This window comes from Kitasatospora sp. NPDC048296, from assembly GCF_043201815.1.
Classification (GTDB): Bacteria; Actinomycetota; Actinomycetes; order Streptomycetales; family Streptomycetaceae; genus Kitasatospora.
The window spans coordinates 1-49,214 of the sequence record NZ_JBICZB010000060.1 but is presented as its reverse complement, the minus strand read 5'-3'; the positions used below and the strand labels follow the sequence as shown (position 1 = coordinate 49,214).

Below are 49,214 nucleotides of genomic sequence, written 5' to 3'. Positions count from 1 at the left end.
CGACTTTCTTCGCCGATCGTTGATCTACAGGTGTCCCGTTGCCTCGTTCAAGCCCCCTTGACCTGCGCACTCACGCCATAACGCAGCGGCGTTGGAGACTTTGCCCATCGTGGATCACGGCGTCGAACAGGGCCGTGTCCACCGAGGTCCAGTTCGCGGCCTTCACCGCGGCCTTGCGCTTGTTGGCATCGTGGGCCGCCCCGCGGCGCAGGATGTCGGCCACGATGCCGCCCTGCTCCGCGAGCCACTTCAAGGCGACCACATGCTCCAGGACCGAACGGCGGGTCGGTGCGGCCTCGACCTGCAGGCCCGCTGCTTCGAGCGCCAGGACCGCCAGGACACCCCGATGGCAGCGCATGTACCAGCCGTGGGCGAGGTGTCCGACTTCGGCGTGCGACTGGCGTATCCGCCGCTGCGATGCGTCAGCGATGGCGTGAGGGTAGAGCACGAGCAGGCGCGGAAGCAGAGCCCGGTACTCCTGCTCGACCGAAGTGTTCGACATGGCCCGACCCTAGCCCCTCACCCCCCGCCGCCGAGGTCCCGTCGGTGGCTGGACCGCTGGGATCGCCACCGACTTGGGCCGGACGGCCCGAACAGTGCGGACGCGGTCCGGGCTGGACCCTGCTGGCGTCAGCTGCCGCACGCGCAACCTGCGGTGGCCTTCGCCTCGGCCGGGTTCCAGGCGGGGTCGAGGGCCTGCTCGTCGGGAGTGCAGCACGCGGAAGTCCCGCAGCAGGCGTCCGGAGCGCCCGCGGCGCTCTTGTCGAGAGCGCCGGCGTCGGCCTTGACGACGTAGACCTCCCAGGGCTCCTTGCCGGGGCCGTGGACCCAGACCTTGTCCTGGAGCGCGTAGCAGCAGGAGGTGTTGTTCTCCTCGAAGGTGGTCAGGCCTGCGTGCTGCAGCCAGGTGGTGGCGGCGGTGACCTGCTCGGTGCTCTCGACCTCGACGCCGAGGTGGTCCAGGCGGGTGTCCTCGCCGGCTTCGCCCTCGATGAGGACGAGCTTGAGCGGGGGCTCGGTGATGGCGAAGTTCGCGTAGCCGGGGCGGCGCTTGGCGGGCTCGGTGCCGAAGAGCTTGGAGTAGAAGGCGATGGAGCCTTCGAGGTCGGCGACGCGCAGGGCGAGCTGGACGCGGGACATGGCGGTCTCCCGATTCGAGGTCTTGTTTCGAAGACTGTCGATACAGCGAGCTTGCTCCATGAATAGATGACTGTCAACATAGACGCATGTCGAATCTGGAACTGCCGGTGCTCGGCCAGGGCGACGCGGCGGCGTGCTGCTCGCCGATGGTCCGCGAGCCGCTGGGCGAGGACGCCGCCGTCGACCTGGCGAAGATGTTCAAGGCCCTCTCCGACCCGGTCCGCCTGCGGCTGCTGTCGCTGATCGCATCGCACGAGGGCGGCGAGGCCTGCGTCTGCGACCTGACCGGCCCGTTCGACGTGTCCCAGCCGACGATCTCCCACCACCTCAAGGTCCTGCGCGAGGCCGGGCTGGTCGGCTCCGAGCGGCGCGGGACCTGGGTCTACTACTGGGTGCTGCCCGCCGCTCTGGCTAAGCTCTCCTCCCTGCTCCAGGCCCCGGTCGCCGCCGGAGGGGCCGGATGAGCGGGACGGCCCCGCTCGGCCGCCGGGCGGCCGTCGAGTTCGTCGGGACGGGCGCGCTGGTGGCCGTCGTGGTCGGCTCCGGCGTCCAGGCCACCGGGCTGTCCCAGGACGTCGGCGTGCGGCTGCTGGCCAACTCGCTGGCGACCGTGTTCGGCCTCGGTGTGCTGATCCTGCTGCTCGGCCCGGTCTCCGGCGCCCACTTCAACCCGGTCGTGACCCTGGCCGCCTGGTGGACCGGCCGCCGCGGCGGCGAGGGCCCTGGACTGCGGGAGGTCGCGGCCTACGTCCCGGCCCAGGTCGCCGGGGCGATCGGCGGGGCTGTGCTGGCGGACGCGATGTTCGCCGAGCCGCTCGCACGCTGGTCGACGCACGACCGCTGGGCACCGCACCTGTGGCTGGGCGAGGTCGTCGCCACCGCCGGCCTGGTCCTGTTGATCTTCGGCCTGGCCCGCGCCGGCCGGGCGCACTTCGCCCCGGCCGCAGTCGCCTCCTACATCGGCGCCGCCTACTGGTTCACCTCCTCCACCAGCTTCGCCAACCCCGCCGTCACGATCGGCCGGGCGTTCACGGACACCTTCGCCGGCATCGCGCCCGGCTCGGTGCTGCCGTTCGTCGCCGCCCAGCTCGTCGGCCTGGTGGTCGGCATCTCCCTGGTCACCGTGCTGTTCGGCCGCCCCGCCGAGGCCGACGCCGAGGACTCAGAGCGTGCGGGGCGGGGCGTGGAGCACGGCGAGATCGACTGGTCGGGACATGCGCTGGCGACACGCCGCGAGAGAGATCACGGTGCGCGTTCGGAGGGTAGGCGAGCTTGATCGCGCGGCAGCGGCCTTCACGACTTCGTTGCCCGAAGGGGAGGCCGCGGACCGGGGGAAGGCGGTCTGCCTGCCAGCCGCGGGTTGTTGGGCTCGTACAACCCGGAGCACGTGCGGTGCGGCGGCGTCGAGCCTCGGAGCGGTCCTCGAAATGGGCGACAACGAGCGCCGTGAATTTCCGTGAGCCCGCAGGGAATGAGAGATGCCGGGATTTATGACGCCTATTCTCTGGCTGGCCTTCGGTCAGGTCGGATTGATTCCGCTCGGCGGTGACGGACTCCCTGTCCGGTGACTTTCTGGGCGATCCGGGGGAATCGCTGGATCCACGGTCGGAGTCGCGCTACCCTGGAGACATGAGCGCCACTCGGACCCTCCGTCAAGCCCCTGACTTGGGGACCAGCTGGGGACCACACGTCATGCGCACTGCCGCACGAGGTGCGCGTAACATGCTCATCTGCACACGCACGACGTGTGCGCGAGCGCATTTCAGGCAGGAAAAGGGAAACCTCTCCTGACTGGGGGTCAAGGGGTCGCAGGTTCAAATCCTGTCGTCCCGACTGGAGTTCGCTCCATTGTCGCAGGTCAGGGCCTTGTTTCACGAGAGTGGAGCGGGGCCCTTGATCGTTTTCAGGGCCTGCCTCTCACAACTTCTCACATCGGTGATGATCATGGTCAGCCGAGCAGCTCGCCGAGCTTCTCCGAGCCTGCCTTGAGGCTCTGCGGGTCGGGGTGCACGTAGACCCGCTTCGTGAAGCTGAGGTCCGAGTGACCGGCCCAGGCGGAGACCACGGTGTCCGGGACACCGTTGTTGGCCATCCAGGAGAGCGTGGCGTGGCGGGCGTCGTAGAAGCGAACCTTTCGAACGCCGGCGGTCTCCATGAGCTTGTACGCCTCGCGTCGGAGCTTGTCCGTCTTGAGTGGGTTTCCCAGCTCGTCCACGAGAACATATCCGGTGTCGTTGTAGGCGGATCCGGCCGCGATTTTCTCTGCCGCCTGGATCGCCTTGAAATTCTTCAGGGCCTTGAGGGCGGGTGCCGGCAGGGGAAGGGTGCGCTTTCCGGCTTCGGTTTTGGTGTCCTTCTCGACGACCTTGTTGCGCGATCCCTTCTCCAGCGTGCGGTCGTAGACGATGGTGCGAGTGTTCTGGACGGCGATCGTGCCGCTTGAGTTGAGGTCGACATCCTCGTCCCAGCGCGCGCCGCAGACTTCGGCGGGGCGCTCGGCGATGAGCGCCAGCATCATCGCGGCGTAGAGGCGGTGACCCTTGATGGCACCGAGGAACGTCTTGACCTCGGCCTCGTGCCACGGGATGTTGTTGAGCTTGTTCGCCTCCGCCTTCTTCTTGGCTTCGCGTGAGACCGTGACGTGCTGGGCGACGTTGCGCACCACCAGGCCGCGACGTACGGCGAGGTTCAGTGCGGCGCGCAGGCGGCCCAGCGCCAGCCGCACGCTCCTGACCCCGAGTCCGGTGCCGGGCCGCCCGCCGCGACGACGACCGCTCGTCAGCATCCAGTCCACGAGGGCCTCGATGTCCTCCTTGGTGAGACTCTGGAGCTCCTTGTGGCCGCTGTGGGCGCGCACCGGGACCATCGCGCTCTCGTGGTTGGATGCGGTCCCTTCCTCGACGTCGCGCGTCGCGCTCTTGAGCCAGATGTCCAGCAGGTCGTTCAGCGTCATCTTGCTCGGGGCCACGAACGCGCCGGTGCCGAGCCATGTCCAGTGCCTGGTGGGGTCGTTGATGGTTGTAGGCGTGAACCCAGGAGTCGATGGCCTCTTGGGCGGCGGCCAGAGACTCGAACGGTGCTACGTGATCAAGGAGTTCGGCGCGCAGGGTCTTGTGGAAGCGTTCGATCTTGCCGGTCGTTGTGGGCGAGCGTGGCTTGGTGTGCTTCTGCGTGATGCCGTTCTCGCGGCAGACCCGTTCGAAGAGCACCTCGACCGGTTGGGGTCGGTTGTGGCGGCCGGTGAACTGTTTGCCGTTGTCGGTCAGCACCTCGAAGGGCACTCCGTAGCGGCGCATTGCCGCCGTGAACGCCGCGCAGACCGCACGTCCGCTCGGCACCGCCACCACCGCGGCGATCACGATGAACCGTGAGTGGTCATCGATGCCGGTCACCATCTTGCACTCGCGACCGTCGGCCAGCGGCACCCCGCCGACCAGGTCGAGCTGCCACAGGTGCATCGGAGCCTCGCGCTGCCAGCGCTTGTAGACGCGCGCATGCCGTTGCTCCTGCGGCTGGGTCAGCCCGTTGCGGTCCAGAACCCGGTGCACGGTCGCTCGGGACGGCGCCGGATCCAGGCCGCGCAGGCTCAGCTCGTGGCTGATCCGCCGGGCGCCCCAGCGCGGGTGCTGCCGCCGGACATCGCAGATCAGCGCTTCTACCTCGGCCGGCAACCGGGTCGGGCTGGTCCTGGGCCGGCGCGACCGGTCGGCAAGCCCGGGCAGGCCCGCTTCTTCGAACCTCTTCCGCCACGTGTGGAGCGATTGCCGGGACGTGCCGTAGCGCGCAGCTACCTCCCCGATCGGCGAGCCGCCGAGTACCTCCCGCACCGCCCGATACCGGTACACCACCGTCGCCTGCTGATACATCCCCGCCCCAACGTCACCGATCCGAGCCAGGCGTAGAAGATCACCGATCACACGGACGGTCAACCATGTCCTGAGAACGAATGGTCAACGATGTCCTGAGACCTCACACCGAGACGAGGACACCGTTCTCGGACCTGGTGCCGGAGCGGACCAGGGCCACGAGGTGGGCGCCGGTGATCGCACGCCAGCGGGCCTGAGCGGACTCGACCAGCTTGAACACCATCACCAGCGCTGCGGCCGAGCTGCCAGCCCCGCGGTGACCCGATCTGCTATCCGGTCGCGGGAGGTGGGGAAGAGAACCGGCACGGTGCGGCCGGAGCGGCGCAGCTACCGGACGTGGTCGAGGGAGTCGCCGGAGGGCAGCACCCGGTCGAAGGCCGCGCAGTCGTGGTCCCGCAGGTCGGGCAGGTGGTAGTAGCCGAACACGGGGATCAAGTCCCGCTCGAGGCAGTCCGCATAGCCGGCGAATGTGTTCGGTGCGAGCCACTCCTTCGCGGCGGCCATCCACTCCCGCAGGAGCTTGCCGCCTGGTGCGGCGGTCCTCGTACACCCCGCGCAGCTCATCCTCCAGCACCGCCGAGCTCTCCCGGTCCGCCTCGGCCCGGCTGGCAAGGCCGCCTCGCCGCCGACCCGCCTTCCAGAATTACTGACTCATTGACAACGGACCAGGACGATCCGGTGCCGTGCCCGGCGTGCGGGCAGCCCGCCGGGTTCCCACCCTGGCGGGCCGGCGGCCTTCTGAGTCGGAGGGACAGGCCACGGTTCGTGGTTTACCCCAAGCTCCTACCGGCACTTTCGGGTGATCGCCAGTGGGAACAGCGGGAACGGGCTGGCATCATGAAGAGCATTGATCGGCCGCCCACACGGGGAAGTGGAGCGAGGGGTGCCCGCGAGGCCGGTCAGGGTCCCGTGCGGGGAAGGCGGGGAGGGGAGGAGATGGTCGCGTCCACGAGCCGGGACAGGACACTGTCGTCGAACGAGTCCTCGAAGTAGACGCTTCGGAACATCATCGCGCCCGCCCACATCTCCAGGACCAAGGAGATGTCCGTGTCCGGCGGCAGGTCTCCTCGTGAGATCGCCCGTTCCAGCACCGCGCGCGAGCGTGCCTTGCGGGGTTCGATGATCTCCTCGCGCAGCCGTCGGCGGAGCTCGGGGTTGCGGACCGTGTCGGCTACCAGCGCCGGCAGCATGGCCTGGACCTCCGGCGAGCCGAAAAAGCCCGCCAGCGCCTGTTTGGCCACGGAGAGCATCTCCTCGCGTGAGTTCCCGGTCTCCGCGGTCGGCACGTCCGGTAGGCGGCCGCGGACCGCGTCCAGTACAAGAGCGGCCTTGTTGGGCCAGGACCGGTAGACGGTCGCTTTGCCGACCTGCGCCTCGGCGGCCACCTGTTCGATGGTCATGCTTGCGTAGCCGCGCTCCTCGAGGAGCTTGAGGGTCGATTCCATGATGCGCCGTCTGGCCTGGAGGTCCCGGCGCTGTAGGCCAGGTCCCCTGTTGCTCTCGACGCTGTCCAGGGTGCGTTTTTGTCCCACGTCTTCCGCCTCCCAGCATGACCGCTCATCCCACCGGTGCCCGCCCGTCTGGAACGAATCGGATCGTCTCCAGCGGAGAAGCCTAGAGGAACGGGGGTGAACGGGGCGCGCCGGTGGGGGGTGAGGGTGGTCGTCGCTGGTCGGGACTTGTTATGCGGGCAGGCCCGCGGCTAAAGTGCAACGCAACGTTGCGTTGCGAAGTGGGGAATCGCCGGGCGCCTCCGGCGCCGATTTCGGCCGAGAACATTTGGGGGTACGCGTGTCCGACGTCAGAGTGCACCCGACCGAGCCTTTCCGGTTCCGGGAGATCTCCCGCCGAGTGGTCTCGAGCGGAGCCGAGCAGGAGATCGACACCCCCTTCACGGGAGAGCCACTGGCATCGGTCCCGATCTCCGGCAAGGCCGATGTCGCCCGCGCCTACGAGGCGGCCCGAGCCGCTCAGCTGACCTGGGCGCAAACCCGGCCCGAGCAGCGGGCCAAGCCGTTCCTGAAGTTCGTCGACCTGCTGATGGAACGCCGCTCGGAACTGCTGGACATCATCCAGCTGGAGACCGGGAAGGCGCGGCGCCACGCCTACGAGGAGCTGCTCGACGTCGCGCTCTGCGCCCTGTACTACGCCCGGCGGGCTCCGCGGTGGCTGCGCCCCGTGCGCCGGCAGGGGGTGGTGCCGGTGGCCACCCGGGTGCGCGAGGCTCGTCGGCCCAAGGGTGTGGTCGGCATGATCACCCCCTGGAACTACCCGGTGAGCATGGGGGTCACCGACGTCGTGCCCGCGCTGCTGGCGGGCAACGCGGTGGTGCACAAACCAGACACCCAGACCTCGCTCGGCGTGCTGTGGTGCGTGGATCTGTTGCAGAAGTGCGGGCTGCCTGAGGGGCTTTGGCAGGTGGTGCTCGGCGAACCCGCGGAGATCGGCGATGTGCTGATCGACCAAGCGGACTACGTGGCCTTCACCGGCTCCACCGCGGCGGGACGCGCGATCGCCGCCCGGGTCGCACCGCGGCTGGTCTCCTGCTCCCTGGAGCTGGGCGGCAAGAATGCCATGATCGTCTGTCGGGACGCGGACGTCGAGCGCGCGGTGCGCGGTGCCGTGCGGGCCTGCTTCGCCAACGCGGGCCAACTGTGCATCTCCATCGAGCGGTTGTACGTCCACGAAAGCATCCACGACCGCTTCCTGCGCCGTTTCGCGGAGGCCACCCGGGCCATGCGGCTGGGCATCGAGTTCTCCTTCGACGTGGACATGGGGTCGCTCACCTTCCGGCGCCAGCTCGACCTGGTCACCCGGCACGTCGAGCAGGCCGTGGCACGGGGGGCCACCGTGGTGGTCGGCGGCCGCGCCCGGCCGGACATCGGGCCGCTGTTCTACGAGCCGACCATCCTCACCGGAGTGACGGCCGAGATGGACCTGTGCGCCACCGAGACCTTCGGCCCGGTTGTGAGCGTGCAGCCGTTCACCGAGGAGGCACAGGCCGTCGAGCTCGCGAACGACAGCTCTTACGGGCTCAACGCCTCCGTGTGGACCCGTGACCTCGCCCGCGGCGAGCGGCTGGCCGCCCGGATCAGGGCCGGCTCGGTGAACATCAACGAGGGCTACGCCGCCTCGATGGCCTCCCACGACGTACCGATGGGCGGCATGAAGGACTCCGGCGTGGGCCGCCGCCACGGCCGTGAGGGCCTGTTCAAGTACACCGAGGTCCAGGCCCTGGTCAGCCAGCGCTACCTCGACCTGGCACCACTCGGCGCCATGTCCTACCAGTCGTACGCCGAACTGCTCTCCGCGTCGGTCGTCCTGATGAAGCGACTGCGAATCCGATAGGCGACCGCGCACCGATGAAAGCCCCGGCAGCGGCCGGGGAGACCGAACCGAACAACGGGGAATGATGACGAACGCCGTAGCAGAGGCGTCCTTCCACGAAGTCCTGGAACGCCTGTCCGAGAAGTCCAGCCGGGACTTCTACAACCCCTACACGAAGTTCTCCTGGCCGGAGGCGATGGCCGAGGGCGACTGGTGGATGAACCCGGAGCTGCTGAGCGTCCACGGAACCGGGCTCGTCACGGACGAGACGAGCCTCAAGGCGCTGGCCCGCCGTGAGACGGTGAACTTCTTCAGCCTGCACGTGCACGGGATCCGCGAGCTGATGAGCGAGGTGGCCCGGCGCATCCACACGCCCCGGTTCGCCGAGTACTCGGGCTACCTGCACCACTTCATCGGTGAGGAGAACGCCCACATGTGGTTCTTCGCCGAGTTCTGCAACCGGTACGCCGGGGGCGTCTATCCCGAGCCCGCCAGTCCCCTTGCGACCAAGGAGGCCCACGGCGCCTGGGGCGATCTGCTGGTCTTCGCGCGAATCCTCATCTTCGAGGAGATCTTCGACTACTTCAACGCCCGGCTGGGGCGCGATCCGCTGCTGCCGGAGATCCTCCGCGAGCTGCACGCGGCGCACCACCACGACGAGAGCCGCCACGTGGCGTTCGGCAAGAAGTTCGTCAAGCACCTCTTCGACCTGGCCTGCGCCGAGGACCAGGAGCGGGGACACGACGGGCGAGCGGGGGCCGAGGAGTACATCAAGGCGTACATGACGTACTCGGTGCAGAGCCTGTACAACCCCCGGGCCTACCGCGAGGCAGGGATCGTCGAACCGCTGACGGTGCGGCGCACCGCCTTGCGGCACCCGGTGCGTGAGGAGTTCCACCACCGCGTGATGGCCCGGGTGGACCGCTTCTTCGTGGCCGGTGGCATCTTCACGACTCCGTGGGGGGCGCTCGATGGCGCCGTCCGCTGACAGCCCCATGGCGCGGGTGATCGAGTTCCTGGGCGAGCGCAGCCAGGCGGTGGACCCGGAGGACTGGGACCAGGACCTCATCGACCTGCGCATCCTCGACTCAATGGCGCTCGTGGAGTTCCTCTTCCTGCTGGAGGAGGTCACCGGCGAGCCGGTCGATCCGGAGCGGATCGACGTCGAGAACCTGCGCACCCTCAACCGGATCGACACCGCGTTCCTCAGCCGAAGGGCACTGTCATGACCGCACTGGTCCGCTCGACCCTGCCGGCGGTCGAGGTCCGCGACGGCCTGGCGACGCTCGGCCCGCAGGCCCTGCTGCTGCGTACCGAGCTCGACACCCTCGTGGTCCGCTGGGCGCAGCGCGCGGGGGCTGCGAACGTCGCGTTCCCGCCGCTGCTCACCGCCTCCGATCTCGCGAGGTTCGACTACTTCACCAACTTCCCGCACCTCGGTCTGGTGGTGGCTCCGATCGCGCCCGACCGCGCCTCGCGGTTGCCGCGGCACCCCGCCGCGCCGGACGCGCGGATCGAGGCGGCCGATCTGGGGTCCGCCGTCCACATGCTGCCGTCGGCGGCCTGCTACACCGCGTACGCGAATCTGGCCGGCCGCAGGTTCGAGACGCCCGCCGCCTTCACGCTGGTTGCCCAGTGCTACCGGCGTGAGGACGAGTACGACGGCCTGCGCAGGCTGTGCGGCTTCACCATGCGGGAGGTCGTCCTGATCGGTGGGCCGGAGGAGGCACGACAGCACCTCGCCGACTTCACGTCGCTGATCCACGGTCTCTCCGACCACCTCGGCCTGGACCTGCGCACCGAGATCGCCACGGATCCGTTCTTCGACCCCGACGGTTCGCGTGCCGTCATGCAGCGGCTCTTCCCGGTCAAGAGGGAGTTCCTCAGCGCCGACGGCACCGCGGTGGCCTCGGTCAACTACCACCGCAACTTCTTCGGCGAACGCGCCGACCTGCGGATCGGCGAGGAGGTCGCGCACACCAGCTGCGTCGCCTTCGGCCTGGAGCGCTGGCTGCATGCGCTCGGCCAGCGCTTCGAGGGGGACCTGTCGGCGGCGCTGCGGGCGGTGCGTGCGTACACCGCGGACCAGCCGTCGTGACCCGAACCTTCCGGACCGCTCTCGGGGTGGACCGGCCGGTGGTCTCGGCCGGGATGGGCGGTGTCGCCGGACCGGCCCTGGCCGCGGCCGTCGCCCGTGCCGGCGGGCTCGGCCTGATGGGGCTGTACAAGGCGACCGGCCAGGCACTCGACCACATGCTGACCGAGCTCGTGGACATGACGGATGGCCAGACGGGTGTCAGCCTGGTTCCGGAGGCGGTCCCGCCCGCCGTACTGGCCGCCCAGCTGGACCGGATCCTCGACGGAACGCCGCGCCGGCTGGCGATCACGGCCCTGGGTACGCTTCCCAGCACCGCCTGCACCCGCATCCGCGCCGGCGGGCGGCGGCTCCTGCTCCAGGTGGGCAGCGCCGCACAGGCCGACGCGGCGATCAGGCTGGGTGCGGACGCGGTGCTCGTCCAGGGCGCGCATGCCGGGGGACGGCTGCTGGGCTCCGAGCTCACCACGGACCTCGTCCGCGCGGTCCGGCGGCGCCATCCGGCGGCGGTGATCGTGGCCGCGGGCGGCATCGCCACCGGGGCGGACGCCGCCGAGGCGCTGGCCGCCGGGGCCGACGCGGTGTGCGGCGGCACCGCCTTCATCGCTACCCACGAGTCGGACGCCCACGACCTGTACAAGGATCGGGTGACCGCCGCCACCGCCGAGGACACGGTCGTCACCGACGTGTTCACCCCCGGCCGGCCGCGGCGCCCCCACCGGGTGCTGCGGAACGCGCTGACCAGTGCTCCGCACCACTATCCGAAGACCTTCATCGGCACCACCGCGGTGGCCGGGACCCGGTATCCGGTCTACCGGTTCTCGGCAGCCGCACCGACCAGGAACACCACCGGACGCATCACGGAGATGGCGATGTACGCCGGGCGCTGCTGCTCGCGCGTGAACGCCCGCACCCGCGCCGCCGACGTGGTGGACCGACTCGCCGGACCTCTGGAGTGCACGTGAACCCCCTGAACCACGGCAGCGGCGCGCGCAGGCGGCCCGTCCTGCTCACCGGAGCCTCCGGCGTGGTCGGCACCGCCCTGCGCTCGGTGCTGGCCCCCTGGGAGTACGTCGCCCTGGTGCACCGCCGCCCGCTGCCCGGCTCCGCGACCGTCACCGGCGACATCCGGGCCGAGCGCCTGGGCCTCGACCGGTCGGCCTATGCCGAACTCGTCTCCCGGATCGGCGGGATCGTCCATGCCGCGGCCGACACCCGGCTCAACGGGGCCGCGGCCCAGCTGGACGCCACCAATGTCGCGGGCACCCGGACTCTGCTCCGGCTCGCGACGGACGCCAACGTGCCGCTGTACTACGTGAGTACCGCGTTCGTCCATGCTCTGACACGTCCGGAGAACGCCGGCCGCGTGCTTCCGTACGCCGAGTCCAAGGCCGCCGCCGAGGAGAGCATCAGGGTCTGGGGCGGCGACCACGTCGTGCTGCGGCCCTCGATCGTCGTCGGCGACTCGGGGACCGGTGTGATCAGCGAGTTCCAGGGGCTGCACCGGATCTGCGGCGCGATCCTGAGCGACCTGTTCCCGGCCTTCCCCTCCGACGAGTCGGGACTCGTCGACTTCGTGCCGCAGGACCTGGTGGCCCGGGTCATCGCCGCGGCGGTGCGCGGCGAACTGCCGCCCGGTACCTGCGAGGCGTGGATCACCGCCGGCCACCGAGCCATGCCGTTGGAGCAGTTGATCGCCGAGCTGGTGGCCCTGGCGGCCGAGGCCGGAAGGCCGATCGCCGCCCCGCGGATCGTCTCCGCCGACCTGTACGAGCGGCTGGTCAAGCCGGTCTTCCTGGGCGCCCTGCCCGAGGAACTCCGACGCAAGGTCACCGCACTGTTCGAGCACGTGGCCCCGTACATCGCGGTGCGCTCGCCGTTCCCCGAGAGCCCCGCCGTGATCACCGCGGCCGGTGGCGCGGACGCGGATCCGGGCGAGGTGCTGCGACGCACCATGCGCCACTGGATGAGCACCACCGGCCACCTCGGCGGCACGGCCCGCCTGACCACCCAAGGAGCGACATCATGAGGCAGTTCTCCCTGCAGGCCGACGTCCGGGGCCTGACGCCCGATGAGGTCTACCGGCGCGTGTGCGACTTCGAGAGCTTCGCCGCCCTGGCCCCTGAGGTGATCAGGCGGACATCCGTGGCCCTGGAGGATGACGGGGCCCGCACCTCCCACTGGGAGGTCTCCTTCTACGAGGGCATTCTGCGCTGGACCGAGCGCGACGTGTGCGATCCGGTGGACCGCGCGATCACCTTCACGCAGACCAGCGGAGACCTGGCCGACTTCTTCGGTTCGTGGCGGGTAGCCCCCGACGGTGATGGCGCCGTCGTGCGGTTCCACTGCGACTTCGACCTGGGGATGCCGGTCATCGCGGACATCATCGAGCCCATCGCCCTCGCCGCGTTCGACAGCACGATGACCCAGCTCGTCCGGGGCTTGTTCGGTGCCGGCACTCCGGTGGAGACCAGCGTCGCGGCTCCCTCGCGGCCCGAGGCGGTGGCCCGGTGACCGACGCGCACCCGGACCTCACCTGCCTGCACTCCGCCTACCTGCACTCCGCCGCCTGGGCCTTCGGCCGCAAGCGGACCTGGACGGCATCGAGCCCGGAGGCCGCCGAACGGCTCGCGCACGAGCGGCTCGAGGGCTACTACGAGGCTGACGTGCCGCCCTGGCAGCTCGCCGCGGACAGCGCCGCCGAGACGCTCAAGCGGGCCGGGGTCGAGCCGACCGACCTCGACCTGGTCATCTACGCCTCGGAGTCCACCGACAGCCGGGTCGACCTGAGCCGCGATCCCGACCGGTTCGCGATGGCGGCAGGTGCCGAGACGGTTCCGCTGCTGGGCGCGACCGCGAACGTGTGTGCCAACTTCGGCGCCGCCCTGCGGATCGCCCGCAACGCCATCCAGGTCGGCGACGCCCGACGGGTGCTGTTGGTGACCACGGACGTCTGGGACGACCGCTCGCGCCTGGTGGACGCCGGGACCTGCCTGATGAGCGACGCGGCCGCCTCCGTCCTGGTCACCGCGGACCGCCCCGATGAGGGCTGGCTGGTGGGCGACATCCACTCGGCCACGGACCACGCCATGCACGACGTGGACCCGGCAGTGGACACCATCGCGATGGTCCGCCGCACCGCGGGGGGCATGCGCCGAGCCGCCGAGGGATTCTTCGCCTCCCACCGCCTCCGCCGTGAGGACTACCCCCGCATCGTGGTGGGCAACGTGGGCCTGACGGTGCTGCGCGTGCTGGCCGCCGCAGGCGGGCTCGACCTCGGGCGGATGGTCACCCAGACAGCGCAGAACGGGCACTGTTTTGCCGCGGACGTGATCGTCAACCTGGCCGAGATCGAACCTGAAGCCCGCCACGGCGACCGCGTGCTCGCGCTGTCCACCGGGCACAACTACTGGACCTGCGTGGGGCTGCAACGCGTAGCCGAGCAGACCCGATGACCTCCGGGCCCGTCGACGGCGCCTACCTGGCAGCCGGCCTGCGCCGGCTGCTGCCCCAGGGGGTGGCGGTCGTGGCCAGTGCGGGCGAGATCGACGACGGCCCGCTGTTCGCCGTGGAGGCATCCGCCGTGCGGGAGGCCTGCGCCGCTCGCCGGGCCGAGTTCGCCACCGGCCGCGCGTTGGCGCGGCGCGCGATGGGGGACCTCGGCCACCCACCGGCGCCGGTGCCCGTGGGCCGCGGGCGCGAGCCCGTCTGGCCCGTCGGACTGGCGGGCAGCATCAGCCACAGCGCCGGCTGGTTCGTGGCCGCGGTGGCGGAGCGGCGAGGGTGCTGGGCGCTCGGCATCGACGTGGAGTCCTGCGCCCGGCTCTCCGCCGACGCGCTCGCCGCCCTGCGGCGGTTCGTGCTCTCGGCCGAGGAGCGGCGGTCGATCGGCACCGACCGCTGGGCGGCGCTGGAGATCTTCAGCGCCAAGGAGGCCGCCTTCAAGGCGCTGTCACCGTACGCGGAACACTCCTTCTCGCTCGGTGCGTTCCGGGCGGTCGCGCGCACACCGGGACAGCTGGCGCTGCGGCTGACCCGGCCGCTCGGGGGGCGGCTGCCTGCCGGGACCGCCGTGCCGGTGCGGCTGCACCGAGGGTGCGGGATCGTGCTGGCCGCGGCCTTCCTGAGCCGGCCGCCGCGGACCGGAGATCGACCGGAGGGACGCGACGATGCGTGGCACTAGACTGCCCGGTATGCAGGACAGCAGCCGGGATCCGGGCGTCAGGGCAGGAAAGCGGCACGGTCCGCGCAACGCATCGGCGGTGTTCGAGGCGACCATGGCCATGCTCGCCGAGCACGGCTACGACCGGTTGACCATCGAGGGCGTCGCGGCCCGGTCCGGCGTCAACAAGACGACCATCTACCGTTGGTGGCCCTCCAAGGACGACCTGGTGGCCGCCGCGCTCACCGACGCGGCCCTGCTCACGTTCGACGTGCCGGACACGGGCAGCCTGCGCGGGGACCTCACCGCCCTGGTGGACTACATCGCGCGGTTGCTGACCGAGCCGCCCCTCGCGAACGTCGCGATCGGCGCGCTCGGGGCCCTCCCGCAGCGGCCCGAACTCTCCCGCCTGATGCGCGAGTACTTCGACGAGATGCTGGCCCGTGAGCTGGCGATCTTCCAGCGTGCCGCGTCCCGTGGCGAGTTGGTTCCCGGGACGGACGCCGAAACGGTGCTGGACCTGCTGGGCGGCGCGCTCTGGTTCCACACGGTGGTCCGCCCCAAGCCGGTCGACGCCGCGTTCGTCAAGCGCATCGTGGAGTACGTGCTGACCGGGGTGCTGTCGGCACCGTGAGCTGACGGAGCCCGTGCCGTGCCGTGACCGCGGACCGCTTCGACGGGCGTGCTACGACGCGGGCGGGGCCAGTTCGACGGCGGTGCGGGAGGCGATCAGCCCCGCGTAGTCGCGGCAGTCGAGCCCGGTCAGCTCGTTCCACCGGTCCAGCCGGTAGGCGAGCGTGTTGGCGTGGACCCGCAGCACCCGTGCGGCGGCCGCCGCCGAGAACCCGTGGTCGGCGAACGCCCGTATCGCGTCCGCCAGATGCGGATGGGAGCGGGCCACGCCCAGCGCCTCGGCGAGTACGGGGTCGAGGGAGGGGTCCGCGTCGGCGACCAGCGCATACGGCCAGAGCACGGCGTAGCGGTGGATCCCCGGCCGGTGCTGTGCGATGCGTAGCGCGCTGTCGGCGTCGGCCAGGCCGTGCCGAACGCCCACCGGCCCGCGGCGGACCAGGCCGACGCCGACCGAGGCGGCTCCCGCGGCGAGGAGCACCGCCTCCACCGCGGCAGGATCCGCGTCCTGGCCAACGACCGCGATTCCCCCGGCTGCATGGGTCAGGACGCAGGTGCCGGGGCCGGCGGCGAGCCTGGCCCGGGCCTCCGAGGCGTCAGCGAGGTCCGGACGCCAGTCGGCCGCCCACACCTGGAACTCCCCCTCGGCTTCGAGTCCGAGGCCGTCGAGGACGGAGCGGAGCACGGTGGCCGTTGCGGCCGGATCCGAGAGCAGCTCGCCGAGTCGTCGTGCGGCGGCCGTCTGGACCGAATCACCGAGCGCGCCGCGGTAGCCCGCGTGCATCGAGCCGCTGAGCGAGTGAAGCCAGAGCATCCCCATCTCGAAGACGCTTGCCAGGTCGTCGAGCGCTCCGACCTGACGGGCCACCGACTGGATCTCCCGCCAGAGCACGCGCACAGCCACGGTGAAGCTCAGCGTCACCTCCTCGACGGGTATGCCGTCCGCCGCGCGGCGGGCCCCGTAGGCGTGGGCCAGGGCCTGGTCACGCTCGTCGGCATCGGGCCGGCCTTCGCGAAGGGCCGCCAGAGCGGCCTGCAGCAACTGCCGGACGGAGGCGTCCAGGTCGGCCTGCGGCGGCCCGTGGTCGCGGAACCCGGGGACCTGGTCGAGGACCGCGCAGGTCACGGCGGTGGAGAGCGAAGCCAGGCGGTCGCGAATCGCGTCGGTGAGATCCCGGGATGCCGGGGACCTCCCTGCGAGGTCGGGTCCGTGGTCTCCTCGCCAAGCCGCACCGCCCACCGCGCCCCCGCCCTGTCGTGGCTTCCGTGATCACGTCCGATCGATCAGGGCGAGCGTACACGGGCCGTCTCACCCGGCGACCTGCGCGGTGCGGTGGGGGAGACGGGGCACCGCCCGGACGGCGAGATCTCCCAGCAGGAGCGGCACCTCCGGACTCTGCCACGGGAAGAAGTGGTCACCGGGCAGTACCTGCAGACCCAGCCAGCGCCGGCTGTGCCGGCGCCATTCGGCGACCCTGGCCGCGGGGTGGAGGGGGTCGTAGCGGCCGGCGAGGGCGAGCAGGGGGACGTCGAGCGGGACCGGGGACGGGTCGGGTGCGCGGGAGAGGAGCCGCAGGTCGGCGCGCGTCGGGCGGAGCAGGAGCTTCCGCAGCTCGCGCGAGGCGAGGGCCTCGGCAGGGTGTGGCCGAGTTCTCTGATCTGGTCCATCAGCAACTCGTCGCGCTCGGCGAGGATGCGGACGGCCTTGCGGTCCAGGCAGTCCGCGGGACTCATCGCGCAGAGCACCAGAGCTGCCGGTGGGGCGCCGGCGGCGCAGAGCAACCGGCTCACCTCGTAGGCCAGCAGCGCGCCCGTGCTGTGCCCGAACAGGACCAGCGGAGTGCGGCTGCGCAGGAGTTCACGGGCGACGCAACGGGCGATCAGGTCCACCTCCTCGAGCGGTTCCTGGGCCATTCGCATTCCGTGGCCGGGAAGTTCCACCGCCAACAGCTCCACCTCCGCGGGGAGGGGGCTCCGCCAAGGGCGGTAGGCGGAGGCCGTGCCACCCGTGTAGGGCAGGCAGACGACCCGGGCCGCGGCACGTCGGGCCGCTCCGGTGCGGGACGACGGGGTGGAGAACGAGTGCAACCAGGTGGTCATGGGGACTCCCGCAGGGGGTCGGCAGGTGGTGACGTCAGTCGGACGAGCTCCTGGTGACCGCGTGCCAGTACTCGGCTGAAGGCGTCGGGATCGGTGAGGCACAGCAGGTGGCCACCGGGCACGAGGGCCAGCCGAGCGGGGGCGCCGGCGTCGCGAACCGCCCGGACGAAGGCCTTCTCCTCGGCACGGAACAGCCGGTCGCGGCGGCCGTTGACGAAGACGGTCGCGGTGGTGCAACGGCGCGCGGTTGCCAGCAGATCGCGCCGGGTGAGGTCGGCGACGCAGTCGCCGAAGGCGGGCATCGACAGTCCGCCCCGCATGACCGCCGCATGGCTCTCGGGCGGCAGGAGCCGCCGGAAGACGCGGTTGTTGAGACGCTCGGCCCGTTCCTCGCCCAGCAGTTCCACCACGTGTGCGGCGGTGCGGAAGAGGCGGGCGACCCGGGCCCTGGTGTCCGCCGTGGCCCCGTTGACCAACGCGCCCGCGACCCGCCCGGGATGGGCGGCGCAGTACGCGAGCGTCGTGTAGCCGCCGAGCGAGGACCCGGCGATCCAGGGCGGACGGCCGCAGGCCGTGTGGGCCGCGGCAACGGCGGCATCGACCTGGGCGATGGCGCCGTCGAGGGTGAACGGCCTTCCCCGCAGGGCGCCGTGGCCCGGTAGGTCGCAGGCGGTGATCCGGAAGCGCGGGATGAGCCGGGCCGCGTGCGGTGCCCACATCGAGGCGGAGAGCCTGATGCCGTGCACCAGGACGAGCGGAATCCCGTCGTCAGGCCCTCCCGCGTAGAGCCCTGCGGTGCCGGGTAAGGCGGCGAGCGGTAAACGTGTGGGCGGGTCGGCCTGATATCGGCGCAGACGAGTGTGTCGGAACATTTCTCCCCCGTGCATGTGCGCAGTTCCGAAGCTGCCCGGGACATTAGTCAGCGGCGACGGCAGGCGCAAGCAGATGCCGAAGGAGAAGTTCTTTGCGGCTGCTGTGAATTCGGGCCGTGAGACGTGCTCCCGGGTGGTCGGAGGGGGTGTTCGCACCGTGTGTGCACAGCTCTTCACCGAGTTCTGACTTGACCGTCCAGTAACTTCGCTCTAGGTTGAGACGAGTCGGATCGTTTCGACCTTGCTCCACAGGGGTGGCGCCGGAAACGGCTGTGGACGGTCGGCGTCTGACGTACGCACGAGGGAACATCTTCTCAGGCAGTGACCGCGCCGATCACGCTTCGGTCGGGCGCCGAGAACGGCGGCCGAGGTCCTGCTCGGCGAATTCTCCAATTCCCGCGCAGCCCGGGACGAGCCATTGCACCGGGAACTGCGGAAGCCTTTTCGACCGCAGTCCACGGCATACTCCGGATAAACCCGGGAACCGGCTCGTCCGTGTCATCATCCGCGCACACGCAACGGCGAATTGAGTGGAATCGATGCAGACCATTTCACCGGCTCTGGCGGCCACGCCGGCCGAACTCAAGCTCTACACGCAGCTCCAGCTCTTCCCGGGGAACCCGGCGCTCAACCCGGCCCTCTGCTTTGTGGGTGCCGATTAATCATCCGTCCTGGTCAAGCGGCATGTTGGTACTCATGGAGGATTCCGCCGAGTCGGTCTCGTCGGCGGACTTCCAGCTGTGTGATGTGCGCTGGCAGGTTGACCGGTTCGGGTAGTGGGCGAAGGGGCGCGGCTTGCTGCAGTGTCCGGTGTGGTCGGTGCTCGTTGTAGTGGGTCTCGAACTCGCGGAGCGCGTGGACGAGGTGGCGCTGGTTCCAGATCAAGGTGCGGTCCAGGAGCTCCCTGCGGCAGGTCTGTATCCAGCGCTCCATGATGGAGTTCATTCGCGGTATCCGGATGCCGGTGGTGATGACGGTCAGTCCGGCGTCGGTCAGCAGGGCGTCGAAGGCGGCGGTGAACTTGGAGTCGCGGTCGCGGATCAGGAATCTGGCCCTGCTGCTCGCGTCCTCGAGGTCCATGAGGAGGTTGCGTCCGAGTTGCACGATCCAGTCCGCGGTCGGGTGCGCGGTGGTGCCCAGGATCCGGACCCTGCGGGTTGCGTGCTCGATGACGGCGAAGACGTACAGGCGGGCCCCGGTCAGGGTGCGGGTCTCGAAGAGGTCACAGGCGAGCAGGGCGTCGGCCTGGCCGCGCAGGAAGTCGGCCCAGTTCGTACTCTGCCGTTCGGGCGCGGGCGGGATGCCGTGCTCGCGGAGGACTTCCCAGACGGTGGACGCGGCGACCTTGATGCCGAGGGCTGCGAGTTCGCCGTGGATGCGGCGGTAGCCCCACGAGCTGTTCTCGCGGGCCAGGCGCAGGACCAGGGCGCGGACCGAGCGGACGGTGGGTGGGCGCCCGCGACGCTTCGGCGCGCAGGTCGCGGCGTGGCGCCGTTTGAGCAGGTCGCGGTGCCACCGTAGGACCGTGTTTGGGCGGACCAGCAGTAAGAGGCGTCGTAGCTTGTCCGTCGGGAGGTGGTGGAGCAGGCCGGCGAGCATGGCGCGGTCGGTTTCGGTGAAGACGGGCTTGCCGACCTGGCGTTGCAGGACCAGCAGTTGATGCCGGAGCGCGAGGATCTCGATGTCTTTCTCTCTGTCGCTCATCGGCAGGAGTCGCAGCAGCGCGATGGTGTTGGTCGCGGCGAGGTAGGCCAGGCGCAGCAGCATGACAGATCATGATGCCGCTGGTGCCCTGTGTAGGTGAAGATGCCGGGGTAGCGCCGAGCAGATCCGAACATCGACGATCAAGGTCGCGACCTGCGCGGATGATTTATCGGCACTCGCAACGTTCCAATCGGGCACGCGGAATTTCCAGGCCGCCCGAGGCATCGTTGATGTCGAAAAGAAGCTTCCGCACGTCGTCTTTGCTGTCCCCGATGATGGCCTGGAACTGGCTGAGAGGGCTGATGAGTTCGGTCGCTTTCATGCCGATCAGGAACGGGACGACGTATCCGCCGTCGACCTGCTTGGAGAGGGCCCCGGCCTCAAAGTTGATCCAAGTGGAAGTTTGATTTTCCGGTGTTATGCAGATGATCCCGAAATTTGTTTCGGAGAGCTCGGATGTGATCTCCCGGACTCCTCTACGTCCTGCGGAGATGTCCAGACTGGAGAACCATGGGTTGATGTACTGGAGAACCTCCGGCAGCCAGGACCACAGGGATTGGGCAGTCTTCTTGGAACGCTCTCCGGACCAGCTCAGAAATACTTTGATGGCGGCCTCCTTTCACTTCTTTAAACTCTCTCGCGTGCCGCCTTGAGTAGGCGTGCTTGTTCCGCCTTGAGCGATCCGTACGACTCGCGGACATAGGAAAGGAATCGGTTTCCCGGATGGCGAATCAGGGTGGACTTGCTCGGGTCGGCCTTGTCCCAGTTCGCCAGAAGGGCGTCGTAGGTAGCTGCGTGTGCGCAAAAGTCGAGGACCGCGGGCGGCATTTCTCCTCCGATGATAAGGTCGCCCCGGGCGGTGATGATCTCTCGCATCTTCTGAGCAGTCGGGGCGAAAACCGCCTCGACCCACGTGCGCCACCGCGCTTCCTCCGGTTCCGTCAGTGGAATCCCAGCCGGGCCTGAATCGGCGGGCAGAATGTAGAGTCTGTGGTACTCGTTCCACGCCTTCTCGTTCGTTTCGGTGAGAACGAGAAGTGGGCCATAAAGGTCTTTCAATTGACTGCCCACCCAGTCGATTCGCGCTTTCCTCAGCGATCTGCGAGTCTCTCCTTGCTGGTTCAGCCAGTAGGCCATGGCGGCAATCAGGATGCTGGCGCAGGCCGTTACCATTGCTGCGATCACCGGAACCTCCATGGCTGCTTCGTGTGGTATTCAAGCATGGCGCGGCAGGATCTCGCTACCGTTTAGGCAGTGAGGCTCTCGAAGCGCAAAGGGGCAGCCCGCGAATAGTTAGAAGATAATATCTCCGACCGTTGCTGTGGTGTTGCATCCCGGGGCGCTCGCGCAGCGGAGGGAGGTGCGGCTGGAGCTGTTCGCCGACTTTCGGGACGCCGCGTCGCACCGGGCATGCCGGAGTACGGGGAGGACAGCTGCCTGCCCCCTTCCGTGTGCCCAGTACGGCGACGACCTGTTCGCGGCCCTCGGGGCGGTCGCCGCCCGGCTGCTGGACGGCGCCTCCGAGTGGAAGTTCCCGCCACTGGGTGGCCGCCGCCGAAGCCGTCTCAGCGATGGCCGCCGATCGCGGCGCGGTCGCCCTCCACGAAGCCCTGGTCGAGCGCCTCGCCGCCGCCACGGCCCGCAGCGGCGGCGAACGGGCGACCACAGCAGCGCTGGCACGGATCGTCGCCGCCCTGGCCGGGGCTGCCGATGCCCCGACCACCGCACCGTCTTCGGCCCGTCCTGCGGACCCGGGACGCGGCTGCTCGCCGTCGGTCCGGCCGCCCACCGCTACGGCCAGGACCTCGACCCGGCGGCCGTCGGCGTGACGGAACTGCGCGCCGCCACCGCAGCCACGGTGGCCTGTGGAGACTCGCTGCGCCACGACCAGTTTCCCGGCCTGCGTGCCGACCTGGTCGTCTGCGAGCCCCCGGTGGGCGTGGTCGACTGGGGCCGTGAGGACCTGCTGCGCGACCCGCGGTGGGAGCTGGGCGTCCCGGCGCGTGCGGAGGGCGTGCACTGATCGTGCTCCCCGCATCGGTGGCCTACCGGAAGTCGGGTCGCCGGATCCGGGCCGAGCTGGTCCGAAAGGGACTGCCGGCATCCGTGGTGGCCCTGCCACCAGGCCTGGTCGCCAACCACGCGCTGCCCGTGCACCTGTGGGAGTTGCGCTGGCCGGCCGAGGGCGCCGCCGCCCCGACCCGGATCCGGATGGACGCCCGCAGTGCGCAGCTCCCGCAGATGGATATCGAGCGCCAGCGCGAGTACGGCGCCGCGTTCCGCCGACTGGCCGACTTCGCGGACCGGCTCCGCGCGAGGTCGCCGCGATCGGCGAGCGGGCAGCAGGCGCGCGAGTCGTCGACGAGGTCTTTCCCGGTCTGGTCGACGAGATGAGCGCCGACGGCGCGGTCGTGGCGGATGTGCTGTCGGACTACCGCTTCTACCTCGGCGGGAAGGAATTGCCGCGGGTGCCGGTCGGCGCGCACTCCGTCCACGCCACCCGGCCGTTCTACGAGCGCCACTTGCACCGGCGGCTGGTCGCACAGGACGGCCTGCGGATGGTGCTCGGCGCCGACGTGGTCGGGCTGATCGGCGATGACCGGCGGATCACCGGCGTACGCATCCTGCGGCAGGAGCCCAGCAGCAGCGAAGAGACGTTGAACGCCGACCTGGTGGTCGACGCGATGGGCCGGGGCAGCCGTACGCCGGTCTGGCTCGAGCAACTCGGATACGAACGTCCCGCCGAGCAACGCGTCAACGTCGACGTCGCCTACGCCAGCCGGCTCGTCCGGCTCCCGCCCCGGCACGACCGGGCGCATCTCATCGGCGGCGACGTCAAGGCAGGCGGCCGCGGGCTGCTGTTGCTGGCGGTCGAGGACGGCCAGCACGTACTGACCGTCACCGGGACCGGCCCTGCCGCGCCCCCACCGACCGACGAGGCCGGATTCGCGGAGTATGTTGCCGCGGCCGCCCCGGACGACGTGGTCGCGGCGCTGAAGAGCGCCGAGGCGCTCAGCGACATCGTCGCGTACCGCTTTCCCGCGACCCGGTGGCGCCGGTACGACCAACTCGCCGGTCTTCCGGACGGGCTGGTCGTCGTCGGGGACGCGCTGTGCTCGTTGAGCCCGGTCAACGCGCAGGGCTTGACGGTGGCGGCGCTGGAGGCCCGCGCGCTGCGCGACACGCTCTCAGCCGGCCGGCGCGACGTCACCGCCAACTTCCTGGCCCGGGCAACGGGCATTCTGACCGCGCCCTGGGGGATGGTCGGCGAGCCGGGACAACCCGCGAACCTGACGCAGAAGATGCAGGGCGCCGTGATGAGCCGGCTGATGGCCGCCGCGGCTACCGAGCCGACGGTCGCGGCCCAGCTCATCCGGGTCCTGGCCCTGCTCGATCCGCCGTCGAAGCTGTTGCGGCCGGCCGTGCTCGGGCGAGCGTTGCTCCGGGCAGCATGAGCGCGGGGCAGATCGACGGGGAGCAGTCGCCGCAGGCCCGTACGAGCGCCGACGCGCTGCCGGCATCCCCGAGCCGTCGCCGAACCGAGGGGGCCATCACGTCTGCCGTCCTCGGGAGCATGCCTGCGAGTGATCACGCTCGGCGCCGATCCGGCAGACGTCCGCAACGCGAACCCCGGCCGTCACCGCGCCATCTCCCGGACGCCGTCGGCCTGGTCCGCACCCGCATCCACTCCGTCAACTCGTCAATCGTGGCACGTCGTGGAGAGAGACGGCATCGCACCTCGGCCCTCAGCCGACGCCCGCGTCCTGGCCGATGTGCCAGCGGTGTGGGCGTCAGGCCTCCAACAGCGAGAACACCACGACTCAAAAGGATCAGTGGAAGGCGATCAGCTTCTGTGAACGGTGCCGAGACTCTCCTGCGCACCCTGCTCAACAACGGTGTGGACGTCTGCTTTGCCAATCCCGGTACGTCGGAGATGCAGTTCGTCGCGGCGCTCGACCGCCACCCGGCCATGCGCGGTGTGCTGTGCCTCTTCGAAGGAGTAGCGACCGGGGCCGCCGACGGCTACGCCCGCATGACCGGCCGGCCGGCCGCGACCTTGCTCCACCTCGGCCCCGGCCTGGCCAACGGCCTGGCGAACCTCCACAACGCCCGCCGAGCGCACACCCCCATCGTCAACGTCGTAGGCGACCACGCCCGCTCGCACAAGGAGCTCGACTCGCCCCTGGAATCCGACATCGATGCCGCCGCCGCGACCGTCTCCCACTGGGTGCGCCGGCCACAGACCGCGGCGCACATCGGTCCCGACACCGCCGCAGCCGTGGCGGCGGCGATGAGCGCCGGGGTGCCCGGCGCCCCGGACCGGTCACAAACCGGCACCTCCGGCGCGATCTCGACACTCATCGTCGCCGCCGACCTTTCCTGGGAGGAGAGCGCCCCGCCCGCGCCGCACCTGCCGGCACCGCCACTGCGTTGTGTCACCCGCGCAGACGTGGAAACCACAGCTGCATTGGTCGCTGGTGCCGAGCCCGTCGCGCTGCTGATCGACGGAGCCGGACTGGGTGAGCGGGGCCTGCGAGCTGCCGCCCGGATACAGAGGGCCACCGGAACCGCCGCCTTCTGCCCGACCTGGCCCGCCCGGTTGCGGCGCGGTGCCGGCGTACCGGCGGTCCAGCCCCTGGGTTACCGGGCTGAAACCGTCAACCAGCAACTGGCAGGCATCAAGCACCTGATCCTGGTCGGAGCACGCGAACCAGTGGCATCGTTCGCCTATCCGGGCCGTCCGGGCCTTCTCACTCCACCGGGAACGCGCGTGCACCACTTCGTCCCCGACGAGGGCTTCGATGTCATCGACGCGCTGAGGGAACTGGCAGACATCGTCGCGCCGGACACCCTCGCAGTGCCGCCGGCGCAAGACGCCCCGCCTCCCATCGCGGACGAGCCGTTGCGCACAGAGAACTGGGCAAGGGTCATCGGCGCCCTGCTCCCACCGGAAACGATCACCGTCGACGAGTCCATAACGGAGGGAATGAACACCCTCTTCCCGGCGACCGCCAACTCTGCACCACACGACGTGCTCGGCCTGACCGGCCTCGCCATCGGCCAGGGCATCCCGGTGGCCGCCGGCGCAGTCATCGCATGTCCCGAACGGCCCGTCGTCTGCCTGCAGGCCGACGGCAGCGCGCTCTACACCGTCTCCGGACTATGGACCCAGGCCCGCGAGAACCTCAACGTGACCACCGTCATACTCAACAACCGCTCCTACGCGATCCTGCGCGCCGAACTGGACCGTGTCGGCGGCGGCCAAGCCGGACCGGCCGCCAACGCCCTCTTCGACCTCAGCCGACCCGACATCGACTTCACCGCCGTGGCCACCGGCATGGGCGTCCCCGCGACGCGGGCTGCAAGCACAACCGAGCTGGCCGAACAATTCTCCACCGCACTGGCCACACCCGGACCACACCTCATCGAGGCAATCCTCCAGCCGGCCTGAAACACCGTCGGGACCGGCAACGCCGAAGACCTCGCCGGCGACTGCGACAACCGGCTTGGAGAGCGGTCGAAGCGGTGGTCAGCACGGCGCCGTGGCCCTCGCAGGCGCTGACCAGGTGGTGGCCGCCGACCCGGGACGACCGGTGCCGCGGGACGGAGCCCCCGTTGGCGCTGCCGAATCGTCAGGACCGGCCTGGGAGGTTGGTCTCCCAACCGTCCAGAAGTCGTTCGAGTCCCAGTTCGAACCCGCGCTCGGCGCTGTCGGCCGCGTGGGGAAGTTCGGCATCACGGATGACGCGGGCCAGGAGTGGGTGACGCCCGGCCCTGACGACTTCGTCGAGGTAGGGCTTGTGGGCGTCCATCCATTCCTGGTTGCCGACACCAGAACGTCGGACGGCTTCCTGTTCGGCGAGTTCGCCGATGGCGTAGCCGCGGACGAAGGCCTGCAGGGTATCGACGACGGTGATCATGACGTCGATGTCGAAGCCGAGGGGGTCGAGGGCGGCGAGTGCGTGTTCTGTGGCATCGAGGGAGTTCGGTCCGAGTGATGGGCGGCCTGCCGCGAGGGAGGTCATCCAGGGATGCCGGTGGATGGTGGCCCGGGAGCGATGGGCCAGTGTCCGCAAGTCGCCGCGCCAGTCGCCGGTGGGGGCGCGCGGGCCGCCGTCTTCGGTCGCTACGGCGTCGAGCATGAGATCGAGCAGGTCGTCCTTGGATGCCAGGTAGCGGTAGAGCGAGGCCGTACCCGTTCCCAGTTCCTTGGCGACGCGCCGCATGGACAGTGCCTCGATGCCCTCGGCGTCGGCGATCGCGATGGCGGCGGCGGTGATCTCCGCTCGGGTGCGTGAGGGTGCGGGGCCTTTCGTGGCCCGCTCCGGCCGGCTCCAGATCACCGTGTGAGCGTCGTCCATCGGCTTTCCCTCCTCACTACTGCGCTCACTGTTCGCAGTAGTGCTACTGTAGCGCCCATTACTGCGAACACTGTATCCGGGTAGAGTATGCCCGGCCGAAAGGGCAACCACCATGACCACTCCCGTCACGATCGTCGGCGCCGGGCTCGGCGGCCTGACCCTCGCGCGGGTCCTGCACCTGCACGGCATCCCCGCGACCGTCTACGAAGCCGAGACGTCGGCGGACGCCCGCACGCAGGGCGGTCAGCTCGACCTCCACGAGTACAACGGGCAGCTCGCCCTCGAAGCGGCCGGCCTCACCGACGAGTTCCGCGCGATCATCCACGAAGGCGGCGAGGCCCTGCGCGTGCTCGACCAGCACGGCGCAGTCCTGCTCGCCCAGCCCGACGACGGCACGGGCGGGCGCCCCGAGGTGCTCCGCGGAGACCTGCGTCGGATCCTGATCGACTCGCTGCCCGGCGAGATGATCCAGTGGGGACACAAGGTCACCAGTGTCCGCCCCCTCGGAGACGGAAGGCACGAGCTGACCTTCGCCGACGGGCCAACCGTGACGACCGGCCTCCTCGTGGGCGCGGACGGCGCCTGGTCGAAGGTCCGGCCGCTGCTCTCCGACGCGAAGCCCGGGTACGTCGGCACGTCGTTCATCGAGACCTACCTGTACGACGCCGACCGACGCCACCCCGCAGCGGCCAAGGCCACCGGCGACGGTTCCCTGTTCGCCGTCACGGCCGGCAAGGGGATCCTGGGCCACCGAGAGGCCCACGCCGTCCTGCACACCTACGTCGCGCTCACCAAGCCGCAGGAATGGATCGCCGCCATCCTCGCCAGTCCCGAAGCGGCGGCGGCCCAGGTCGCGGCAGAATTCTCCGGATGGGCGCCCGAGCTCACCGCACTGATCACTGACGGGGAAACCGCTCTCGCCCCGCGCCCGATCAGCGCCCTGCCGATCGGCCACCGGTGGGACCGCGTTCCCGGAGTGACGCTGCTGGGCGACGCCGCCCACCTCATGTCACCGTTCGCCGGGGAGGGCGCCAACCTCGCCATGCTCGACGGCGCCGAACTCGGCAAAGCCATCGCCGCACACCCCGGCGACATCGAAGCCGCCCTCGCGGAGTACGAGCAGGCCCTCTTTCCCCGCAGCGCCCATTTCGCCGCCGAATCCGACCAGAACCACCAGCTCATCTTCGGCGACAACGCCCCCGCCGGCCTGCTCGACCTGCTCACCGGCCTGGAGCCGACCGGGTGAAGGGTCCACGGGTCCGCGATCGTGAGCGGCAGGCGCCGGACTGGCCGCCCCACGGCGGTCGGTCGTTACGCCTGCCGCCGGGGCTGGTGATCTGATGGGGGTTCGCACGGCGACCGGCCGTGCGGCATCCAGGCGCTCGCGTGGGCGCATGGGTGAGGCGGCCGGACGGCGCCGACTACGACGGCGCTCCGCCCACGGTCAGCGCGGTTCGTGCCAGTCCGCGCAGCCAGGCGTGTGCGGGGTCGGTGTCGTAGCGCTGATGCCACGACAGGTAAACCGGCGCCGATGGCAGTTCGAGCGGCAGGGGAAGCACCACCAGGCCGAGGTCGGTGACCGCGGAGCGCGTGGTGGCTTGGGGGACGCTGATCACCAGGTCGGAGTCGCGCGCGAACGCCAGCGCGGCCGCTTCGGTGGGTGCGGTCGCCACCACGCGGCGCGTGAGGCCGAGGCGGGTCAGAGCGTCGTCGAGGGCGTTGCTGAGGTTTCCGCGTCGCGAGACGGTGACGTGCTCAGCGGCGGCGTACTGCTGCGCGGTGACGGCCTTGACGCGGGTGAACGGGTGCGCCGGCCGCACGGCCATGACCAGGCGGCTCTCGCCCACGTTCTCGGCACGGATGTCCGGTGCGCTGGGACGGTTGGCGTTCGCCTCCAGGTCGACCTGGCCGCGCTGCAACTCGGGTGTGTCGGTGCTCGATTCGGCGATGAAGCGCAATCGCACGCCCGGTGCCGCTGCACGCGCGGCCGCGAGCAGTGCGGGGCCGCTCAAGGCGACCAGGGAGTCGTGCCAGCGGAGTGTGAAGGTGCGCTCCAGTGTGGCCAGATCGAGTTCGCGGCTCGGTGCCAGCACCCCCTGGACCTGGTGCAGCAGCTCGTGCACCTGCGCCCGGACGGCGATCGCATACGGCGTCGGCGTCATGGTGCGGCCGGTGCGCACCAGGATCTGGTCCCCGGTCGTGTGCCGGATCCGGCCCAGGCTCCGGCTCATCGCTGGGGCGGTGACATGCAGGCGTGCGGCCGCCCCGGCCACACTGCCCTCCTCCAGCAGCGCGTCGAGCGCGGCGAGCAAGTTCAAATCCAGTTGCATGAGAGTCATCCTAGCCGTGCTTTACATGCACTTGAGGTTAGTCAACCTGCCTTCTAATCTTCGAGAGCGGGCGCAAGAGAGCACGGATTCCGCCCGCACCACCTCATCCCTTTACCGAGACGGGAGTACCACCATGTCCGAAACACTTCAGACCACCGGCGTCCCCGCCACCGACGCCGACCTGCTCGCCCAGACCGCGATCGCCGTGCGCGCGGCGGGCTCCGCGCTTCGCGAGCGCTTCGGCGACGTGGTCCGCTACCAGACCCGCGACGAGCTGATGCGGGCGCTCGCCGCCAACGACGACACGGCTCTGGCCATCCTGCGCCCCGCTCTGACGGAACTGCGCCCGCAGGCCGGCTGGGTGGAGGACGAGCTGGACGGCGGGGCGCTGCCGTCCGGCGAATGGTGGGTCGTGGATCCGGCCGAAGGCAACGTCAACCACCTGCACGCCCTGCCGGAGTGGGCGGTGACCGCCACCCTCGTGCGCGACAACCTGCCGGTGCTCACCGTGGTCCACCTGCCGTTGACCGGCGAGACCTACACCGCGCTCACCGGCGCCGGGGCCCACCTCGACGGCCGACCGCTGCACGTCTCCCGGACCGCGGACCTCGGCCTGAGTATCGTGGCCACCAGCCAGGCCCGGCCGGACGAGGACGAGACGGTCGTGCGGCGTGTCGGCTCCTCGATCACCGCGATGCTCCTCGACGCGCTCGTCGTGCGCACCGCCGTGCCCGCGACCCTGCACCTGGTGAACGTGGCCGCCGGCCGGATCGACGCCTTCTGGCAGTTCGCCGGCGCCCGCGCGGACCTGCTCCCCGGGGTGCTGCTCGTCACCGAGGCCGGCGGACAGATCTCCGACGCCCAGGGCCACCCCTGGACCCCGCAGAGCAGCAGCTTCCTGGCCACCGCGCCCGGCATCCACGCCCAGGCCGTCGCCACGCTCTCGCGCTGACCGCACACCACGACTCACCCATACGGAAGGACCACATCATCATGACCACGATCGCAGTTCTCGGAAACGGCCGCGTCGGCGGCAACCTGGCCGCAGCCCTCACCCGGGCAGGACATCAGGTGACTGTGGCGGACCGCGAGCCGGGCGCCGCCGCCAACGCCGCCCGGACAGCCGAGGTCGTCATCAACGCCACCCCGGGCGCCAGCTCGCTGGAACGTCTCGTCGCCCTGCGCGAAGAACTGCAGGGCAAGATCCTCGTCGATGTCTCCAACGCCACCACCGACGGACCGGACGGACTGCCCGCCGACCTGCTCTACCCCGGCTCAAGCCTCGCCGAGCAGCTCCAGGAGGCACTCCCCGGAACCAGCGTCGTCAAGACACTCAACACCATGCTCTTCCCGGTGATGACCGCACCGTCCACGCTCACCCAGCCGCCGACCGCGTTCCTTTCCGGCGAGGACCCGCAGGCCAAGCAGACCGTCCGCGAACTGCTCACCGGCCTCGGCTGGCACACGGAGTGGATCGCCGACCTCGGCGGAATCCGGACCGCCCGCGCAACGGAGGCCGCGATCCTGTTCGTACCGCACGTGATCCGGTCCAGCGGGTTCACCCCCTTCGCGATCTCGATCGCCCGCTGATCAGAGCCCAAGACTCCGCCCCGGACGGACCCGGCTCCGGGACTGATGTCCGCGCCCGTCGTGGCCGGGGTTCGCTTTCCGGAGTCGGGATCTCTGTCCAGGTCCTCCGATGCCATCCAACACAGGGAGGCCAACGCGCCCCGCACGATGGTCACCTGGCGCGACCTCGCCATCAGAGCCCTCCGTACGGCCGGGGACGAGGAGCATCGCGGCCGGCCCCTGCCGCGCCCCCACTCCTCGACCCCAGGTGATCACGAACCGGACGTAACGCGGCTACGCCGAAGCGCAGGGAGCGTCCCGACACCGCAAGGCGGCTGATCGGCGAACGTACAAGTCGCGGAGGGAGGGCATGGGACGCCCGACCCGCGGCTCGTCCTTCGGATGCGGGGCCCTCGCCGGGTCAGCCAACGCCCGTAGGAGGTGGCGATTTCGGCATACGCTCTGTTGATCTTCGGGTCGTAGAGGTGGGGCTTGTCCAGTTACGGAATGACGTAGCTCTCGATGTGGTCGATCACCGCCGATACGGCATGCCGGTACGCGGTGCTCGACCGGCGGACCTGTGACAGCAGCATGCCGCCTTGGATGGCGGCCAGCAGGGCGGTGGCCAGTGCGGCGACATCGGCGTGCTCGCTCAGTTCGCCGCGAGCCTGCATGCGGGCGAGCCCCGACCTGATGGGTAGTTCCCATCGGTCGAAGGACGCGGAGAGGTCGGTGCGGGCCGAGGGGTCGGTCTCGGCGAGTTCGCTGGCGAGCGAGCCGATCTCGCAGCCGCCTGCGCACCCCATCGCGTCCTGTCGGTCGGCCGCCGTGTCACACCAGGCCCGCAGCGCGTCGATGCTGTCCAGGTTGTCCAGCAGGGGGCGTTGCTGGTCGAGCTTGGTGTCGGTCTGGAAGTTGACCACGGCCAGGACCAGGCCCCGCTTGTCGCCGAAGTAGTGGTAGATCTGCGACGCGCTGACTGCGGCGGCCGCCTGGATGTCCGGGATGCTCGTGCCCCCGACGCCGTGGTGGAACATCAGCTCCGCGGCGGCCTCGATGATGCGTTCACGGGTCTTTCGGCCGGGCTTGGTGAGTCGACGCTGCTCTGGCTCTTCGACCTCTACGGACGCGTTCATGCACGCACTCTACCCAGATTGGAATTGCCATTCCAGATCTGGAGGGCATAGAACTTGGAGCGCTGATTCCAATCTGTCGTTCCGGCAGTCTTCAGGAGGGTTCCCACCATGTCGCTCGACCCCCAGATCGATGCCCTGCTCAGACAGTTGGCCGAAGGAGGTGGACCCGCACCGGAGAGCCGGACGGTCAGCGAGAACCGTGCCTTCGCGAGCAGCCTCGCCGCCCTCGCGGGTGACCCCGAACCGGTCAGCAACGTGCACGACACCACGGCCGCCGCCGGAGGCATCGAGGTCCCCGTCCGCATCTACGCCCCCGCCGGCGTGCCGTGCTCCGGGCCGTTGCCCGTGACGGTCTTCTTCCACGGCGGCGGATGGGTCCTCGGGGACCTGGACAGCCAGGACCACATCGCCCGCATCATGGCCAACCGCTCCGGCACGATCGTGGTCTCCGTCGACTACCGGCTTGCCCCGGAGCACCGCTTCCCGGCGGCGATCGAAGACGCCTACGCCGCCGTCACATGGGTCGCGGCCAACGCCGGCAGCTTCGGCGGCGACGGGCAGAACATCGCGGTGTTCGGCGAGAGCGCCGGCGGCAACCTCGCCGCCGCCCTCGTGCAGGAAACCCAACGGCGCGGGGGACCGCGGATCGCGCTCCAGGTACTGGCATATCCGGCAGTCGACCGGTTCGACGACAGCCCCTCGATGTACGAGAACATGGCCGGACCACTGCTGACCCGCTCATGGCTCGAATGGTTCTGGGGCCTCTACCTCACCACGCCCGACGAAGGCGCCGACCCGCGCGTCTCGCCGGCGAGCACCGACGACCTGGCCGGGCTGCCTCCCGCCGTCATCGTCACCGCCGAACACGATCCGCTGCGGGACCAGGGTGATCGGTACGCGCAAAGGCTCGCCGACGCCGGCGTGCCGGTCACACACCTCCCGGTCAGGGGTGCCACCCACGCCTTCTTCTCGTTCACCGGATCGGTGCAACTCTCACGGGACGTCCTGAACCAGCTCGGAGACGCCGTGGCTGCGGCGTTCAACGACTGACCCAACGTAGCGTCGCCACTTGCCAGGCTCCTGCCCGAGCATCTGCACGGCGGGGCACCGGCGTTGAGAGGCTCGCGCTCGGTGTCACCGCTGAGAAGGGAGCCGGCCGGCGCCGTCGACGCAGCGACTGTTGGGATCGCACGGCGGTGCCTGCTGAAGGGCCGACAGATAGCGGTCACCGGCAGTAGCTGCGGCGGGGTGGTCAGCCTGGGGACCATTTTGGGACCGCGGAGCACGACTGACCGTCCTCGAACACAGCGGCCACTTCGGCCACATCGAGCAACCGGACGAGTTCACCGCCGCCGTGCTGGAGGTCGTACAGGAGCAGGAGACGCAAAAGCCGGTATGACGACGACCGTGCCGCTCGGCCTGGCCGAGCGGACCGAGGTCGCGTCGCGGCGTGCGCGGACTTCGTGGCCGGGGCTCCGGGGCCGCTGCAGGGACAGTCGAGTGGGCTGGTGTGAGTGGGCTTCGGGAGGACCTGACTGGCCACGAGCGCATGACTCTCGTGAAGATCGTCGGTCAGTGGGAGACTTAACGGTTCGCCAGGACCACGAGGCCGTCACCAGTGAGTGGTGTTCATCGTGAAGTGGCAGGTCACGGACCTGGTGTGATTCCGTGCCCCGGTGCTCGTGCTCGTCGCGCGCGGCAGTCTGCCGTGTAGATCGTCGGGCAGGGAGGTCTTCATGGGTTCTGGCCCGTTCCAGCCCGCGATGCTCCTACGCTCCCGGCCGAGGGAGATCCGCCGGTGGTTGGCGAGCCGATGGCCGGTATGACCCACGAGTCACAGCACGCGGGATGGCCTTAACCGCGCTGCGGTGGTCGCTGTCCGTCGGTGGCCGCATCCGCAGACCGGAGCACCCGCGGGCGTGTGTCGCTAACGTGGTGGGTCGGCCCCCAGGGCGTCAGCGAAGGGGTCGTCGGACAGTTGCCATCGTTCCATGCCCAGGGCGAGTTCGGCGTCGGTGAGCAGGCAGCTGTCCAGTAGGCGGTGGAGTGCGGGGACGTCGAGTTCGATGCCGGTGAGGGTGAGTTCGCAGCGGCGCTCGCCGTAGTAGCGGTCCCAGAGCAGGGCGGCGAAGGTGCGGCGTTGTGGGGAGGCGGAGCGGGCGCAGCTTGCCGAAGACGGGTATCAATTCGCAGAGCACGTAGGTGCGGTAGCGGGCGTAGGTGGTGGGCTTGAGCAGGAACTCCATGCCCTTGAGCCACTTGGTGAGGTAGGCGGCCACCGTCTCGTGCGGGTCGGCGTCGAAGCCCAGCCGGCGCCCTTCGAGGAAGCGCCGCAGCGCGGTCTCGGCGGCGAACGCGTCCTCGAAACCGCCACGGCGTACGGTGCGGCGGCGGCCGGTGAGGGAGGGGATGTCCACGGCGAAGGTCCACGTACCGTGCTCCTCCTCGGCCAGGCGAAGACACGATGCCCCGAGCTGGCGCCGGTCGGCGTCCCGGCAGCCGCAGCGGCGGTAGACCCGGCTCGGCCGTCCTGACTTGCGCACTTCTTGTTCCTCCAGCGGTCCTTGGTTCTTGATCGGCTCGCGGAGGCTGCCTGTGCAACCACCCGGACGGTCGCCTGCGACCACCAGGCGATCACCAACGCCGAATCAGGCCCCTGACCTGCGGCTTGCGGTGAGGACCCGCACCGTGAACCACTGTGGTCACTGATCCTCACGGTTGCCGGCGGTGGACATCCCGTGTCGGCGGCAATGATCACCTGTCGAACACGTTTCTGAGTTCAGGTGCTGTACGAGTGGTGTTGCAGACAAGCCAGCTGCGCTCTGAGCCGGTTGTGGGCACGGGGAGCGGTTGCGGGGCCCAGTTGTGCCCGTCCCAGTGTTGGGCCATGGCGACGGTGCTGCTGGGCAGCGCTGTGCCGACGGCGGTGCAGTCGGCGGGCCGGGAGCAGGAGGCGGCGGTGAGGTGGGTGGGTTGGGCGCCTGGCGGATCGAGCGGCGCGCTGGCGGTCCAGGTTGCGGCACTCAGGGCCTCGGCTGCGGTGCGCGTGTGCCTGTCCGCTGTGGCGCTGCCGACGCCCAGGCAACTGGTGGGGGTGGCTCAGGAGATGTCGGTGAGACTGGCGGTGCCGGGCAGGGGGAGTTGGTGCCAGCCGGTCCCATCCGACCCGTCCGAGGTCTCGGTCAGGGCGGACAGGTTCGAGCCGGTCGCGGTGAAGCCGATCGCGGTGCACCGGGTGGTCGAGGGGCAGGAGAGCGCGGTGAAGAGGGTGCTGGTGGCGCCGGTGGGTTCGTCGACATGCCGGGTGGTCCAGCGGCTGCCGGGGCTGCCGCCCGGAGAGTACGCCGAGGCGATGCGGATCCTGCGGCTGCTCGCCGCGAACCTGTCCGCCGCCGGCTGACCGGCAGGCCCGGTCGGCGGTGGTGGAGTGTGGGCGCCGTCGCCTGGGATGCCGCTACTCCGGTCGGTCCACGTCTCCGTTCAGGACGTCCTGCACGGTGAACCGTTCGAGTTCGGCCGCGACGGCCCCGGAGACCGCCCGGTCGAGGGCGGTGAGCGACTTCTGGACGCCTCGGCCGATCTCGCAGGCAGGGTCCGGCCCGTGCAGGCCGAGGATCGGATCGGCGCCCTGGAGGAGCCGCCAGACCTGCGCGAGGGTGATGCTCCGGGGGTCGGTCGCCAGTTCCCAGCCGCCGCGCGCCCCCGGGCGCGACAGCACCAGTCCGGCCTCGCGTAGCGGGCCCAGCACCCGGCGCACGTAGACGGGGTTGACGTTGGTGCTCTCCGAGAGCTGCTCCGAACTCACGGGACGGCCGTCGGCCACTCCGCTGAGGTACGTCAACACGTGCACGGCTACCGCGAATTGCGTGTTTGTGGATCGCGCCATGCCACCATCTTGTCATATTGCAACCGCCATGGCTACAGTAAGCGAATCCGCAACCATGACGATTGCAAATTGGAGCAGAAGATGACGACGATCGGCATCACCGGAGCCTCCGGCCCGCTGGGACGCGCCACCACCGATTTCCTGCTGCGGGCCGTCGACCCGCGACAGCTGGTACTCACCACCCGCAGCCCCCAGGCGCTCGCCGACGCCGCCGCCCGGGGCGCCGAGGTGCGCCGGGCAGACTTCGCCGATCCGCGCACGCTCGCCACCGCGTTCGCGGGCGTCGACCGGCTGCTGCTCATCTCCACCGACGCCATCGGCGCCCGCCTCGACCAGCACCGCGCGGCCATCGCGGCAGCGGCCGGAGCAGGCGTGCGGCACATCGTCTACACCGCCGTCCCCGAGCCGGTCCCGGCCAACCCGGCCCTGGTGGTCGCCGACCATGCCGGCACCGAACAGGCGCTGCGCGAGAGCGGGTTGCGGTGGACGGTGCTGCGCAACAACCTGTACGCGCACATGCAGGTGCCGGTGATCGAGCAGGCCCTTGCCTCGGGTCGGCTGGTGACCAACGGCGGTGCCGGCGCGACCGCCTACGTGACCCGCGAGGACTGCGCCGCGGCCGCCGCCGCGGCGCTGACCCAGGACGGGCACGAGGGGAAGGTGTACGACATCACCGGCCCCGAGGCGCTGACCGCCGCCGACCTGGTAACCCTCGCGCGCGAGATCGGCAGCCGTGGGATCGGCGGCCGTGAGGTCGGCGCCCGCAACATCGAGCTCGTCACCGTCGACGACGCCGCCTCCGTGGCCGGACTGCGGGCGGCCGGGCTCCCGGACCAGGTCGCGCAGCTCGTGACGTCGTTCGGCGCGGCGACGCGTGGCGGCTTCCTCGCGACCGTCAGCCCGGCGGTCGCCGACCTCACCGGCCGCACGCCGACGGCCCTGGCGGACGTCGTCCGTGCGGCGCTGAAGTGAGGAACCGGACATGACGCACCGGACCAGCACCCAAGTCCGGGCGGGCGCGGCCCACACCCGGAGCGTTTCTACCCTCTTGATCCTCGGGGCCCTCGTCGCGCTCGGACCACTGTCCACCGACGCCTACGTCCCTGGTCTGCCGCAGCTCGCCGACGATCTGCACTGCTCGCCGTCGATGGCCCAACTGAGCATCACGTCTTGTTTGTTCGGCCTGGCCGTCGGCCAGCTCCTGGCCGGGCCGCTGAGCGACGCGGTGGGCCGGCGGCGGCCCCTGATCTTCGGCCTCATCGTGTACACGGTGTCAGGGCTGCTGTGCGCCGCGGCCCCGAACATCGCCACCCTCGTCGTACTCCGCGGCGTCCAGGGGGTCGGTGGCGCCTTCGCCCTCGTGATCGCCTACGCGAGCGTCCGTGATCGCCACACGGGGAAGGCGGCAGCCCGCTACTTCTCGGCCCTGCTGCTCGTCACCGGCCTCGCGCCGATCCTCGCCCCGCTGGCGGGGGCCCGCATCCTGGAGGCCTCGGGCTGGCGTGGCATCTTCCTCGCACTCGCCGTACTGAGCGGCGCCGTGCTCATCGCCAGCGTCGGCGCGCTGCCCGAGAGCCTGGCCCCGCAGCTGCGCCGGCCGGGCGGCCTGCGGGCCACCGGAGCTGTGTACCGCCGCCTACTGACGGACCGGCAGCTCGTGGGCCACGCAGTGATCAACGCCCTCGTCTTCGCGACCATGTTCGCCTACATCTCCGGATCCCCCTTCGTCCTCCAGGACCTTCACGGTCTCTCCCCGGGCCGGTACAGCCTGGTCTTCGCCGTGAACGCGTGCGGCCTCGTCCTCGCCGCCCAGGCGAGCGGCAGGCTCGTCCGCACCGTCGACGCGCGGTTGCTGCTGGGCATCGGCGTGGCCGGCGCGGCGGTCGGCAGCACGTCACTCCTCGCCTTCTCGGCCACCGCGGCGGGGCTCTGGCCGCTGCTCGCGGCGTTCTTCACCGTCGTCACGAGCGTGGGACTGGTCCTGCCGAACGCCGCTGCACTGGCCCTGGAGAAACACGGCTCCGACGCCGGCGCCGCGGCGGCACTGCTCGGATGCGGCCAGTTCCTGTTCGGCGGTCTCGCCGCGCCCCTGGTCGGGTTCCACGGCTCCCACAGTGCGATGCCCACCGCCGTCGTCATGGCCGTGCTCGCGGTCGCGGCCCTGATCACACTTCTCACGCTCGCCCGGCCGGCCGCGTACAGGTAGCGGTCGCCGGAGCTCACCGGCCTCCGAGGGGGCTCCCGTCAGCGCGCGTGGGCCGGGCGCGAACAGGGGCCCGCCCGGCCCACGGCGAGTGCGAACAGGGTGTCGAGCGCGGTCTCCAGGATCCTGGGGTCGCGCTGGACCTGCGCGAGCAGCAGTCCGCCCTGCAGCGTGGCGAGGAGGGTCACAGCGAGGTCGTCGGGGTTCACCTCGGGCGGCAGCGCTCCGGTGTCGCGCAGGGCGGCCAGCCCGTCGCCGATGGCCGTCGACCAGCGCCCGAACCCGGCGGCGACCTGGGCACGGGCGCGGCTGTCGCTCTCGGCGAGCTGCCCGCCGAGCGACCCGAGCGGGCAACCGCCCTGGCCGTCGGCACGGTCGGCCTCGGCGATGACCAGATCGCGCCAGGCCCGCAGACCGTTGACGGTGTCGAGGCCGGCACGTTCGGTGGTGCGGACGATGACGTCGGCCTGCCGCTCGATGACCGACTGCACGAGCGCGTCCTTGTCGGCGAAGTAGTGGTAGAGCTGCGATCCGCTGACCTGCGCCGCGGCCTTGACGTCCTCAAGGGTGGTGCCGGCCACGCCGCGCTCGTGGATCAACTCGGCGGCGGCGTCGACGATCCGGGCGCGGGTGCGCTGCCCTTTGGGTGTCAGTCGGGTCGCCGGTCGGGGTGTGCTGACCATGATCCCAAGCTAGCACCCGTTTTGGACTTGAGAACCCATTTTTTCGGCGCCACAGTGAACCGCATGACCCAAGTGCGGCCCACCGGCCGCCGGTTCACCACCCGACAGCCATGCACAGAGACGGGAAGCACCGATGACCGACATCGACACGACGATCGCCGACCTGGTCGCCCACGCGCAGCCGCAGCTCGCCGCAGGACTCCCTGACGAGGCCCGGGCCGCGTTCGGTGCCGAGCTGGACAGACTGGTGCGACAGGGGACCCCCGCCGGGGTGGCCGCGCCCGGGACGGCGATGCCGGACGGCGACCTGCTCGACGCGTACGGCGAGCCGACCACCCTGGCCGCCGCGCGAGCAGGGCGCCCGGCCGTGGTCGTCTTCTACCGGGGTGCCTGGTGCCCGTACTGCAACCTGACCCTGCGCGCCTATCAGGAGACTCTGGTAGGCGAGTTGGAAGCCCGGGGCGTGGCCCTGATGGCGCTCAGCGGGCAGAAGCCGGACGGTTCGCTGTCGATGGCCGAGAAGCACGACCTGACCTACGCCGTACTGTCCGACCCGGGCAACCGGATCGCCGAGCAGCTCGGCATCGTCTTCACCCCGGGCGAGGCCGCCCGCGAGGCCCAGGCGGCGCTCGGGATCGAGTTGACCGAGATCAACGCCGACGGGACCGCGCGGCTGCCGCTGGCCGCCACCGTACTGGTGGACGCGACCGGGACGATCCGCTGGATCGACGTGCATCCCGACTTCACCACCCGCTCGGAGCCGGGCCGGATCCTCGCCGCCGTCGACAGCCTGCCGGCCGCAGGCTGAGGCCGCCGCCGTCACCTCTGCCGACCCCGGGAGGGTCGGTCCGGGTTTACAAAACGGACCGGCGGTCCGTATGGTTTCCGATCATACGGACCGCCGGTCCGTTTCATCGAGCTTGAACGGGAGCCCTGACCATGACAACGCCCGTGACACCCGCGGAGCTGTACCGCCACGGCCTGCGACTACTGCTGGAGAAGGACATCCCCGGCTGGGTGGACCTGTGGGACGAGGACGGCGTCCTGGAGTTCCCCTTCGCCCCCCAGGGCTGGCCCGAGCGGCTGGCGGGCCGGCAGGCCGTCGCGGACTACATGCGCCACTACCCCGATCACGTCGACGTCCACGACTTCCCCGACGTGAAGGTCCACCGGACCACCGACCCCGAGACGATCGTGGTGGAGATGCGTGGCGTCGGTCGCCTGGTGGAGACCGACAGCCCCTTCGACATGACCTACATCGCCGTGGTCACGGTCAGGAACGGGCGGATCACCTCCTACCGCGACTACTGGAACCCGCTCGCCGTCCAGCAGCCCGGCGCCGACTTCGCAGGAGCGAACCGATGAACCTCTTTAACGCCACCCTGGTCATCGGGGCCACCGGCACCACCGGCAGCCGGGTCGCCGCCGGGCTGCTCGCCGAGGGCCGCCGCGTCAAGGCCGCCAGCCGAAGCGCCACCCCGATGGCGGGCACCCAGGCCGTCCGCTTCGACTGGAACGACCCCGCGACCTGGGGTGAAGCCCTCGACGGCGTCGACCGGATGTACCTCATCCCGCCGATCGGCTCCTCGGACCCGGCCCCGGTCATGCTGCCCTTCCTCCGCCAGGCCCGCGCGGCCGGCGTGCGGCGCGCCGTGCTGCTCAGCTCATCGGCGATCCCCGCCGGCGGTCCGGCGGTGGGACAGGTCCACCGGGTACTGCCCGACCTGTTCGAGCAGTGGGCGGTGCTGCGGCCCTCCTGGTTCATGCAGAACTTCACCGGCTCCACCCCGCACGCGCGCAGCATCAGCGAGGAGGGTGCCATCATGTCGGCCGCGGGAGAGGGCCGCGTCGGGTTCGTCGACGCGGCGGACATCGCCGCCGTCGCCGTCCGCGCGCTGACCGACGAACAGGCCCCCGACAACGACCTGATCCTCACCGGGCCGCAGACGCTGAACTACGCCGAGGTCGCCGCGATCATCACCGAGGTCACCGGTCGACCCGTGGTGCACCGGCAGCTGACCTTCGAGCAACTGCGCGACCGCTGGGCCACCGAGATCCCGCTGGAGTTCGCCACCCTGCTGGCCGACCTGGACCGCGCCATCGCCGACGGCGCCGAGGACCGCACCACGGACGCCGTCCAGCGCCTCACCGGCCGCCCGCCGAGCACCTTCCGCGCCTTCGCCGAGCGGGAGCTGTCATGAAGCAACTGATGTTCCACGACGACCCGGCGTTCTGGTTCGAGACCCTGCGCAACCTCGGCCTCGCCGCCTACGGCGGCTCGGACGTCGGTGAAGTCATCGCCACCGCCGCCCGCGTCAGCTCCGGTGACTACGACGGCTGGCACGACGCCTGGCTGTCCACCGCCGAGCGCCTGGAGACCGAGGCCCGCGCGGCCCACCGCATCAGCGCACGCGACGGGCTGCTGCGCGCCGCCAGCTACTACCGGGCGGCCGAGTTCTTCCTCCACGGAAACCCCGACGACCCGCGCATCGACCACGCCTACCAGCGCGGCGTGACCTGCTTCCGCGACGCCGTCGCGTACGTCCCCGGCATCACACTCGTGGAGATCCCGTACGAGTCCACCGTGCTGCGCGGCTACTTCTACCGGGCGGCAGGGTCAGGTCCGAAGCCGACCGTGGTGATGCACAACGGATTCGACGGCGCCGCCGAGGAATTGCACTTCCTCGGCGCGCTCGGCGGGCAGGAACGCGGCTACCACGTCCTGACGTTCGACGGCCCTGGTCAGCCCTCGGCCATCCACCGGGACGGGCTGACCTTCCGGCCGGACTGGGAGAACGTGGTCGGTCCCGTCCTGGACTTCCTCACCGGGGATCCGGAGGTCGATCCGGCTCGCGTCGCGCTGCTCGGCGTCAGTCTGGGCGGCTATCTCGCTCCCCGCGCGGCGGCCCACGAGCCGCGCCTGGCAGCCGTCGTCGCCGTCGACGGCGTCTTCGACGCCGCCTCCGCGCTGACCGCGTACCTCCCGCTGTCGCACGAGGAAGCCGTCCGGCGCGCGGCAGCCGAGCAGGACGAGGAACTGGACCGCATGATCGCCGACGCCCGCACACGGAGCCCGATCATGCGCTGGGCCCTCGATCACGGCCGCTACGTCACGGGGACCGCGAGCGACCGGGAGTTCCTGGCCACCTACGCCCGCTACAGCTTCAAGGACGGGAGCGCGGCGAAGATCACCTGCCCGGTGCTGGTCTGCGAGGCGACCGACGACCTGTACTACTCCGCCACCGAGGAGTCCGATCCGGGCAAGCTGTACCGGCACCTCACCGCACCGAAGACCCTCCTCAGCTTCACCGCGGAGGAAGGCGCCGACGCCCACTGCCACCCGGGCGCCGTGCGGCTCGCGGTGGCACGCATCTTCGACTGGCTCGATGACACGATCTGACCCGTTCGGCCTCACGCGGCCCGGTCGGCTGCCCCCGTTACCCGCGGCGAGCGCGGCCGGGCGCCGGCCCCCACCGCAGCCGGGCCGCCGAATACCATGAACCGTTCAGGGGCCGGTACAGGCCGAAGATCAGCAGACCGAGGGGGAGCCGTGGCCCAGCGCACGGAGCGTGCGGACGCCGTGCGCAACCGAGAAGCCGTGCTGGCGGCCGCCGACGCCCTCTTCGCCGGCAGCGACAGCCCGCACAGTGTGTCGATGGACGACATCGCCGCCGCTGCCGGTGTCGGCAAAGGCACCCTCTTCCGCCGCTTCGGCGACCGCGCCGGTCTGATCGGCGCCGTGATCGCCGCCCGCCTCGAACCCCTGCGGCAAGCCGTGGGCGAAGCGCAGGACGCGGCCGGGTCCGCACCGCGGCAGCGGGTGCTGGCCCTCCTCGACGCCGCGCTGCGCTTCAAGATCGAGAACCGGCGGCTGATGTCGGCCGCTGAGGACGCCGGGCTCAACAGCCCATACCAGGCCGAGCACTACGGCTGGTGGCACGACAGCCTTCGCGAGGCACTGGACGGAGTGCCCGATGTCCACGACGCCGATTTCACCGCCCACGCGCTGCTGGCCGCCATCCGCGCCGACCTCGTGGCATACCTGATCGACGACCGGAAGATGACGCCCGAAGGCCTGCGGGCCTCGCTCGCGGCCCATGTCGACAATGTCCTCGGCGGCGGCAGCGGCAGGTAGCCGCCGTCCGGGACTGGCGTGCGCGTGGGGATGACGAGTTCTTACGGGGTTCTTCCGGTCATGCGTTCGGGCTGTCGCGGCGGTTCAACGGGCGGCAGGGTGGTCCTCGCGAAGTCCCCTTCTGTCTGAGGAGTTTGGCGTGAGTGCCACTGCGAAGAACCTGCGCGCCCGTGCTGCCCTGGCCGTCGTCGCCGTGCTCGGTGGCGCCCTCGCCGTGGCCGGCGCTCCCGGCGTCGCTTCCGCGTCGACGGGGCGTGCGGCCACCGTCTACACGCTGTCCAACTCGGCGGCCGGCAACAGCGTGCTGGCCTTCCGCGACGTCCACGGGGTGCTGGCCCCGGCCGGCTCGTACCCGACCGGGGGCCTGGGCTCGGACGCCGGCCTCGGCTCGCAGGGCGCGGTCGTGCCGGCCGACCACGGGCGGATCCTGCTCGCCGTCAACGCGGGCTCGGACTCCGTGACGTCACTGCGGGTCGCCGAGGACGGCGTCCTGAGCGCGGTCGCCACAGTCGCCTCCGGCGGCACCCGTCCGGTGAGCGTGACCGTCCACGGCGACCTGGTCTACGTCCTGAACGCCGGCAGCGGCACGATCACCGGCTTCCGCCTGCACGACGGCGTGCCGGCCCCGCTGGCCGGTTCGACCCGCGCCGTGTCCTCGGGTGCGGCGGGGGCGGCCGAGGTCGCCTTCTCCCCTGACGGCAGCCGCCTGGTCGTCACCGAGAAGGGCAGCAACTCCCTCGACACCTTCACCGTGGATCGCCACGGCCGGGCCTCCACTGCGTCCCGCACTGCCTCGGCGGCCGCGGTGCCGTTCGGTTTCGACTTCGACAGCCGCGGGAACGCGGTCGTCTCCGACGCTGCGGCCAGTGCGGTCACCACCTACTCGGTCGCCTCCGGCACCGCCCGGCAGCTCGCCTACCTGCCGGACGGCGGTGGCGCGGCCTGCTGGCTGGTGGTCTCACGCCCCACCGGCACCGCCTACGTGGCCAACGCCGCCACCGGCACCATCTCCACGTACCGGGTCCACGACGGCGCCCTGACCCTGACCGCTCCGATCGCCGCCACCGTCGGCGGCCACCCGACCGACGAGGCCCTCGGCCGCGGCGACGTCCTCTATATCCGTGACGCGACGAACAACCGCCTCCAGGCCGTGCGATTCGGCGCCGTCGGCGCGCAGGTCACCGACGCCCCCTCGGTGCTGCCGGGGAGCGCGGCGGGCATCGCGGTCGTGGACCGGTGAGCGACCGGGATGAGCAACTGAGATGAGTGGCTGACCTGCCGGCCCGAGCCGACCCCGGCTCGGGCCGCTGCGAGCGACGGTGGCACGGACCGCGACGGCGGCCCGTGCCACATCGTTGTCCGTCGCCGTGCCGCGGGCGTGCCGACTGTCGTGCGGGTACTGGGCGTAACCGGTTGTCAGCCGCGGATGAGGGCGGCCGCCCGGTGGCCGATGACCACGCACGGCGCCATGGTGTTGCCGGAGGTCACCCGGGGCAGCACCGAGGCGTCGGCGACGCGGAGCCGTTCCACACCCCTGACGCGCAGTTCGGCATCGACGACGGCGTCGCGGTCCACGCCGATCCGGGCGGTCCCGCACTGGTGCCAGAAGGTGCCGGCCACGGCGCGGAGGTAGGCCGCGACCTCGGCGTCGGTGGCGTTCCCGGGGAGCAGGCCGGGGCCCCGGTAGGGGTGCATCGCTTTGGAGTCGGCGATCGACTCGGCGAACCGGTAGGCCTCGACGGCGTCACGGAGGTCGTCGGGCTCGTCGAAGTAGCCGGTCTCGATCACGGGGGCACTCGTCGGGTCGGCGTCGGCCAGGCGCACCGATCCGCGGGAGCGCGGGCGCATGCCGAGCAAGAAGGTGAAGGCGGAGTCCGGCCTGCCGTACCGGGCCTCGGCCTCCGGGCTCATGAACGCGCTCGCACCGGAGTACATGACGAACTGCGGCGACTCGGCCCGGCCGTCGTTCCCCCAGAAGCAGACGGCTTGGGAGCGTGGCGGCGGGGGCAGCTCCCGGGCGGAGGTTTCCCAGACGCAGCCGAGTAGCAGGTGGTCGTCGAGATTGGCGCCCACGCCGGGGAGGTCCGCGAGGACGTCGATGCCGAGCTGTTCGAGGTGTCCGGCCGGCCCGAGGCCCGACCGCATGAGGATCTTGGGCGTCTGGACCGCCCCGAGGCTGAGCACGACCTCGTGGGCGGCGCGGAAGCGGACGGGGCGGCCCTGTGCCACCGCCTCGACGCCGATCGCCCGGCTGCCCTCGAACAGCACCCGGGTGACCAGCGCGCCGGTGAGCACCGTCAGGTTGCGCTGTCCGCGCCGCGGGGCGACCAGCGCACGGTAGGGCGAGAGGCGCGTCCCGTCCTCGACGATCTCGTCGCGGACCGCGCACCCGCTGCCCTGCTCGGCGAGTTCCCCGTTCGGGCTGTCGTAGCGCTCCAGGCCGACCGACTCGGCTCCGGCGAGCATCGCGGAGAAGAACGGGTGGAGCGGCTGCGCGGGCCGGATGTGCAGCGGGCCGATGGTGCCCCGCCGGTCGGGGTCGGGAGAGCCGCTCCAGGTCTCGAGTTCGCGGTAGGCGCCGAGCACCGAGCGGTAGTTCCAGCGCGGATCCCGGCAGCTCTCGGCGAGGTCGTCCCAGTCGCGCCGGTGGCCGCGCGACCAGACCCCGACGTTGATGCTCGACCCGCCGCCGAGCCCCTTGCCCATCGAGTACGGCAGGCGACGTCGGTCGATGCTGCGGCCCGGCTCGGTGACGTAGCCCCAGTCGCGTTCGCTGCCGAGGTTCTCGACCCACCGGTCGGGATCGGACACCCGCTCGTCGGAGTCGTCGGGCCCTGCCTCCAGAAGCAGCACGCGCAGGTCCGCGTCGGCCGCGAGCAGCCCCGCGACCGTCGATCCCGACGAGCCCGCGCCGCAGACGATGGCGTCGAACTCGGCTGCGGCCCTCCGCCCGCCCGCGGCGACGGCTGATCCGGCCTGCGTCACCTGGTCCTGTTGTTCGTTCACGGTGCCTACTCCCCGGTCGGGGCCCGTGTGTTCGGGCCGTTGTCGTGGTTGTCCCCGCTGCCGGGCGGTGCTCACACGGCGATGCGCGGCTGACCGCTGGAGGCGCTGAGACCGCCGTCGACCGGAATCTGAACTCCCGTCACATAGCGTGCGTCCGGGCCGGCGAGGAAGGCGACCACGGAGGCGATCTCCTCGGGGGAGGCGACCCGGCCGAGCGGGATGCGCTCCGCGAAGGCCCTGACCACCGGTGTGTCGCCGGTCAGGCCTGCCGTGATGCCGGTGCCCAGGGTGAACCCGGGATGGACGGCGTTGACCCGCACCTGCGGGGCGTGGTCCAACGCCATGGCGCGGGTCAGGTTGACGACGGCGCCCTTGGCCGCGTTGTAGGCGGCCATGCCGTAGTCGCCGCCCAGGCCGCCCGTGGAACCCACGTTGACGATGCAGCCGCGCGCGGTCCGCAGCGCCCCGAGGGCGGCCCGGCTTGCGAGGAAGACCGCGTCCAGGTTGAGCGCCAGCGCGGCTCGCCAGGCCTCGGGGGTGACCGCGTCGACGGCGCCGAAGGCGGGCGCGCCCGCGTTGTTGACCAGGACGTCCAACCGCCCGAGCTCGGCCGCGATCCCGGCGAACAGCGCGTCGACCTGGTCGGGCACGGTGAGGTCGGCGGTCCTCGCGAGGACCCTCGCACCACCGGGCGCCGCACCGGCCGTCCGGTCGAGCTTCTCCCTCGTCCGCCCGACCAGGACAACGGTCGCGCCCCCGGCGGCGAACCGGTGGGCGACCGCCGCACCGATTCCGGACCCGGCTCCGGTCACCACCACGACCCGCTCGGTGTCTGCACTCATCGTGACCTCCTCGGAGCCGGCCCGCCCGGCCCGACCCACTCTAGGAACGGCGCGACCGCATAGGCTTGAACACCGGTGCCACGTCGACAGGACTTCAGCGCCAGGCGGGAGGCGACGCGACGATGTCGGGGACGGCGAGCGGGCGGAGCCGGTGAGCGGCGCGTCGCGGCGGATGAGCGCCGGGAACTTCGTGATCGGCAGCGTGTGCGCGCGCTCGGTCTCGGCTTCGCCGTCGATGGACGCGCTGCTCTCCAGGACCGTGATCCGGGCTGTGCCGTCGCGGCGGCTGACCTTGAGGCCGTTCAGTTCGATGGCGAGGCCGCCGGTGATCAGGTCGGCCCGTCCGGGGTCGTCCGCGCCGTGCTCGGAGTGCACGAACTCGGCGGTGCCGTGTTGTGGAACGGCGACCAGGACGTCTTCCTGGACGGCGACGACCGACCAGGTGTAGGGGCTTGCGGTGGCGGCGATGCCGACGCCGGTCTCGGCGAGGTCGGCGGGGATCGTGCCGACGGGCAGGACGATGGTGATCCGGCTGCACTGCACGGGGGTCGGCAGTGGATTGGAGACCAGGATCTGCAGGCGGGCGAGGGAGAGTTCTCCGTTGGGCGGGCTGGTGGTAAGCGGGTCCGGGGTGGTTTGGCAGGTGTAGGTGAGCAGGGCTGGTGCGGTCGCCGTCGTCACGGTGGGCTCCTGGGGCTGGGGGATCAGGACGGAGGTCAGCGTCCGAGCGCGAACCAGCGGAACTCGACGGTTCCCCCGCTGCCGTCCACCCCGTACGCCATGGTCTGACCGGCTTTCATGGGGACGACGATGGTGCCGGTGTTGTTGTAGGTGGTGGCTCGGTACTGGAGGTTCTCGATGTCCGCCTTCAGAGTGAGACCGCTCTGGTCGGAGGCGCGGGCGACGACGAAGCCGTCGGTGGCTGCCGTGTGCGTCCCGGAGCGACCGAGGTCCGTTCTGCCTGCCTTGAGGATCTGGACCTTGCCGGTGACTGAAAGTCCGTTTGTGGACTCGATCGTGGGGGCGGTGAGGTTGTTCGTGGTGAATGTCCCGGTTGCGGTGAAGGTGCCGGTGAACTGGAGGTCGCCGACCTGGATTGTGGGCGCGGTCAGCGCGCCTTCGGCCGATGCGGCCGCGTGGAAGTCCGCCGTCTCCTGCACCGTGAGCGTCTGGTTGGCCTTGGCCGCCGTAGCGATGTGCAGTCCGTCGGCGGCCGAGCTGTCGAGCCGGCCGTTCGGCAGGGTCAGTTTGGGGTGGGCCGGTGTGTCCACGGTGACGGTGAGTGAGTCGTAGCGTGTGATTGGCTGGCCGCCAGCCTGGGAGACGGTCTGGAGCGTGAACGTCGTGTCCTGGTACAGCGGACCGCACACGAGGTGGTCCTTGTCCACGTCGATCGGGGTGCCCTGGTCCTGGTCTCGGTAGTGCAGGTGTCGGACGACTCCGGCGGTACGGTTCCACTTGACGGTGACCTTGCTGCCGTGGGGGACCTGGGCCACCGGAGCCTGGCTGGCCGACGGGTTCTCCCCGGGGTAGGCCCTGAGGTTGGCGCCGACCGGCAGCGAGGGGCCGGTAGCGGCCGGGAACTTCGGCAGACGTACCACGCCTCGACGCTCGACCAGTTCGTTCTGCCCGGTGGCCGAGGTCTCGACGACACGAGGGTAGGCGGCACGTCGCCCGCAGCCACGCGCCCAAGGCCGCGGGATCCTGCACGTCACCGATGCGCCGCAGCGCAGTCAGTGCGGCATCCTGCACGCGTCCTCCGCGTCGGGACCGTAGCCGATCAGGCTCAGTGTCACCACCCGTCGGCGCGTGATGGCGGGCCGGCGGCAGTCCGAGGGCTCAGGTCTCCCGGCCTGGGCCCTGCAGGTGGGCTACTCGTCCGCGGGCGGGCTGAAGCGTGCCGTGTATGTACGCCTCCGCGGCAACGCGTCATCGACCGTGTGCTGAGGGGCCGGCCACCTCGGCGGGGCTGCGGCCGGCTGCCGGCCGAAGCCTTCAGGACGTGCCGGTAGCGCATCTTGCCGGATCGCTTGTCTTCACACACCGGTGATCAGCGGTGGCCGCACGGCTCGGACGGCGTCGCTCCCGGCGCTCGCGCAGTCACGGGGCGGAGGTGTCGAGTGATTTCCGTGCCGCCGCACCGTGCGAGGGGGCCCGTCTTGGCGGGTGCGGGAGCGCGTCCGATCTCGCTGGTGGATCCGTTGATCAGTACCGTGCGCGGTGGTCGCGGCCGGGCTCGGGCAGGTGTCGCCATGGGCCCGGCCGCGTGCGGGGTCACTTGCTGCGGATGTTCCAGGCGCCGTCGCCGGCGGTGGCCTCGTCGTGGAGGGCCGTCCAGGCGGTGCCGTCGAGCTTGAAGGCGCCGAGGAGGTAACGGCCTGCCCCGCGATTGATCGCAGGGTGCTGCGCGCTGAGGGCCGCGGGCTAGGCTCGTGGCGAATCATCTCTACCGAGCAGGGGGCCGCGGGATGAGCGGGACGGTAACGGCAGTCAGCAGCAACAGCGAGTACTCGTTCACCAAGCCCAACAGGGCCAGCATCATGTTGCTTGCCGGGCTCGGGGTGGAGGGGGACGTGCACGCCGGCGTCACGGTCAAGCACCGCTCGCGTGTCGCGCAGGACCCTACCCAGCCGAACCTGCGCCAGGTCCACCTCATTCACGAGGAGCTCTTCACCGAAGTCGGGGAAGAGGGATTCAAGGTGGCGCCCGGCGAACTCGGCGAGAACATCACCACGAGCGGCATCGACTTGCTCGGCTTGCCCGTTGGGACACTGCTGCGCATCGGCGACGAGGCGATCGTGGAGGTCACCGGCCTGCGTAATCCCTGCCTGCAGATCGACCACTTCCAGGACGGGTTGCTGAAGAAGGTCGTCGGTCGTGACGAGGCCGGAAACGTTGTGCGTAAGGCCGGAATCATGAGCGTCGTCCAGGTGGGCGGCGTGGTGCGTCCCGGCGACACGATCACGGTGGAGCTTCCGGACGAGCCGCATCGGCCCCTCGACCGGGTCTGACCTCCTTCGCAGGCCGTGACGTGTCGATGGCCGCGCGGGTTCTTGTGGTGTGAACATCAAGCTGAAGTTCCACCCTGCGGTTGGACACTCTCTGTCTACGCCGCGAGGGTGTGACCTTGCCGGTGCCGCCGCCGAATCTCGAGTGGCGTGAGGTA

Annotated in this window: 52 protein-coding genes and 2 pseudogenes; 32 read left to right on the top strand and 22 right to left on the bottom strand. The window is 70.6% G+C overall.

Annotated elements, in window-relative coordinates; genetic code table 11:
• Positions 1-70: 70 nt before the first annotated feature.
• The gene (locus tag ACGF12_RS28745) at positions 71-502 is read right to left on the bottom strand and encodes a hypothetical protein (protein WP_393036085.1); all 432 of its coding nucleotides are present in this window, start codon (positions 500-502) and stop codon (positions 71-73) included.
• 128 nt (positions 503-630) lie between these two features.
• Positions 631-1,140 carry an ArsI/CadI family heavy metal resistance metalloenzyme gene (locus ACGF12_RS28740; protein WP_393036082.1) on the bottom strand — a complete coding sequence of 170 codons (510 nt, stop codon included), beginning with the start codon at positions 1,138-1,140 and terminating at the stop codon, positions 631-633.
• Positions 1,141-1,226: 86 nt separating this feature from the next.
• On the opposite strand from ACGF12_RS28740, the gene ACGF12_RS28735 reads away from it, so the two are divergent.
• A complete protein-coding gene (locus ACGF12_RS28735; protein WP_393036079.1) occupies positions 1,227-1,604 on the top strand; it encodes an ArsR/SmtB family transcription factor in 378 nt (125 codons plus the stop codon).
• Positions 1,601-2,416, top strand: coding sequence for an aquaporin (locus tag ACGF12_RS28730; RefSeq protein WP_393036077.1), 816 nt, complete (start codon positions 1,601-1,603; stop codon positions 2,414-2,416). The genes ACGF12_RS28735 and ACGF12_RS28730 overlap by 4 nt, the downstream gene beginning before the upstream one ends.
• A 672-nt stretch (positions 2,417-3,088) precedes the next feature.
• Here ACGF12_RS28730 and ACGF12_RS28725 read toward each other — a convergent pair.
• The 5 genes and pseudogenes from ACGF12_RS28725 to ACGF12_RS28705 form a co-directional block, all read right to left on the bottom strand.
• Positions 3,089-4,093 carry a tyrosine-type recombinase/integrase gene (locus ACGF12_RS28725; RefSeq protein WP_393036074.1) on the bottom strand — a complete coding sequence of 335 codons (1,005 nt, stop codon included), beginning with the start codon at positions 4,091-4,093 and terminating at the stop codon, positions 3,089-3,091.
• Positions 4,094-4,124: 31 nt separating this feature from the next.
• A pseudogene (locus ACGF12_RS28720) lies at positions 4,125-5,006 on the bottom strand (IS481 family transposase); the annotation flags it as partial.
• A 103-nt stretch (positions 5,007-5,109) separates the two neighbouring features.
• Positions 5,110-5,262, bottom strand: a pseudogene (locus tag ACGF12_RS28715) (IS256 family transposase); the annotation flags it as partial.
• A gap of 71 nt (positions 5,263-5,333) precedes the next feature.
• Entirely contained in the window at positions 5,334-5,510 is a 177-nt protein-coding gene (locus ACGF12_RS28710) for a hypothetical protein (protein WP_393036089.1), read from the bottom strand.
• Between the two features lie 395 nt (positions 5,511-5,905).
• The gene (locus ACGF12_RS28705) at positions 5,906-6,451 is read right to left on the bottom strand and encodes a TetR/AcrR family transcriptional regulator (protein ID WP_393036070.1); all 546 of its coding nucleotides are present in this window, start codon (positions 6,449-6,451) and stop codon (positions 5,906-5,908) included.
• Positions 6,452-6,713: 262 nt separating this feature from the next.
• Between ACGF12_RS28705 and ACGF12_RS28700 the strand changes: the two genes are divergently transcribed.
• The 10 genes from ACGF12_RS28700 to ACGF12_RS28655 all read left to right on the top strand — a co-directional run bounded on the left by ACGF12_RS28700 (position 6,714) and on the right by ACGF12_RS28655 (position 15,224).
• Complete coding sequence (locus tag ACGF12_RS28700; RefSeq protein ID WP_393036067.1) at positions 6,714-8,354, top strand: succinic semialdehyde dehydrogenase; 1,641 nt, start codon at positions 6,714-6,716, stop codon at positions 8,352-8,354.
• Positions 8,355-8,418: 64 nt separating this feature from the next.
• On the top strand, positions 8,419-9,321 hold the full coding sequence (locus ACGF12_RS28695; RefSeq protein ID WP_393036064.1) for a diiron oxygenase: 903 nt from the start codon (positions 8,419-8,421) through the stop codon (positions 9,319-9,321).
• A complete protein-coding gene (locus ACGF12_RS28690; protein WP_393036061.1) occupies positions 9,305-9,562 on the top strand; it encodes a phosphopantetheine-binding protein in 258 nt (85 codons plus the stop codon). The genes ACGF12_RS28695 and ACGF12_RS28690 overlap by 17 nt, the downstream gene beginning before the upstream one ends.
• A complete protein-coding gene (locus ACGF12_RS28685) occupies positions 9,559-10,431 on the top strand; it encodes a hypothetical protein (protein ID WP_393036059.1) in 873 nt (290 codons plus the stop codon). Before ACGF12_RS28690 ends, ACGF12_RS28685 begins: the two co-directional genes overlap by 4 nt.
• Entirely contained in the window at positions 10,428-11,393 is a 966-nt protein-coding gene (locus ACGF12_RS28680; RefSeq protein ID WP_393036056.1) for an NAD(P)H-dependent flavin oxidoreductase, read from the top strand. Before ACGF12_RS28685 ends, ACGF12_RS28680 begins: the two co-directional genes overlap by 4 nt.
• A complete protein-coding gene (locus ACGF12_RS28675; protein WP_393036053.1) occupies positions 11,390-12,457 on the top strand; it encodes an SDR family oxidoreductase in 1,068 nt (355 codons plus the stop codon). Before ACGF12_RS28680 ends, ACGF12_RS28675 begins: the two co-directional genes overlap by 4 nt.
• Positions 12,454-12,942 carry a type II toxin-antitoxin system RatA family toxin gene (locus ACGF12_RS28670; protein WP_393036051.1) on the top strand — a complete coding sequence of 163 codons (489 nt, stop codon included), beginning with the start codon at positions 12,454-12,456 and terminating at the stop codon, positions 12,940-12,942. The genes ACGF12_RS28675 and ACGF12_RS28670 overlap by 4 nt, the downstream gene beginning before the upstream one ends.
• Positions 12,939-13,883 carry a hypothetical protein gene (locus tag ACGF12_RS28665; RefSeq protein ID WP_393036049.1) on the top strand — a complete coding sequence of 315 codons (945 nt, stop codon included), beginning with the start codon at positions 12,939-12,941 and terminating at the stop codon, positions 13,881-13,883. The genes ACGF12_RS28670 and ACGF12_RS28665 overlap by 4 nt, the downstream gene beginning before the upstream one ends.
• Positions 13,880-14,611, top strand: a complete 732-nt coding sequence (locus tag ACGF12_RS28660; protein WP_393036046.1) for a 4'-phosphopantetheinyl transferase — start codon at positions 13,880-13,882, stop codon at positions 14,609-14,611. The genes ACGF12_RS28665 and ACGF12_RS28660 overlap by 4 nt, the downstream gene beginning before the upstream one ends.
• Before the next feature lie 10 nt (positions 14,612-14,621).
• Positions 14,622-15,224 carry a TetR/AcrR family transcriptional regulator gene (locus ACGF12_RS28655; RefSeq protein ID WP_393036043.1) on the top strand — a complete coding sequence of 201 codons (603 nt, stop codon included), beginning with the start codon at positions 14,622-14,624 and terminating at the stop codon, positions 15,222-15,224.
• A gap of 51 nt (positions 15,225-15,275) precedes the next feature.
• On the opposite strand, the gene ACGF12_RS28650 is transcribed toward ACGF12_RS28655, so the two are convergent.
• The 3 genes from ACGF12_RS28650 to ACGF12_RS28640 all read right to left on the bottom strand — a co-directional run bounded on the left by ACGF12_RS28650 (position 15,276) and on the right by ACGF12_RS28640 (position 18,066).
• On the bottom strand, positions 15,276-16,346 hold the full coding sequence (locus tag ACGF12_RS28650; protein ID WP_393036040.1) for a helix-turn-helix domain-containing protein: 1,071 nt from the start codon (positions 16,344-16,346) through the stop codon (positions 15,276-15,278).
• Between the two features lie 158 nt (positions 16,347-16,504).
• Positions 16,505-17,320, bottom strand: a complete 816-nt coding sequence (locus ACGF12_RS28645) for an alpha/beta fold hydrolase (RefSeq protein ID WP_393036037.1) — start codon at positions 17,318-17,320, stop codon at positions 16,505-16,507.
• Positions 17,317-18,066 (bottom strand): alpha/beta fold hydrolase, encoded by a 750-nt coding sequence (locus ACGF12_RS28640; RefSeq protein ID WP_393036034.1) that lies wholly within the window; start codon positions 18,064-18,066, stop codon positions 17,317-17,319. Before ACGF12_RS28640 ends, ACGF12_RS28645 begins: the two co-directional genes overlap by 4 nt.
• Before the next feature lie 665 nt (positions 18,067-18,731).
• Between ACGF12_RS28640 and ACGF12_RS28635 the strand changes: the two genes are divergently transcribed.
• Complete coding sequence (locus tag ACGF12_RS28635; RefSeq protein WP_393036031.1) at positions 18,732-18,854, top strand: hypothetical protein; 123 nt, start codon at positions 18,732-18,734, stop codon at positions 18,852-18,854.
• Between the two features lie 13 nt (positions 18,855-18,867).
• On the opposite strand, the gene ACGF12_RS28630 is transcribed toward ACGF12_RS28635, so the two are convergent.
• The 3 genes from ACGF12_RS28630 to ACGF12_RS28620 form a co-directional block, all read right to left on the bottom strand.
• The gene (locus ACGF12_RS28630) at positions 18,868-19,959 is read right to left on the bottom strand and encodes an integrase core domain-containing protein (RefSeq protein WP_393036028.1); all 1,092 of its coding nucleotides are present in this window, start codon (positions 19,957-19,959) and stop codon (positions 18,868-18,870) included.
• Between the two features lie 103 nt (positions 19,960-20,062).
• The gene (locus ACGF12_RS28625) at positions 20,063-20,491 is read right to left on the bottom strand and encodes a TIR domain-containing protein (protein WP_393036087.1); all 429 of its coding nucleotides are present in this window, start codon (positions 20,489-20,491) and stop codon (positions 20,063-20,065) included.
• 32 nt (positions 20,492-20,523) lie between these two features.
• A complete protein-coding gene (locus tag ACGF12_RS28620; protein WP_393036026.1) occupies positions 20,524-21,093 on the bottom strand; it encodes a hypothetical protein in 570 nt (189 codons plus the stop codon).
• A gap of 374 nt (positions 21,094-21,467) precedes the next feature.
• Here ACGF12_RS28620 and ACGF12_RS28615 point away from each other — a divergent pair, with 374 nt between their 5' ends.
• The 5 genes from ACGF12_RS28615 to ACGF12_RS28595 all read left to right on the top strand — a co-directional run bounded on the left by ACGF12_RS28615 (position 21,468) and on the right by ACGF12_RS28595 (position 25,348).
• Positions 21,468-21,725 (top strand): hypothetical protein, encoded by a 258-nt coding sequence (locus ACGF12_RS28615; protein ID WP_393036023.1) that lies wholly within the window; start codon positions 21,468-21,470, stop codon positions 21,723-21,725.
• Positions 21,722-21,919 carry a hypothetical protein gene (locus ACGF12_RS28610; RefSeq protein ID WP_393036020.1) on the top strand — a complete coding sequence of 66 codons (198 nt, stop codon included), beginning with the start codon at positions 21,722-21,724 and terminating at the stop codon, positions 21,917-21,919. Before ACGF12_RS28615 ends, ACGF12_RS28610 begins: the two co-directional genes overlap by 4 nt.
• 17 nt (positions 21,920-21,936) lie before the next feature.
• Complete coding sequence (locus tag ACGF12_RS28605) at positions 21,937-22,290, top strand: hypothetical protein (protein WP_393036018.1); 354 nt, start codon at positions 21,937-21,939, stop codon at positions 22,288-22,290.
• A complete protein-coding gene (locus ACGF12_RS28600) occupies positions 22,287-23,351 on the top strand; it encodes an NAD(P)/FAD-dependent oxidoreductase (RefSeq protein WP_393036015.1) in 1,065 nt (354 codons plus the stop codon). The genes ACGF12_RS28605 and ACGF12_RS28600 overlap by 4 nt, the downstream gene beginning before the upstream one ends.
• A gap of 398 nt (positions 23,352-23,749) precedes the next feature.
• Positions 23,750-25,348, top strand: coding sequence for an acetolactate synthase large subunit (locus ACGF12_RS28595; RefSeq protein ID WP_393036013.1), 1,599 nt, complete (start codon positions 23,750-23,752; stop codon positions 25,346-25,348).
• A gap of 181 nt (positions 25,349-25,529) precedes the next feature.
• Here the strand turns inward: ACGF12_RS28595 and ACGF12_RS28590 are convergent, their stop codons facing one another.
• Complete coding sequence (locus ACGF12_RS28590) at positions 25,530-26,258, bottom strand: TetR/AcrR family transcriptional regulator C-terminal domain-containing protein (protein WP_393036010.1); 729 nt, start codon at positions 26,256-26,258, stop codon at positions 25,530-25,532.
• A 112-nt stretch (positions 26,259-26,370) separates the two neighbouring features.
• Between ACGF12_RS28590 and ACGF12_RS28585 the strand changes: the two genes are divergently transcribed.
• Entirely contained in the window at positions 26,371-27,504 is a 1,134-nt protein-coding gene (locus ACGF12_RS28585; RefSeq protein ID WP_393036007.1) for an FAD-dependent oxidoreductase, read from the top strand.
• 175 nt (positions 27,505-27,679) lie between these two features.
• Here ACGF12_RS28585 and ACGF12_RS28580 read toward each other — a convergent pair whose 3' ends face one another.
• Positions 27,680-28,588 (bottom strand): LysR family transcriptional regulator, encoded by a 909-nt coding sequence (locus ACGF12_RS28580; RefSeq protein ID WP_393036004.1) that lies wholly within the window; start codon positions 28,586-28,588, stop codon positions 27,680-27,682.
• Positions 28,589-28,721: 133 nt separating this feature from the next.
• Between ACGF12_RS28580 and ACGF12_RS28575 the strand changes: the two genes are divergently transcribed.
• Together ACGF12_RS28575 and ACGF12_RS28570 are read left to right on the top strand one after the other, a co-directional pair.
• Complete coding sequence (locus ACGF12_RS28575; protein WP_393036001.1) at positions 28,722-29,540, top strand: inositol monophosphatase family protein; 819 nt, start codon at positions 28,722-28,724, stop codon at positions 29,538-29,540.
• A 41-nt stretch (positions 29,541-29,581) separates the two neighbouring features.
• Positions 29,582-30,178, top strand: coding sequence for an NADPH-dependent F420 reductase (locus tag ACGF12_RS28570; RefSeq protein ID WP_393035998.1), 597 nt, complete (start codon positions 29,582-29,584; stop codon positions 30,176-30,178).
• Between the two features lie 479 nt (positions 30,179-30,657).
• Here ACGF12_RS28570 and ACGF12_RS28565 read toward each other — a convergent pair whose 3' ends face one another.
• The gene (locus ACGF12_RS28565) at positions 30,658-31,293 is read right to left on the bottom strand and encodes a TetR/AcrR family transcriptional regulator (RefSeq protein ID WP_393035995.1); all 636 of its coding nucleotides are present in this window, start codon (positions 31,291-31,293) and stop codon (positions 30,658-30,660) included.
• Positions 31,294-31,401: 108 nt separating this feature from the next.
• On the opposite strand from ACGF12_RS28565, the gene ACGF12_RS28560 reads away from it, so the two are divergent.
• Positions 31,402-32,343, top strand: coding sequence for an alpha/beta hydrolase (locus tag ACGF12_RS28560; protein WP_393035992.1), 942 nt, complete (start codon positions 31,402-31,404; stop codon positions 32,341-32,343).
• A 905-nt stretch (positions 32,344-33,248) separates the two neighbouring features.
• Here the strand turns inward: ACGF12_RS28560 and ACGF12_RS28555 are convergent.
• A complete protein-coding gene (locus tag ACGF12_RS28555; protein WP_393035989.1) occupies positions 33,249-33,836 on the bottom strand; it encodes a hypothetical protein in 588 nt (195 codons plus the stop codon).
• Positions 33,837-34,180: 344 nt separating this feature from the next.
• Here ACGF12_RS28555 and ACGF12_RS28550 point away from each other — a divergent pair, with 344 nt between their 5' ends.
• The gene (locus tag ACGF12_RS28550; RefSeq protein ID WP_393035987.1) at positions 34,181-34,693 is read left to right on the top strand and encodes a hypothetical protein; all 513 of its coding nucleotides are present in this window, start codon (positions 34,181-34,183) and stop codon (positions 34,691-34,693) included.
• A 54-nt stretch (positions 34,694-34,747) separates the two neighbouring features.
• Here ACGF12_RS28550 and ACGF12_RS28545 read toward each other — a convergent pair whose 3' ends face one another.
• A complete protein-coding gene (locus ACGF12_RS28545) occupies positions 34,748-35,179 on the bottom strand; it encodes an Rrf2 family transcriptional regulator (RefSeq protein WP_393035984.1) in 432 nt (143 codons plus the stop codon).
• A gap of 81 nt (positions 35,180-35,260) precedes the next feature.
• Here ACGF12_RS28545 and ACGF12_RS28540 point away from each other — a divergent pair, with 81 nt between their 5' ends.
• Together ACGF12_RS28540 and ACGF12_RS28535 are read left to right on the top strand one after the other, a co-directional pair.
• Positions 35,261-36,151 (top strand): NAD(P)H-binding protein, encoded by an 891-nt coding sequence (locus tag ACGF12_RS28540; protein WP_393035981.1) that lies wholly within the window; start codon positions 35,261-35,263, stop codon positions 36,149-36,151.
• Positions 36,152-36,227: 76 nt separating this feature from the next.
• Complete coding sequence (locus tag ACGF12_RS28535; protein WP_393035978.1) at positions 36,228-37,385, top strand: multidrug effflux MFS transporter; 1,158 nt, start codon at positions 36,228-36,230, stop codon at positions 37,383-37,385.
• A 38-nt stretch (positions 37,386-37,423) separates the two neighbouring features.
• On the opposite strand, the gene ACGF12_RS28530 is transcribed toward ACGF12_RS28535, so the two are convergent.
• Entirely contained in the window at positions 37,424-38,065 is a 642-nt protein-coding gene (locus ACGF12_RS28530) for a TetR/AcrR family transcriptional regulator (RefSeq protein ID WP_393035976.1), read from the bottom strand.
• Positions 38,066-38,198: 133 nt separating this feature from the next.
• Here ACGF12_RS28530 and ACGF12_RS28525 point away from each other — a divergent pair, with 133 nt between their 5' ends.
• From ACGF12_RS28525 to ACGF12_RS28500, 6 genes are all read left to right on the top strand, one after another.
• The gene (locus ACGF12_RS28525) at positions 38,199-38,873 is read left to right on the top strand and encodes a peroxiredoxin-like family protein (protein WP_393035973.1); all 675 of its coding nucleotides are present in this window, start codon (positions 38,199-38,201) and stop codon (positions 38,871-38,873) included.
• 131 nt (positions 38,874-39,004) lie between these two features.
• Positions 39,005-39,430, top strand: coding sequence for a nuclear transport factor 2 family protein (locus ACGF12_RS28520; protein ID WP_393035970.1), 426 nt, complete (start codon positions 39,005-39,007; stop codon positions 39,428-39,430).
• On the top strand, positions 39,427-40,266 hold the full coding sequence (locus tag ACGF12_RS28515; protein WP_393035967.1) for an NAD(P)H-binding protein: 840 nt from the start codon (positions 39,427-39,429) through the stop codon (positions 40,264-40,266). Before ACGF12_RS28520 ends, ACGF12_RS28515 begins: the two co-directional genes overlap by 4 nt.
• Complete coding sequence (locus tag ACGF12_RS28510) at positions 40,263-41,465, top strand: alpha/beta hydrolase family protein (RefSeq protein ID WP_393035964.1); 1,203 nt, start codon at positions 40,263-40,265, stop codon at positions 41,463-41,465. Before ACGF12_RS28515 ends, ACGF12_RS28510 begins: the two co-directional genes overlap by 4 nt.
• A 150-nt stretch (positions 41,466-41,615) precedes the next feature.
• Positions 41,616-42,200, top strand: coding sequence for a TetR/AcrR family transcriptional regulator (locus ACGF12_RS28505; protein ID WP_393035962.1), 585 nt, complete (start codon positions 41,616-41,618; stop codon positions 42,198-42,200).
• Between the two features lie 139 nt (positions 42,201-42,339).
• Entirely contained in the window at positions 42,340-43,440 is a 1,101-nt protein-coding gene (locus tag ACGF12_RS28500; protein ID WP_393035959.1) for a beta-propeller fold lactonase family protein, read from the top strand.
• A gap of 176 nt (positions 43,441-43,616) precedes the next feature.
• Here the strand turns inward: ACGF12_RS28500 and ACGF12_RS28495 are convergent, their stop codons facing one another.
• From ACGF12_RS28495 to ACGF12_RS28485, 3 genes are all read right to left on the bottom strand, one after another.
• Positions 43,617-45,206 carry a GMC family oxidoreductase gene (locus tag ACGF12_RS28495; protein WP_393035956.1) on the bottom strand — a complete coding sequence of 530 codons (1,590 nt, stop codon included), beginning with the start codon at positions 45,204-45,206 and terminating at the stop codon, positions 43,617-43,619.
• Positions 45,207-45,277: 71 nt separating this feature from the next.
• Complete coding sequence (locus ACGF12_RS28490) at positions 45,278-46,729, bottom strand: SDR family NAD(P)-dependent oxidoreductase (protein ID WP_393035953.1); 1,452 nt, start codon at positions 46,727-46,729, stop codon at positions 45,278-45,280.
• Between the two features lie 35 nt (positions 46,730-46,764).
• Entirely contained in the window at positions 46,765-47,649 is an 885-nt protein-coding gene (locus ACGF12_RS28485) for a hypothetical protein (RefSeq protein ID WP_393035950.1), read from the bottom strand.
• A gap of 867 nt (positions 47,650-48,516) precedes the next feature.
• Between ACGF12_RS28485 and ACGF12_RS28480 the strand changes: the two genes are divergently transcribed.
• Positions 48,517-49,059 carry an MOSC domain-containing protein gene (locus ACGF12_RS28480; RefSeq protein ID WP_393035947.1) on the top strand — a complete coding sequence of 181 codons (543 nt, stop codon included), beginning with the start codon at positions 48,517-48,519 and terminating at the stop codon, positions 49,057-49,059.
• Positions 49,060-49,214: the final 155 nt, after the last annotated feature.

Excerpts from the sequence above, each read along its gene's own strand:
- ACGF12_RS28585 (WP_393036007.1), top strand. The coding sequence starts at position 26,371 with ATGACCACTCCCGTCACGATCGTCGGCGCCGGGCTCGGCGGCCTGACC.
- ACGF12_RS28690 (WP_393036061.1), top strand. The coding sequence starts at position 9,305 with ATGGCGCCGTCCGCTGACAGCCCCATGGCGCGGGTGATCGAGTTCCTG.
- ACGF12_RS28545 (WP_393035984.1), bottom strand. The coding sequence starts at position 35,179 with ATGGCGCGATCCACAAACACGCAATTCGCGGTAGCCGTGCACGTGTTG.
- ACGF12_RS28520 (WP_393035970.1), top strand. The coding sequence starts at position 39,005 with ATGACAACGCCCGTGACACCCGCGGAGCTGTACCGCCACGGCCTGCGA.
- ACGF12_RS28515 (WP_393035967.1), top strand. The coding sequence starts at position 39,427 with ATGAACCTCTTTAACGCCACCCTGGTCATCGGGGCCACCGGCACCACC.
- ACGF12_RS28645 (WP_393036037.1), bottom strand. The coding sequence starts at position 17,320 with ATGACCACCTGGTTGCACTCGTTCTCCACCCCGTCGTCCCGCACCGGA.
- ACGF12_RS28525 (WP_393035973.1), top strand. The coding sequence starts at position 38,199 with ATGACCGACATCGACACGACGATCGCCGACCTGGTCGCCCACGCGCAG.
- ACGF12_RS28510 (WP_393035964.1), top strand. The coding sequence starts at position 40,263 with ATGAAGCAACTGATGTTCCACGACGACCCGGCGTTCTGGTTCGAGACC.
- ACGF12_RS28740 (WP_393036082.1), bottom strand. The coding sequence starts at position 1,140 with ATGTCCCGCGTCCAGCTCGCCCTGCGCGTCGCCGACCTCGAAGGCTCC.
- ACGF12_RS28615 (WP_393036023.1), top strand. The coding sequence starts at position 21,468 with ATGGCCGCCGATCGCGGCGCGGTCGCCCTCCACGAAGCCCTGGTCGAG.
- ACGF12_RS28580 (WP_393036004.1), bottom strand. The coding sequence starts at position 28,588 with ATGCAACTGGATTTGAACTTGCTCGCCGCGCTCGACGCGCTGCTGGAG.
- ACGF12_RS28730 (WP_393036077.1), top strand. The coding sequence starts at position 1,601 with ATGAGCGGGACGGCCCCGCTCGGCCGCCGGGCGGCCGTCGAGTTCGTC.
- ACGF12_RS28570 (WP_393035998.1), top strand. The coding sequence starts at position 29,582 with ATGACCACGATCGCAGTTCTCGGAAACGGCCGCGTCGGCGGCAACCTG.
- ACGF12_RS28695 (WP_393036064.1), top strand. The coding sequence starts at position 8,419 with ATGACGAACGCCGTAGCAGAGGCGTCCTTCCACGAAGTCCTGGAACGC.
- ACGF12_RS28705 (WP_393036070.1), bottom strand. The coding sequence starts at position 6,451 with ATGGAATCGACCCTCAAGCTCCTCGAGGAGCGCGGCTACGCAAGCATG.
- ACGF12_RS28575 (WP_393036001.1), top strand. The coding sequence starts at position 28,722 with ATGTCCGAAACACTTCAGACCACCGGCGTCCCCGCCACCGACGCCGAC.
- ACGF12_RS28600 (WP_393036015.1), top strand. The coding sequence starts at position 22,287 with ATGAGCGCCGACGGCGCGGTCGTGGCGGATGTGCTGTCGGACTACCGC.
- ACGF12_RS28560 (WP_393035992.1), top strand. The coding sequence starts at position 31,402 with ATGTCGCTCGACCCCCAGATCGATGCCCTGCTCAGACAGTTGGCCGAA.
- ACGF12_RS28550 (WP_393035987.1), top strand. The coding sequence starts at position 34,181 with ATGGCGACGGTGCTGCTGGGCAGCGCTGTGCCGACGGCGGTGCAGTCG.
- ACGF12_RS28735 (WP_393036079.1), top strand. The coding sequence starts at position 1,227 with ATGTCGAATCTGGAACTGCCGGTGCTCGGCCAGGGCGACGCGGCGGCG.
- ACGF12_RS28745 (WP_393036085.1), bottom strand. The coding sequence starts at position 502 with ATGTCGAACACTTCGGTCGAGCAGGAGTACCGGGCTCTGCTTCCGCGC.
- ACGF12_RS28530 (WP_393035976.1), bottom strand. The coding sequence starts at position 38,065 with ATGGTCAGCACACCCCGACCGGCGACCCGACTGACACCCAAAGGGCAG.
- ACGF12_RS28635 (WP_393036031.1), top strand. The coding sequence starts at position 18,732 with ATGCAGACCATTTCACCGGCTCTGGCGGCCACGCCGGCCGAACTCAAG.
- ACGF12_RS28590 (WP_393036010.1), bottom strand. The coding sequence starts at position 26,258 with ATGGACGACGCTCACACGGTGATCTGGAGCCGGCCGGAGCGGGCCACG.
- ACGF12_RS28725 (WP_393036074.1), bottom strand. The coding sequence starts at position 4,093 with ATGACGCTGAACGACCTGCTGGACATCTGGCTCAAGAGCGCGACGCGC.
- ACGF12_RS28480 (WP_393035947.1), top strand. The coding sequence starts at position 48,517 with ATGAGCGGGACGGTAACGGCAGTCAGCAGCAACAGCGAGTACTCGTTC.
- ACGF12_RS28565 (WP_393035995.1), bottom strand. The coding sequence starts at position 31,293 with ATGAACGCGTCCGTAGAGGTCGAAGAGCCAGAGCAGCGTCGACTCACC.
- ACGF12_RS28630 (WP_393036028.1), bottom strand. The coding sequence starts at position 19,959 with ATGCTGCTGCGCCTGGCCTACCTCGCCGCGACCAACACCATCGCGCTG.
- ACGF12_RS28710 (WP_393036089.1), bottom strand. The coding sequence starts at position 5,510 with ATGGCCGCCGCGAAGGAGTGGCTCGCACCGAACACATTCGCCGGCTAT.
- ACGF12_RS28670 (WP_393036051.1), top strand. The coding sequence starts at position 12,454 with ATGAGGCAGTTCTCCCTGCAGGCCGACGTCCGGGGCCTGACGCCCGAT.
- ACGF12_RS28660 (WP_393036046.1), top strand. The coding sequence starts at position 13,880 with ATGACCTCCGGGCCCGTCGACGGCGCCTACCTGGCAGCCGGCCTGCGC.
- ACGF12_RS28655 (WP_393036043.1), top strand. The coding sequence starts at position 14,622 with ATGCAGGACAGCAGCCGGGATCCGGGCGTCAGGGCAGGAAAGCGGCAC.
- ACGF12_RS28685 (WP_393036059.1), top strand. The coding sequence starts at position 9,559 with ATGACCGCACTGGTCCGCTCGACCCTGCCGGCGGTCGAGGTCCGCGAC.
- ACGF12_RS28620 (WP_393036026.1), bottom strand. The coding sequence starts at position 21,093 with ATGGAGGTTCCGGTGATCGCAGCAATGGTAACGGCCTGCGCCAGCATC.
- ACGF12_RS28540 (WP_393035981.1), top strand. The coding sequence starts at position 35,261 with ATGACGACGATCGGCATCACCGGAGCCTCCGGCCCGCTGGGACGCGCC.